Source organism: Vibrio genomosp. F6 (assembly GCF_005146325.1).
Classification (GTDB): domain Bacteria; phylum Pseudomonadota; class Gammaproteobacteria; order Enterobacterales; family Vibrionaceae; genus Vibrio; species Vibrio cortegadensis.
Map to the genome: position 1 here is coordinate 179100 of NZ_SYUT01000011.1, position 43000 is coordinate 222099.

38 protein-coding genes are annotated in these 43000 nt (G+C 42.3%); 13 read left to right on the forward strand and 25 right to left on the reverse strand.

Going from position 1 to position 43000, the window contains the following annotated elements:
* Positions 1-25: 25 nt before the first annotated feature.
* The 5 genes from FCV43_RS02850 to FCV43_RS02870 form a co-directional block, all read right to left on the reverse strand.
* Entirely contained in the window at positions 26-592 is a 567-nt protein-coding gene (locus tag FCV43_RS02850) for a Slp family lipoprotein (RefSeq protein ID WP_136993962.1), read from the reverse strand.
* 25 nt (positions 593-617) lie between these two features.
* On the reverse strand, positions 618-917 hold the full coding sequence (locus FCV43_RS02855; RefSeq protein ID WP_017051327.1) for a hypothetical protein: 300 nt from the start codon (positions 915-917) through the stop codon (positions 618-620).
* 98 nt (positions 918-1015) lie between these two features.
* On the reverse strand, positions 1016-1717 hold the full coding sequence (gene tsaB, locus FCV43_RS02860; RefSeq protein ID WP_113795853.1) for a tRNA (adenosine(37)-N6)-threonylcarbamoyltransferase complex dimerization subunit type 1 TsaB: 702 nt from the start codon (positions 1715-1717) through the stop codon (positions 1016-1018).
* Positions 1718-1729: 12 nt separating this feature from the next.
* Positions 1730-3679, reverse strand: a complete 1950-nt coding sequence (locus FCV43_RS02865; protein WP_136993963.1) for an ATP-dependent DNA helicase — start codon at positions 3677-3679, stop codon at positions 1730-1732.
* A 136-nt stretch (positions 3680-3815) separates the two neighbouring features.
* Positions 3816-4013, reverse strand: a complete 198-nt coding sequence (locus FCV43_RS02870) for a hypothetical protein (protein WP_017051330.1) — start codon at positions 4011-4013, stop codon at positions 3816-3818.
* Positions 4014-4223: 210 nt separating this feature from the next.
* Between FCV43_RS02870 and purU the strand changes: the two genes are divergently transcribed.
* The gene (gene purU, locus FCV43_RS02875; RefSeq protein ID WP_017051331.1) at positions 4224-5057 is read left to right on the forward strand and encodes a formyltetrahydrofolate deformylase; all 834 of its coding nucleotides are present in this window, start codon (positions 4224-4226) and stop codon (positions 5055-5057) included.
* A gap of 78 nt (positions 5058-5135) precedes the next feature.
* Here the strand turns inward: purU and FCV43_RS02880 are convergent, their stop codons facing one another.
* Positions 5136-5732 (reverse strand): VOC family protein, encoded by a 597-nt coding sequence (locus tag FCV43_RS02880; protein ID WP_136993964.1) that lies wholly within the window; start codon positions 5730-5732, stop codon positions 5136-5138.
* 289 nt (positions 5733-6021) lie between these two features.
* Here FCV43_RS02880 and argS point away from each other — a divergent pair, with 289 nt between their 5' ends.
* Both argS and FCV43_RS02890 read left to right on the forward strand, forming a co-directional pair.
* On the forward strand, positions 6022-7755 hold the full coding sequence (gene argS, locus FCV43_RS02885) for an arginine--tRNA ligase (protein ID WP_017051333.1): 1734 nt from the start codon (positions 6022-6024) through the stop codon (positions 7753-7755).
* 97 nt (positions 7756-7852) lie between these two features.
* Entirely contained in the window at positions 7853-8293 is a 441-nt protein-coding gene (locus FCV43_RS02890) for an HIT domain-containing protein (protein WP_113795848.1), read from the forward strand.
* A gap of 121 nt (positions 8294-8414) precedes the next feature.
* On the opposite strand, the gene FCV43_RS02895 is transcribed toward FCV43_RS02890, so the two are convergent.
* From FCV43_RS02895 to FCV43_RS02915, 5 genes are all read right to left on the reverse strand, one after another.
* Positions 8415-8645 (reverse strand): FeoC-like transcriptional regulator, encoded by a 231-nt coding sequence (locus FCV43_RS02895; protein WP_017051335.1) that lies wholly within the window; start codon positions 8643-8645, stop codon positions 8415-8417.
* Complete coding sequence (gene feoB, locus FCV43_RS02900) at positions 8642-10915, reverse strand: Fe(2+) transporter permease subunit FeoB (protein WP_136993965.1); 2274 nt, start codon at positions 10913-10915, stop codon at positions 8642-8644. Before feoB ends, FCV43_RS02895 begins: the two co-directional genes overlap by 4 nt.
* Entirely contained in the window at positions 10915-11142 is a 228-nt protein-coding gene (locus tag FCV43_RS02905; RefSeq protein ID WP_017051337.1) for a FeoA family protein, read from the reverse strand. The genes feoB and FCV43_RS02905 overlap by 1 nt, the downstream gene beginning before the upstream one ends.
* A gap of 654 nt (positions 11143-11796) precedes the next feature.
* The gene (locus FCV43_RS02910) at positions 11797-15177 is read right to left on the reverse strand and encodes an AraC family transcriptional regulator (RefSeq protein WP_136993966.1); all 3381 of its coding nucleotides are present in this window, start codon (positions 15175-15177) and stop codon (positions 11797-11799) included.
* Between the two features lie 263 nt (positions 15178-15440).
* Complete coding sequence (locus FCV43_RS02915) at positions 15441-16319, reverse strand: zinc ABC transporter substrate-binding protein ZnuA (protein WP_017051339.1); 879 nt, start codon at positions 16317-16319, stop codon at positions 15441-15443.
* An 82-nt stretch (positions 16320-16401) separates the two neighbouring features.
* On the opposite strand from FCV43_RS02915, the gene znuC reads away from it, so the two are divergent.
* Positions 16402-17187: a zinc ABC transporter ATP-binding protein ZnuC gene (gene znuC / locus FCV43_RS02920; RefSeq protein WP_136993967.1), complete on the forward strand. Its 786-nt coding sequence runs from the start codon at positions 16402-16404 to the stop codon at positions 17185-17187.
* Positions 17180-17965: a zinc ABC transporter permease subunit ZnuB gene (gene znuB, locus FCV43_RS02925; RefSeq protein ID WP_017051341.1), complete on the forward strand. Its 786-nt coding sequence runs from the start codon at positions 17180-17182 to the stop codon at positions 17963-17965. The genes znuC and znuB overlap by 8 nt, the downstream gene beginning before the upstream one ends.
* A gap of 94 nt (positions 17966-18059) precedes the next feature.
* Here znuB and sucD read toward each other — a convergent pair whose 3' ends face one another.
* The 8 genes from sucD to sdhC form a co-directional block, all read right to left on the reverse strand.
* Entirely contained in the window at positions 18060-18932 is an 873-nt protein-coding gene (sucD, locus tag FCV43_RS02930) for a succinate--CoA ligase subunit alpha (RefSeq protein WP_017051342.1), read from the reverse strand.
* Positions 18932-20098: an ADP-forming succinate--CoA ligase subunit beta gene (gene sucC / locus FCV43_RS02935; RefSeq protein WP_113795843.1), complete on the reverse strand. Its 1167-nt coding sequence runs from the start codon at positions 20096-20098 to the stop codon at positions 18932-18934. Before sucC ends, sucD begins: the two co-directional genes overlap by 1 nt.
* Positions 20099-20329: 231 nt before the next feature.
* Complete coding sequence (odhB, locus tag FCV43_RS02940; protein WP_136993968.1) at positions 20330-21535, reverse strand: 2-oxoglutarate dehydrogenase complex dihydrolipoyllysine-residue succinyltransferase; 1206 nt, start codon at positions 21533-21535, stop codon at positions 20330-20332.
* Positions 21536-21563: 28 nt separating this feature from the next.
* Positions 21564-24377, reverse strand: a complete 2814-nt coding sequence (gene sucA, locus FCV43_RS02945; RefSeq protein WP_113795842.1) for a 2-oxoglutarate dehydrogenase E1 component — start codon at positions 24375-24377, stop codon at positions 21564-21566.
* A gap of 90 nt (positions 24378-24467) precedes the next feature.
* The gene (locus FCV43_RS02955; protein WP_017051346.1) at positions 24468-25181 is read right to left on the reverse strand and encodes a succinate dehydrogenase iron-sulfur subunit; all 714 of its coding nucleotides are present in this window, start codon (positions 25179-25181) and stop codon (positions 24468-24470) included.
* Between the two features lie 15 nt (positions 25182-25196).
* The gene (gene sdhA / locus FCV43_RS02960) at positions 25197-26963 is read right to left on the reverse strand and encodes a succinate dehydrogenase flavoprotein subunit (RefSeq protein ID WP_136993969.1); all 1767 of its coding nucleotides are present in this window, start codon (positions 26961-26963) and stop codon (positions 25197-25199) included.
* The gene (gene sdhD, locus FCV43_RS02965; protein WP_017051348.1) at positions 26964-27311 is read right to left on the reverse strand and encodes a succinate dehydrogenase, hydrophobic membrane anchor protein; all 348 of its coding nucleotides are present in this window, start codon (positions 27309-27311) and stop codon (positions 26964-26966) included. It lies immediately after the preceding gene.
* Complete coding sequence (gene sdhC / locus FCV43_RS02970; RefSeq protein WP_136993970.1) at positions 27305-27697, reverse strand: succinate dehydrogenase cytochrome b556 subunit; 393 nt, start codon at positions 27695-27697, stop codon at positions 27305-27307. The genes sdhD and sdhC overlap by 7 nt, the downstream gene beginning before the upstream one ends.
* A 394-nt stretch (positions 27698-28091) precedes the next feature.
* Here sdhC and FCV43_RS02975 point away from each other — a divergent pair, with 394 nt between their 5' ends.
* Positions 28092-29381, forward strand: coding sequence for a citrate synthase (locus FCV43_RS02975; RefSeq protein ID WP_017051350.1), 1290 nt, complete (start codon positions 28092-28094; stop codon positions 29379-29381).
* Between the two features lie 123 nt (positions 29382-29504).
* Here the strand turns inward: FCV43_RS02975 and FCV43_RS02980 are convergent, their stop codons facing one another.
* Positions 29505-30263: a Nif3-like dinuclear metal center hexameric protein gene (locus tag FCV43_RS02980; protein WP_136993971.1), complete on the reverse strand. Its 759-nt coding sequence runs from the start codon at positions 30261-30263 to the stop codon at positions 29505-29507.
* Between the two features lie 99 nt (positions 30264-30362).
* Here FCV43_RS02980 and FCV43_RS02985 point away from each other — a divergent pair, with 99 nt between their 5' ends.
* A complete protein-coding gene (locus FCV43_RS02985; RefSeq protein WP_017053252.1) occupies positions 30363-31118 on the forward strand; it encodes a DUF1853 family protein in 756 nt (251 codons plus the stop codon).
* Positions 31119-31290: 172 nt separating this feature from the next.
* On the opposite strand, the gene pgm is transcribed toward FCV43_RS02985, so the two are convergent.
* Together pgm and seqA are read right to left on the reverse strand one after the other, a co-directional pair.
* Entirely contained in the window at positions 31291-32937 is a 1647-nt protein-coding gene (pgm, locus tag FCV43_RS02990) for a phosphoglucomutase (alpha-D-glucose-1,6-bisphosphate-dependent) (RefSeq protein WP_136993972.1), read from the reverse strand.
* 93 nt (positions 32938-33030) lie between these two features.
* Entirely contained in the window at positions 33031-33567 is a 537-nt protein-coding gene (seqA, locus tag FCV43_RS02995; protein WP_017053254.1) for a replication initiation negative regulator SeqA, read from the reverse strand.
* 92 nt (positions 33568-33659) lie between these two features.
* Here seqA and FCV43_RS03000 point away from each other — a divergent pair, with 92 nt between their 5' ends.
* From FCV43_RS03000 to fldA, 3 genes are all read left to right on the forward strand, one after another.
* On the forward strand, positions 33660-34421 hold the full coding sequence (locus FCV43_RS03000) for an alpha/beta fold hydrolase (protein WP_136993973.1): 762 nt from the start codon (positions 33660-33662) through the stop codon (positions 34419-34421).
* Between the two features lie 116 nt (positions 34422-34537).
* Complete coding sequence (locus FCV43_RS03005; RefSeq protein WP_017053256.1) at positions 34538-34759, forward strand: DUF2788 domain-containing protein; 222 nt, start codon at positions 34538-34540, stop codon at positions 34757-34759.
* A gap of 52 nt (positions 34760-34811) precedes the next feature.
* Complete coding sequence (gene fldA / locus FCV43_RS03010) at positions 34812-35345, forward strand: flavodoxin FldA (protein ID WP_029203441.1); 534 nt, start codon at positions 34812-34814, stop codon at positions 35343-35345.
* 49 nt (positions 35346-35394) lie between these two features.
* On the opposite strand, the gene FCV43_RS03015 is transcribed toward fldA, so the two are convergent.
* The gene (locus FCV43_RS03015; protein ID WP_017053258.1) at positions 35395-35892 is read right to left on the reverse strand and encodes a DUF4442 domain-containing protein; all 498 of its coding nucleotides are present in this window, start codon (positions 35890-35892) and stop codon (positions 35395-35397) included.
* A 194-nt stretch (positions 35893-36086) separates the two neighbouring features.
* On the opposite strand from FCV43_RS03015, the gene fcrX reads away from it, so the two are divergent.
* Positions 36087-36533: a ferric iron uptake transcriptional regulator FcrX gene (gene fcrX, locus FCV43_RS03020; protein ID WP_017053259.1), complete on the forward strand. Its 447-nt coding sequence runs from the start codon at positions 36087-36089 to the stop codon at positions 36531-36533.
* Between the two features lie 163 nt (positions 36534-36696).
* Here the strand turns inward: fcrX and glnS are convergent, their stop codons facing one another.
* Together glnS and nagE are read right to left on the reverse strand one after the other, a co-directional pair.
* On the reverse strand, positions 36697-38364 hold the full coding sequence (gene glnS, locus FCV43_RS03025) for a glutamine--tRNA ligase (protein WP_017053260.1): 1668 nt from the start codon (positions 38362-38364) through the stop codon (positions 36697-36699).
* Positions 38365-38563: 199 nt separating this feature from the next.
* Positions 38564-40120 carry an N-acetylglucosamine-specific PTS transporter subunit IIBC gene (gene nagE, locus FCV43_RS03030; RefSeq protein ID WP_017053261.1) on the reverse strand — a complete coding sequence of 519 codons (1557 nt, stop codon included), beginning with the start codon at positions 40118-40120 and terminating at the stop codon, positions 38564-38566.
* A gap of 487 nt (positions 40121-40607) precedes the next feature.
* Between nagE and nagA the strand changes: the two genes are divergently transcribed.
* Both nagA and nagC read left to right on the forward strand, forming a co-directional pair.
* Positions 40608-41744, forward strand: coding sequence for an N-acetylglucosamine-6-phosphate deacetylase (gene nagA / locus FCV43_RS03035; RefSeq protein WP_113795837.1), 1137 nt, complete (start codon positions 40608-40610; stop codon positions 41742-41744).
* Between the two features lie 2 nt (positions 41745-41746).
* Positions 41747-42961: a DNA-binding transcriptional regulator NagC gene (nagC, locus tag FCV43_RS03040; protein ID WP_017053263.1), complete on the forward strand. Its 1215-nt coding sequence runs from the start codon at positions 41747-41749 to the stop codon at positions 42959-42961.
* Positions 42962-43000 lie beyond the last annotated feature (39 nt).

The window sequence follows — 43000 nt, forward strand, 5'->3', positions numbered from 1 at the left end:
CTTAACTCTTAACTCTTAAACGACATTATTTTACTTCTTGAACAATACGACCTTGTTTGGGCCCATAATTGAAGCTACGGCAATATAAACTACGGCAAGAGTGTAAATGCATAATATCGTCTTGAACTACAACTCGCTCTTCTACACGCCATAAACGCTTTCCATAAACCTGCATGACCGGAAAGGTGTAGTCATACTCTCCCACTTTTCCAGATTCAGGTTGATCAATGGTTCCTACCAACGAAATGAGACGGCCTTGAGCATAACTAAGCGATTCAAGGTAGCCATCGACATACGCAACAAATCGCCCTTTTGGCTCCGCATCCAAATCGGGTTTACCTACAGAGTTAAGTGGCAAGTTCACTACTTCGATTCGAGAGCGGTTTTCTAAATTCGTTACCTGCGCAATTACGCCACCAATGCGGATATCAGCCTTTGTGTCCGGATCAGTATCAAGCCAGTTTTGGTAGGTTAAAATCGGGGTTTCCGTCCGGCTAACTAACTCAGCAGGTAAAGAAGAGCAACCAGAAAGCATGACAAAAAAGAGTAATATGCAGCAACTGCGAATGGATTGAGAAATAAGCATAATCATCGCCTATGTATAAAATAAAAAGTGATTAGATGTATATATCGACGCCAAGCAGCTGAGCAAGTTCCTCTCTTTTTGCTTGGTTCATCACACCCATATATTGTTCCATGGCTTTTCTTGCTCGACCTTCAGGGGGAAGATCATATTGGATTTGAGCATCACGGATATCAGATTCGCTGACATGTTTAATTGAGTTGGCAACAGCATTCGCCACTTTAGTTGGTTGACCAACTGAAGTACTACCTTGTCCTTTTTTTACCTCGTTCTTTCTTGTCGTTTTCTTTGTATTAGGGACAATCGAAGGAGGTAAGCCATTAATTGATGCCATAAATACCCTATGCAGCAAAGCTCTCGGCTATAGTTTTAACTAAAGTCGAAAATGAAAGTGAAGACAAGTTTTGCTCGCCCTCACTTACAGTATATAGACTACTCCCGACCTGGAAGCTTTTTCCACGCCACTTTGTCTCGTAAATAGACCGGGCTTGCCTCTTCAGCCTGAACGGTATTGCCATTTTCCCATTCATACTGTGCTAGGAATGCAATATCTTGAGCTTCAGGGAAGAGAACGTCACTTTTTTCAAGTTGAAGTGCTAAACCAGAGAATTCGTCGCTATATGCGTCCCATCCAGTACCTGAGTGACCCCAAATTAATGAATCGGATTGAGTGTGTTCTACTAGCTCCGCTGGAGGGATCACGCATTCAGAATCCGCAACACCCCAGTTACCATCATCTTGACGAGTAAAACGTCCCCAGTAAACTTCACTCATTCGAGCATCAATCGCACAAGCAACATTGGTATGAGCATTCACACGGTATGTACCTTGAGCCATCGCGGCAAGCGTTGAAATTCCAATCATAGGAAGATCGGCACCAAACGCTAATCCTTGCGCAATTCCGATACCAATTCTTACACCGGTAAAACTACCTGGCCCACGCCCAAAAGCGAGTGCATCTAAATCGTTCAGAGAAATACCCGCTTCTTTGAGTACTTCATCCACCATTGGTAGGATCTTTTTTGTATGGTCTCGCGGTGCGATTTCACTACGAACGTAAGTCTGTCCGTTTACCATAAGTGCAACAGAACAGTTTTCTGTTGATGTGTCCAAAGCAAGAATTTTCGCGCTCATCAATATCTCAAGTTATTTATCTGTTATGTCTAAAGTTGTATTTTCAGTGGTGGAGATCTCACTTAAAAAATCTCTTACAACACCTAAATCTCGTGTTCGTGGGATAGGCGGAAGAGAAGCTAGGAATGTGCCACCATAGTCTCTCGTTACTAATCGATTATCACAAATAATCAAAGCCCCTTGATCTGTTTTATCTCGAATCAATCGCCCAACCCCCTGCTTCAAGGTGATGACGGCATCAGGCAATTGAACCTGTGCAAAAGGCTCCCCACCTTTCAATCGGCAATCTTCAATTCTTGCTTTTAGCAAAGGATCATCAGGTGCCGTAAAGGGTAATTTATCGATGATAACACAGCTAAGTGTGTCACCTCTAACATCTATACCTTCCCAAAATGCTCCGGTGGCCACTAATAGTGCATTACCAAGCTCCATGAATTCCGCTAATGTTTTCTGTTTACTGGTTTCACCTTGCAGCAGAACAGGAATCGTCAGGGTGTCACGGAACCATTCGCCCAACTCTCGCATCATGCTATGGGAAGTGCACAAGAAGAAACAGCGGCCTTGGTTCTCTTCAATCAATGGTGCAAGCATTTCAACTAATTTATCGGCAAGCCCTACACTGTTAGGTTCGGGTAAATAACGAGGAACACAGAGCCTCGCCTGTTGCTGATAATCAAAAGGGCTAGGCAGCGAAAACTGCGCGGTTGGCTTTAATCCAAGGCGCGAGGTGAAGTGACTAAAATCATCAGACACTGCTAACGTCGCTGAGGTAAAAATCCAGCTCCCCTGTTTTAATTCAATCTGCTCATGAAATTTATCGGCAACCGACAGTGGGGTGATATGCAAACTAAAGTGACGTGGCGTGGTATCAAACCAATATGAGTACCCCATAATGGAGACATCACAAGCTCGATTAATTCGGCCTTTTATCGTATTCGCCCGTTCAAAAGCAGTATCAAGCAGTTGGCTTCTACCTAAGGCGATTTTAAGAACATCAACGGCTAGATCGAGTGCATCTTGCAAGCGAGTCAATTCCCTCGCGACCACTGGTGAATTTAACGCTTCACGCCAGTTTCCACGAAAACCCGGTTCACCTAAAACGATACGTAAGTCCATAGCCGATTGAGTAAGCCTGTCACCCACCTTTTGCAATTGACGCATGTCTTTGGCTTCTGTCCGATAGGCTATTTCGATATCTTTTGCCAACTCTTGAACTTGTCGGCTGGAGACAGATTGACCAAAATATTGGCTCGCAATATCTGGAAGTTGATGAGCTTCATCGAAAATAAAAACATCCGCTTCTGGTATCAGTTCACCAAAGCCCGTCTCTTTGATCGCAAGGTCTGCAAGAAATAGATGATGATTGACTACCACAACATCGGCATCCATCGCATTTTTTCTGGCTTTAAGTACAAAACAGTCGGTGTAGCTAGGGCACTCTTTCCCCAAGCAATTATCATTAGTGGACGTAATGGTAGGAATAATGAGGCTATCTTCTGCAATCTCGTCGCAATCACCCAAATCACCGGTTTTGGTTTCGGATACCCAACTCCTCACCTTAACCAACTGAGTTAACAAAGTAGGATCCGATTCGTTGGTGTGGCTCTCCACCATTTGACGACTAAGGCGATCTAAACACAGATAATTGGAGCGCCCTTTCAGCAGAGCAACTTTGCCGTAAAAGCCGAGTGAGCTCACCATTAAAGGCAAATCACGATGATACAACTGCTCTTGAAGGTTTTTAGACCCTGTGCTGATTATTATTTTCTTACCGCTGAGCAAGGCTGGAGCAAGATAGGCGAATGTTTTTCCGGTCCCCGTTCCAGCTTCTACCACCAGCTGAGTTTGATCTTTAATGGCAGTCGCCACCGCTTCAGCCATGTCCAATTGGGACTGACGAGGTTGAAAACCAGGTATTGCTTTGCCTAGAGCACCACTCTCAGAAAAAGTTTTAGAGATCATAGAAAAATAGCAGCAGGAAATAAAAAGTTGAGGGGATTATGTCAGTTTTAGTGAGCCGGTGCGAATCAGATTGACTCCGCACCGGAAGGTGTTCGTAATTAAAAAAGTATGGTTTACAAAACGATGTGAATCCGCTCTATTTTCGTTTCAAGTAACGTGACAACCAAGCCGGTCCGTCAAAACCACTGTCATCCATCATCGCTTTTGCAGCATCAGAAGGTGAGGCCTTGTTTTCCCACATCTCAGACAACACGGTTTCATCAACTTCATTTTCACCTAACAGTTCGCAGACTCGTTCACTGTATAACTTTCGTGCTAGTAGCTCTTTATCCATAAGTTCCGCCTTAATGCATCATATTAGGAGTATCAGAAACAACAAAACTATCGAAAATAATCCCAAGACAAGCGTTCTGCTTAGATATTTTGTTGAAACTATATTGATAATAGATTAATTATAGCTCTTATATTGCGGCATGCTTCACCGTTCGAAGCGCTTGGAATTAGTTTTTAGTCCAAAAAAAATATTGCATGGAAGTAAGATCAAATGGAAAAAAAAACACTGTTAACCCACTGCTCTGATGCTCCGGGGTTAATCTCAAAAATCACCAATATCTGTTACAAACATCAACTCAATATTATCCATAATAATGAATTCGTTGATAACAGCAGTGGCCACTTCTTTATGCGTACAGAACTGGAAGGATTCTTTAACGATGAAACTTTTCTTGCGGATTTAGATCAAGCCTTACCTCAAAACACTCAAAGAAAGCTGGTTGACTCCTCACGTAAACGTGTCGTTATTCTCGTCACCAAAGAATCTCACTGCCTAGGTGATATTCTGATGAAGAATTTCGATGGGAGTTTAGATGTAGACATTGCTGCGGTTGTGGGTAACTACGACACGCTTCAATCTCTTACTGAGCGTTTTGATATTCCATACCACTGTGTTTCTCATGAAGGATTAAATCGAGAAGAGCACGAAGACAGAATGTTTGAGGTCATTGATCAGTACAATGCCGATTATTTAGTGTTAGCCAAATATATGCGTATATTGACACCAAGTTTTGTCGAAAAATACAATCACAAAATCATCAATATCCATCATAGCTTTTTGCCAGCCTTCATTGGTGCGAAACCCTACCTACAAGCTTATGAGCGTGGCGTTAAGATCATAGGGGCTACTGCTCACTTCGTAACCAACGATCTAGATGAAGGCCCAATCATTAAGCAAGACGTGATTCCTGTCGATCATAATTTCAACGCTCAAGATATGGCGCGAGCTGGACGCGATGTTGAAAAGAATGTACTGAGCAAAGCCTTAACTAAAGTCGTGAATGATCATGTCTTTGTTTATGGCAATAAGACGGTAATTCTATAATTCGGCGACAACTAAATAAGTAAAGGTCGAGACTTACTCTCGACCTTTTTTATTGGTTTCTATCTAACTACTGCCGAATTATTCTTGCTCTGACTCCACAATCTTTTTGAGTGAATGTGGATGCAGTTTGATACAAATACCTTGATGCTTAAAAGCGACGGTGGGATTGTTCAAACGTTCGCCTTCTCCCTTAGGGCTCGACAATTTCGTTTTGATGCCTAAATCGCCCAACTTATCCCAGTTCAGAGCGAATTGAGGATAGGTCTGTTTCAAATCATCTAAATACTCGTCTGCCGTTTGTGCATGCGATGGAATAACAAACTCCACATGTTCCCAATCTTGCTGCTCGTAGACTTTACCTTCAGCAGGATATGGCAACTCCAAACATTCAATACTCCAGCCTAAACTCTTCAGCGGTTGATTGAATTCAAGAACAATAATCGGTCGACCATTTATAATCGCTTCAGAAATCACGTTTCCATGCTCTAACCACGCGTGATGTGCTAACTTAGCGACATGGAACTCATTAATTCTTAACGCAATATGGTCAGATTGAGCAAAGGTTAAGTCAATACCGATCTGTTCTCCCAAATCTGCTATTTTTTGCATGAAGACATCCAGTTTGCCTAGCATTTGATTTGGAGTGAGGTCTAATTCGGATAGATTTCCTGACATGTTTTAACCCATAGTTTTAAATTTAATAAATAGTAACGGCATTTGAATAAATAGCCACTCTCTTGTAAGTATTATCGGACACATTAAATGGCAAAATTTCCTACTATCGCCCTGTAAGAAAGGCCATTAAATTGGTATCATTACCGCCATTTTTGTGAACTTAAACAAGAATCATAGTGAATAATTCTCGTCTTGCTCTCCTTTTGTTCCTGCATTTATTGCGTAACAAGTAGTAGTAGACACATTACCGCTATCATTCTTTACCATCCTTGAATTGAAGGGAACGCGTGTGAATATCCAAGCACTGATTAATGACAAAGTATCTAAGGCTCTTGAAGCCGCTGGCGCACCTGCAGGAAGCCCTGCTGCTGTACGTCAATCTGCAAAACCACAATTTGGCGACTACCAAGCGAATGGCGTGATGGGTGTTGCTAAACGACTAGGTACCAATCCTCGAGAATTTGCTCAAAAAGTATTGGATGTTTTGGATCTAAATGGAATCGCAAGTAAAGTTGAGATTGCAGGTCCTGGCTTCCTAAATATTTTCCTAGACGAAGCTTTCTTAGCAAAACAAGCGGAAGCGGCACTTGCTGACGAACGTTTAGGCGTACAACTAGAAGCGACTCAAACTATTGTTGCTGACTATTCAGCGCCAAACGTTGCTAAAGAGATGCACGTTGGTCACTTACGCTCAACGATCATCGGTGATGCGGTTGTTCGTACTCTTGAATTCTTAGGTCACAACGTAATCCGTGCTAACCACATCGGTGACTGGGGTACTCAGTTCGGCATGTTGATTGCTAACCTTGAGCGCGTTCAACAAGAGTCTGGCGAAGTTTCAATGGAACTTGCTGACCTTGAAGCTTTCTATCGTGAATCGAAAAAACTTTACGATGAAGACGAAGCATTTGCTCTTAAAGCTCGTGGTTACGTTGTGAAACTACAAAGCGGTGATGAGTACTGCGCAAAAATGTGGAAAAAACTCGTTGACGTTACTATGGTTCAAAACCAACGCAACTATGATCGTCTAAATGTATCTCTAACTCAAGATGATGTGATGGGCGAAAGTAAGTACAACCATATGCTTGCTCCTATCGTTAACGATCTTGTTGAAAAAGGCCTTGCGGTTGATAGTGACGGCGCAAATGTTGTTTACCTAGATAAGTATAAGAATAAAGACGGCGAAGCGATGGGTGTTATCATCCAGAAACGCGACGGTGGCTTCCTATACACGACAACGGATATTGCCTGTGCAAAATACCGTTATGAAACACTAGGGGCAGATCGTGTTCTTTACTTCATCGATTCACGTCAACATCAGCACCTGATGCAAGCGTGGGACATCGTTCGCATGGCTGAGTACGTACCAGAAGAGGTGACTCTAGAGCACCACGCATTTGGTATGATGCTAGGTAAAGATGGACGTCCATTCAAAACTCGTGCTGGTGGTACAGTTCGCCTAGCGGATCTTCTTGATGAAGCAGAAGAACGTGCACAGAAACTGATCGAGTCGAAAAACCCAGATCTTGCTAACGAAGAAAAAGATAACATAGCTAAAACAGTAGCAATGGCTGCGGTTAAGTATGCTGACCTTTCAAAACACCGTACAACGGATTACATTTTTGACTGGGATAACATGCTAGCTTTCGAAGGTAATACAGCACCTTACATGCAGTATGCATATGCGCGTGTTGCTTCTATCTTTGCAAAAGCAGGCCTGTCTATGGATTCACTATCTGGTGAAATCATTGCTAAAGAAGAAAAAGAGAAAGCACTCATTGCTAAGCTACTTCAATTTGAAGAAGCGGTTCAATCTGTTGCTCGTGAAGGTCAGCCACATATCATGTGTAGCTACCTATTTGAACTAGCAGGTCAATTCTCTAGTTTCTACGAAGCATGCCCGATTCTGATCGCTGAAGATGAAGCCGTTAAGCAAAGCCGCTTGAAGCTTTCTGCGCTTACTGCTAAAACGATCAAACAAGGTCTATCTCTACTTGGTATCAACACGCTTGACCGCATGTAATTTCCATTAGAATTATTGAAAAGGTTGGCTTAATCGCCAACCTTTTTCTTTTTCTATGTTATAAACAGTGCACGAATCATCGACTGATATTTTGCATATGGACTTTATTCTTCACCCTCAGTTAGCCAAAGATACGACGGTTATTGGCCACTTTCCACTCTGCATCGCATTACTTCATAAAGATAACGCCGTTCCTTGGGTCATTCTCGTTCCAAAAAGAAATGAGCTAAAAGAGCTTCACCATTTACCGATGAATGAACAACAGCAGTTTTTAGTTGAATCTCAAACGATCAACCAAACGCTGGAAGTGCTCTTTACTCCAGATAAAATTAATCTTGGTGCTCTGGGTAATATGGTTCCACAATTACATATTCATCATATCGCGCGTTTCATTTCTGATGTAGCTTGGCCCGGCCCTGTTTGGGGCAATACTCAAGGTGAGTTTAGGTCTGACGATGACCAGGTTTCTCTCTTGAAACAACTGCAAACAAAACTTCAAGACAGCCCTATATTTAGTATTAACGAACCATCAGCATAGGGTGAATTTGGAGCGTTATCTTAAATACGGATAAGAATCTATAATCAAAAACGCCGCATCGATAAAGATGCGGCGTTTTTATTTCTAGCGATAGAAAGCTAAAAGTGAACCGTGTTAGCTCTTACATCGTTACGGTTAACGATAGCTCATCACTCTTAATTGTGCTGTAACGAACTCGAGTCACTTTTTTCGCTTTATTGGTATCGATCAAGCGAGATATCTGACCCTTTTTCACCCACACACTCAGCATGGCATCCACACCGTCTTCACTTAAAGTAAACTTTTTTGCCAGTTCATTTCTCGACGCGCTGCCATTTTCGGTGATGTAGTTCTTTAGGTCAGATAAAATCATGCGACTTGTACCTCTAGATTCATTTGCTCTTTACGCCCTTTTCTTTTCATCAACTGGTATGCGATAACAGAGGTGGCAATCAAGCTGACAATCCAAATAGAGCTTGTCATTGGGTGATCCGCGAAGTGTGCAACTTGGTAGTATAAAGCAGCACCACCGTAACCTAATGCCATTGTCCACACCGCAATGAAGCGAGCAAAGTTTTGGCCGAACTCACGAACATAAGCCCCCATAGCGGCAACACAAGGTGTGTACAGAAGGATTAAGATTAAGTAAGCAAATGCCGCATGGCCACTTACAAAGTGAGACTTCAAGTTACCAAAAATCGATGTATCCACTTCTTGATCTTCCGCAACTGCCGATGAATCACTTAAATCGCCAACTTCAATGCCTAGTGGATCAGAGTAACTTAGACCGGTAAGGTTTTCAGGAATAGACATTACCGCCTCTTCCAAACTACCCATCAAGTCAAATTCAGACTCTTCACTTTCCGCTGATGTGTAAAGGCTGTTTAATGTACCGACAACGGCTTCTTTAGCAAAGATACCCGTAATAATACCAACGGTTGCTGGCCAGTTATCTTCATTAATACCAATTGGAGCAAAAACAGGAGTAACAACTTGCGCCGCTTTTGACAATACTGATTTTTCGCTGTCTTCGTTACCAAATGAACCATCAGTACCGATTGAGTTCAAGAAGCTTAAGATAGTGACCACTACAACAATCGTTTTACCTGCACCTAGCACAAAACGGTTCAGCTTTTGCCACGTTTTGATCAGTACATTTTGGATAGTTGGCAGTTCGTAATCTGGCATTTCCATCACCAAGCTATCACTAGAACCTGGGTATAGTGTGTGTTTCAGCACAACACCAGTAAGAACAGCAGCAACGATACCTAACACATAAAGAGCGAAAACAATATTTTGACCACTATCAGGGAAGAATGCCGCCGCAAAAAGTGCGTATACCGGCAGTCGAGCACCACAAGACATAAATGGTGCCATAGATGCCGCTAATTTACGCTCGCGCTCTTGGTCTAATGTTCGCGTAGCCATGATTGACGGTACGTTACAACCAAACCCAAGCACCAACGGTACAAACGCTTTACCTGGCAAGCCGATTTTTTGCATCACTTTATCAAGCACAAATGCCGCGCGAGACATGTAACCAGAACTTTCTAAAACGGCTAAGAATAGGTATAGGCAACCGATAACAGGAATGAAGGTTGCAACTGTTTGGATACCACCACCAACACCATCAGCGATAAGTGTCACTAACCAAACTGGCAGGTGGTCATCAAGTAGATAGTGGCCGCCATCAACAAGAAGCGCCCCAACGCCAATATCAAAGAAATCAATGAATGCACCACCAATATTGATGGAAAACATAAACATCAGATACATCACAACAAAGAAGAAAGGCACACCGACCCACTTATTCAGAATGAGGTTATCCGCTTTTTCAGTAAAGCTATGACTTAATTTTCCTTCTGTACGACGCGCCTTCTTACACTGTTCATGTAAGAAAGTGTATTTCACATCAGCAACTTGCAAGTCAATATCTAAATTACAAGCTTCTTGCTGTTGGTTAATCAGTTCACGGTCAGATTGAGAAAGAGGGTTATTAACCAGTAAATCATTTTCTAATGCACGTATAGCTAGAGCGCGGGATGACACTTCTTGGCCAGCAAAAACAGGCGCAATGGTAGCAATGGCACTCTCAAATTCTTGGCCATAATCTAAAACCAGCTCTTTCAGCGCAACGCCTTGAACCAGTGCTTTATGTAACTTGTCTTTAAAACGGTTCACTTGCTGCTTGTTATTTGCCGACAACGTGAATACTGGACAGCCAAGCATTTTTTCTAACGCTTTAATATCTAATGTTTGGCGTTCACGCTTAAGGGCATCCATCTTATTCAAAACGACAACCATTGGTCGACCTAACTCACGAAGTTGCAAGGTCATGTATAAGCTACGTTCTAAACACGTTGCATCAACAACATTAATAATCAAATCAGCAGGGTGACTAATAACAGCGCGAGAAGCAATTGACTCATCAATACTATTACTATCATTTCCGCTATCTAGTGCGTAAATACCCGGCAAGTCAGTTAGCTTAAATTGATCGCCAGAGTGAGCATAACGTCCTGTTTTCTTCTCTACGGTTACACCAGCCCAGTTACCAACTTGCTGTTTCGCGCCAGTTAAGCCATTAAACAGTGTCGTTTTACCACTATTTGGATTACCAACCGTTAGTATTTCATACTGCATTATTTTTGCTCCACTAGAATTGCTGCAGCAATATTTTCACGTATTGCTAAAGACACACCACGAACTTCAACTTGAAGCGGATCACCCATAGGTGCTCGACGCACTACCTTGACTAACGTATTTGGAAGCAAGCCCATAACCATTAGCTTTTTTCTTACGTCATTAGATATTTCAGAAAAAGACAGAATACTCGCGCAATCGCCTTCTCTCAGTTGTGATAGTTTCATAGCAGGTCTCAATTATAATTAGGAATGAGAAATATTTTCATTAGCGATAATGATAACCGCGATTCTCCCCACTTTTATTGAGTGAAATCAAAGATTGCAGAAAATCGAACGTAAAAAACGTTAAAAACAAGCTCGTTAAATACGTCAAATTAGAGAGAATTCTGTGGGTAATGAGTCAAAAAAGTAAGTTCAGGTAAAGAACATAAACAAAAAACACTTAAAATACAAAAACTTAAAATAAGCCTTACAACTTGGCGGTTTTATCGGGTAAACATGTCGTTAATTTTATGAAGGAAATAAGCGCATGGACTTATAGTTAACCACGTCAAGAGGGAAACCTCTAAAGCATTAGATTCCAGAAGTGATATGGGTATCCCATATCCCTCAGGCAGCAAGCGAAGGTGTCATTGGCACCCGTGGCATAGTCCCCCCGACCATGCCACGATCTTTTTTTTCCTTAACCACTACTATTTGATTATCTCTCCTCAAGCTTTCCTCTATACTATAAGTCTTAGCTATATTTGAATTTCATTTCCCTCAAGGAACTCTCGTGAAACGTAATCGCACGACTAAAAATAGAACCGCACAAAGACGTTTATTTTGGTTTATTCAAAGAAAGGCTCAAGAATAGAAAGGAACATACTCACGATGAAATTATTGACCAGTATGATTCTCGACAAATTTTGATGGAGAAAGGCCAAAGTGGTGTTTGAAACGCAGGCTGAAGTATGATGGGTCATTGAAACCACATTCAAATGCGATGTCAGCTATTTTCTCACCTGCTAACAAGCTTTCACACGCCTTTTCAAGTCGATACTCATTTAAGTAATCTTTAAATGTCCGATCTAAGGCTGCTTTAAAGCGACGTTGTAAACTCCGCTCCGATACAAAAAGCATTTTAGCCGCAGAGGAAGTGCCAAAGTCTGGACTCGAGTAATTTTCACTGATTAAATGCTTCACCGAGTTTATCCATGCATCTTCTCTTGTCAGTGTATGCGAAGGCACCGCTGAATTTTCTAGATTTATCGCCTTTTCTGGTGGCCCCTGAATTTCAAGCTCAATAATAGGCCACGACATTTCAAGGCGATTCTTAGAGTCAAAGTCATACACAAATAGCTCGCCGCCACTGATAGCAACCGAGGTGGGTAGATTTTCAATACTCAAATCAAAAGTCGACAAGTTCACGATATTGTCTTTGTGTATTGTTGGTTTAAACACTGGAACGGGAGCGCCAAAATCAGTCAATGCAATCACCAGCATCGAATCACTTTCGCTGATTTGAATGCTTAATTCCTGTCCTCGATAGCAACGCTTTAAAACGCTAGAAAAAAGAGTGTTAAACAGAATATCTAAATTAAAATAGTCAATTTGTATGTGCTGGTTCATTGCGCTGTTTTCAACTTTTACGCTTAACCCCGCTTTAATGAACTCTTCACGCCATGCATCGATAACGGCATTTAGTATTTGTAAGAAATTATGCGTCTCCCTTTCTCCGCTAACGTTGTCCTTATCATTAAATAGAACATTAAGTAGGTGGATAACATCGCTATATTTCTGAGTGGCCGATTTATCATCCTCTAAGTGAAGACGCGCACCCATTTCTGTTACGCTCCTTTTCGCTGCAACCGCAACATTTCCAACAAGAATATTTCGAACTTGGAATTGCTTCCTTAACTGTTGATTGTTACTTAACAATACCCGGCTCTGATTACGCAATTGATCGGTTTTTAGTAAGACCTTTGCCTTTAAGTTTTTGTTGATTCTCATGATTAAACGAGAGCGCCAAAAAATAACTATCGCGACCAATATTCCCACAATGAGGAAAAAGCTAAAAATTGCAAAATTGGTCAAATACCATGGCTTTTGAATTGTAAAATTAAGTGTGGTTAGCGATTTATCATCAGGAGTAATCGATATTGATGGTCTTACTTGTAGTTGATACTCACCGGGCAATAAGTGAGCCAAAGTCAATTGACCGCCTTCGAAAGCGATCCAATCATCCCCTAGGTTTAACCGGTACTCAAGCAACAGTGTCGACGCTTCCGGCAAAATACCAATAAGAAAACTCAGCGATGACCCATAAGGAAACTGATAACCATCTTTAATATTGCCGCCAACCGCAATCGGAGAGTGATCGATACTCACCTGGCTAAAAATGACTTTATTTTTAGGTGCTTTTGATACAAGCAACTCGCGCTCTTTTATCTTAACCAAGCCATACTTAGAGCCGAGCACCAAGCTAATATCTTGGTCGGGCTTGAACTTATCTGTTGCACAAATCCTTGGTAAAAATTCATTAGTTATCAAACCAGATGGCGAGCCATAGTGCTTAAGCAGATCGGCACTATGGCTGTAGAAACTGAGCCCTTTTGAGCTGCTCATCCACATCCCTCTAGAAGTACTCATTAAGCATTCAGGGCTAATACTATCTTCAATTAGCGTTGCAGGGGTCAGATTTTGATAATGCCTGTCGAAAGTAAATGTTCCATAACTACTTACTACCCAATACTTCCCACCTTTAGCTTGAGTAATATCGATCACTTGGCCAAAAACTTCAGACTCACGATTGAAATAGATTTTTTGTCCCGAATAAGTGTAAACACCATGATCGGTTCCAATAATTAAGTCACCGGTTTTTGTTGGTAATAGGTGAGTTATCTTCGCCGGCAGAAAACTTTCTACAATCCAGTCCTTGCCGAAACTTTTGTATGCGCCGTTCTTAATATTTAACTGTGCTAGACGTCCACGTGAAGAGAACCAGAGGCGTTCATCATCTAGTGCGACTCTATCAATTGATAAAGATTGAAATTCATCCGATAAAAGCTGACGAGTCACTCTTCTACTTTGAATATCAAACCTTAAAAGCCCTTCACCTGTTGCAAGCCATAAGTCACCGTTACCCACAACAAAATCGTTTACCCTCCCACGATATAACAGCTCAGGTTCACCCCCTTTTCGGTGTTGGTAAATACCAGTCGTAGTCGCGACTAAATTACCCAAGCGAGGGTCCTTGGCAATTTTAACCATTGAAGAATCGCTAAAAAGAGAGAGTAACTTTCGTTCTGAAACCCGAGTGAATTTTTTACTATGTAATGAGTAATATCGAATGCCACGATCTGTCGCGATCCACATACCGCCAAGTTCATCATTCAAGAGGGCATAAATTTTATCACCTAACAAAGAGAAGCTGTCTTGTGAACTGGACGTCACCTTGCGAACAACTCCAGTCAGCAATGAGTAGACGAATAGTCCGTGCTCTGTGCCAATCCAATACTCTTGGTTCGTTTCCGCAAACGACAAAACATGCGAATCACCAATGAATGGGCCAATTTTGCTTGGAGCGTTGAGATCAATAATGAGCGCACCACGTAAAGTGCCAATTAATAGCTCTCGGCGGCTAGATGAGAAGTATATTTTTTCTGTGAAGTTCTTTTTCGAATTGGCGATGTGAGTAAATTGAGCACCATCCGAAAGATATGATCCAGAGGTCGTTGCTAATACCCATTTAGATAAAACACGCTGTGCATCATTGATATAGACATAACTACTCTGATTATGTTTATACAGTTCAAGTAAAGAGTAGGTCTCTATTTCACTTGTAGTGACATCATAAGTATAGAAATTAGAGTCATCACTGACCCAAATATAATTGTTTGATGAGCCAATTTTTCTAATTTCAGAGCCGGGCTCTAAGCTAAAGATAAGCTCTTTTTTCTGGCTAGGGTAACTCCGGTAGACTTCATTATCAGCAAAGCTCCAGAAACTGTCATTTAAATAAGCTAGCTGATCACCTACGGAGTCAAGTAGGCTACCATTTCGTGGCAGTAAGTGACGCCCATCATAAAATAAAACGTTGCTGTGTACATCTTGAACCCATATTCCACCATTACTACTCAAATGTAAGTTTTTTGCAGCCAAAAACTTCCCTTCAGATTGAATAGGTAAAGGGTAAAATATTGAAGGTGAATGCTCTTCTGCTAGCCCATTGAATGCGATACTAGCAATAAGAAGTACTCGTAAACAGTAGCTCAGCAAGCGCTATCCTTAAGTAATAATCAAATTAAAATATATACCTCAAAGGCACTTTAAAAAAATGATAAATCACCATTCTGTGCCAATAACGACACATATAGTAGCTGATTTTTATTTTAAGGGGAATGTGACGGTAAGCGGTTGATCAAATTTAATTTTTTAATCTAGAATATTTATATTAAATAGAGAAAAGTCAGCTAAGACACATAATAGTTTTGTATTTATCATGTGCCTTGTTCGTTAATATGGTCTTAGTCAATTAAAGCTTAACGTTGCAAGCATGAAGAGTAACTGTTCGCCATCCCTTTGATAAACTCAAAATAAGCACCATCTTTAGCCTCGATTTGAGAGCCAACAGGATCAAGAATACCAATCGTCACATTCGTTCCGCGAGTCACTGATTCAATGACAGCAGGCGTAAATTGTGGTTCAGAGAAGACACATTGGATATCATTTTTTCTGAGGGCTTTACGTATTTTAATTAACGTTTTAGCGCCTGGCTTACGGTCTGGACTCACGGTAAAGTGGCCTAAGTTATTAAGCTCAAACTCTTGTTCAAAATAGCCATAAGCGTCATGAAATACATAATAGCCTTCCGTTTTGACCGGAGCCAGTATCGCCGACACGTCCGCTTCTGTTGCTAGCAAACGTTGGCTAAAGTCATTCAGATTCTTTTGATATAAGCTTTGGTTCTTGCTGTCACTTTGAATCAATCTTGCTGTAATCGCTTCTGCTACCTGAAGCGATGGCTTTAAACCAAGCCAAAAATGTGGATCATGACTGCCATGATCGTGGCCAGCATGACTTTCGTGACCTCCCCCAAACTCTCTCAGTGGTAGCCCTTTAATTTCGCTAATGGTCAGTACATTTTTTTGACTGCTGATCACTTTGCTTAAAAACGGTTCAAGTTCAGGACCAAACCAAATAATAAGACCTGCATTATTGATTTTTTTTACATCCGACGGTTTAAGCGCATAGTCATGAGGAGATGCATTGGAACTTAAAATAACATCTGGCTCTACGGCTCCCTTTGTCAGCTCATGGGTGATCATTTGTATCGGTTTAATACTGGTTAGAATTGTCGATGCCCATGCTGCTGAAGGTAAACACAAAGCAACGAGAACAAGATAAGTAAATCGGAACATAAAGCCTCAAATGGAAACAGTAGCGTGGGTAAGTCATAAATGTTACATTATAACATTAGTTAATTGCAAATGAGTTCTATTCATGTCGACGTTAGTCAAACTGAACAACGTAAGTGTCGATTTTGGTGAGAAGCGCGTGCTAGATAGCATCAACCTGACTCTCGAAAAGGGTAAAATCACCACACTTATTGGCCCTAATGGTGCTGGTAAATCTACCTTAGTCAAAGTTATTTTAGGTTTACATAACCAATACGATGGCTCTATCAACAGACTAAAATCACTCAAAATTGGCTATGTTCCCCAGAAACTAAAACTTAACGACTCGCTACCGCTCGATGTAAAACGTTTTCTTAAGATGTCAGGCAAGTTTTCAGCCCAAGAGTTGACTGAAGCACTACGTTTAGTTGGTGGTGAACACTTAATGCACAACAACATGCATCAGCTCTCTGGCGGTGAAAACCAACGTGTTTTAATTGCCCGTTCATTACTAAGAAGACCCGATTTATTGGTGCTCGACGAGCCAGCTCAAGGCGTTGATATTCAGGGGCAAATTGATCTCTATAATCTGATCGACGCGATCAGGCATCGCTTTGGATGTAGTGTCTTTATGGTCTCCCATGACCTACACCTTGTGATGGCAAAAACGGACAATGTCATCTGTCTTCATCATCATATCTGTTGTTCAGGTGCGCCCGCTGATATTACACAGCACCCTTCATATATCGCATTATTTGGTTCAGCGACTAAGGAGTCGTTGGCTTTTTATCATCACCAACATGATCACCACCACCATGATCTTTCTGGTCAGGCGGTAAAAGGTGACGCCGAATCTTGTTCTCACCACAGCCACGGACATCGTCATGATTGAGTTTCTACTTCCTTCTATCCTCGCAGGCCTTGGTATTGCAGTGATTGCGGGACCATTAGGTTCATTTGTCGTGTGGCGAAAAATGGCCTACTTCGGTGATACTCTTGCACACGCTTCACTTATGGGGCTTGCGTTAGGTTTTTTATTAGACATTAATTTGTATTTAGCACTATTAGTTTGCTGCTTAGGTTTAGCGGTTTTACTCGTCACATTACAAAAACAGAAACTTGTCGCGACCGATACTCTACTCGGCATTCTCGCACATAGCTCTTTATCACTGGGTTTAGTTGCAGTCAGCTTTTTAGACAATGTTCGAGTTGATTTAATGAGCTATTTGTTTGGTGATTTACTCGCGGTATCGCCAGCGGATCTTGGTTTCATCTATCTTGGCGTACTCACGGTTAGTTGCATCTTATTCATCTTCTGGCGTCCACTGCTCTCCACAACGGTAAGTGAAGATTTAGCCGCAGTTGAAGGCATTAATATTGATTTGATGCGATTAATTTTGATGTTACTGGTCGGTTTGGTAATCGCGATTGGGATGAAGTTTGTCGGCGCACTAATCATGACGTCACTACTGATTATTCCAGCAGCAACGGCAAGAAAGTTTGCGAGAACGCCAGAACAGATGGCTGGCATCGCTTCACTTATTGGTGCGGTAGCTGTTTTAGCCGGGTTAAGTTTGTCTTGGCACTTTGATACCCCGGCAGGTCCTTCAGTCGTCATCAGTGCAACAGCAATGTTCATGCTCAGCCAAGTAGTCAAAGTTAAAAACTAGCCATTCTGTTTTTAGTTTTAGATAAACAAAAACCCCGAGCCAAAAAGCTCGGGGTTTTTATTATTTATTCATCACAACGGATGAGTAGTCAGGTTTACCAACCAGTAATTTCACGCAATGCTTTACCAATATCAGCAAGGCTTTTCACTGTTTTCACGCCCGCTTCTTCTAATGCTGCAAATTTGTCTTCAGCAGTACCTTTACCACCAGAGATAATTGCACCAGCGTGACCCATACGCTTACCAGGAGGCGCGGTTACACCTGCAATGTAAGAAACAACAGGCTTAGTGACGTTTGCTTTGATATAAGCAGCGGCTTCTTCTTCCGCTGTACCACCGATTTCACCGATCATAACAATCGCTTCAGTTTCAGGGTCTTCTTGGAAAAGCTTAAGAATATCGATGAAGTTAGAGCCCGGGATAGGGTCACCACCAATACCAACACACGTTGATTGGCCAAAGCCTTCATCAGTCGTTTGCTTAACCGCTTCGTAAGTTAATGTACCTGAACGAGATACGATACCAACTTTACCTTTCTTATGAATGTGACCAGGCATAATGCCAATCTTACACTCATCAGGAGTAATGACGCCTGGGCAGTTAGGCCCAATCATCACCACGCCCGCTTCATCTAAACGTACTTTAACGTCCAGCAAGTCAAGCGTAGGAATGCCTTCAGTGATCGTTACAATTAGCTTAATGCCTGCATCGATCGCTTCAAGAATCGCATCTTTACAGAAAGGAGCCGGTACGTAGATAACTGAAGCCGTAGCGCCCGTTTCTTCAACCGCTTGGCGAACCGTATTAAATACAGGCAAACCTAAGTGAGTTTGACCACCTTTACCAGGCGACACACCACCAACCATTTGCGTACCGTATGCGATAGCTTGCTCAGAGTGGAATGTACCTTGACCGCCAGTAAAACCTTGGCAGATAACTTTTGTATCTTTATTAATTAATACAGACATTATTTGCCCTCCGCTGCAGCAACGACTTTTTCAGCTGCTTCTGTTAGAGACGTTGCAGCGATGATATTTAGACCACTTTCCGCAAGTTTTTGAGAACCTAAAGGTGCATTGTTACCTTCAAGACGAACAACAACTGGCACTTTCACACCAACCTCTTCTACTGCACCGATGATGCCATCAGCGATGAGATCACAACGAACAATACCACCGAAGATATTAACAAGAACGGCTTTAACATTGGTGTCAGATAGGATGATCTTGAATGCTTCTGTTACACGTTCTTTCGTTGCGCCGCCACCTACATCTAAGAAGTTAGCAGGTTGGCCACCGTGTAGGTTTACAATATCCATCGTACCCATAGCAAGGCCTGCGCCGTTAACCATACAACCGATGCTACCGTCTAGTGCAACATAGTTAAGTTCCCATTGTGCTGCATGTGCTTCGCGCTCATCTTCTTGAGATGGATCGTGCATTTCACGCAGTTTAGGTTGACGGTACATCGCATTTGAATCGATATTGATTTTACCATCAAGACATAGAAGATTACCTTCTGCCGTCACAACCAATGGATTAATTTCAAGTAGAGCTAAGTCATACTGAGCAAACATATTGCCAAGACCCATAAAGATCTTAACGAATTGTTTGATTTGATCGCCAACTAGGCCAAGTTTAAATGCCAGTTCACGACCTTGATAAGCTTGAGGGCCGACAAGAGGATCAATTGCTGCTTGGTGAATCAACTCTGGAGTCTCTTCTGCAATCTTCTCAATGTCCACACCACCTTCAGTTGATGCCATGAATACGATACGACGAGTCGCACGATCTACAACTGCGCCAAGGTAAAGTTCATTGGCAATATTTGATGCTTCTTCAACCAGAATTTTAGTCACCGGTTGTCCATTAGCATCAGTTTGGAAAGTCACTAGGTTTTTACCAAGCCACTTTTGTGCAAACTCTTTAACACCATCTTTAGTGTCATGCAGTTCTACGCCGCCCGCTTTACCACGACCACCTGCGTGAACTTGACATTTTACGACTTTCTTTTCAGTGCTAATTCGGCCAGCCGCTTCGAAAGCTTCTTGAGGTGTATCACACGCAAAACCTTCTGGTACTGGTAAACCGAATTCTGCAAACAGCTGTTTGGCTTGATATTCATGCAAATTCATTGTGTTATTCCATTTGTTTATCCCTTAAGGGATTTATTATTTCCATTAGACAATCAGCATAATACTGAGTCAGGCGTCTGTAGGGTTACTCTTGAGCGAGTGCCAAGTAATGTCGACTCATTACTCAACTTTTAAAAGGCTAGATGTTGAGCGACCTAGCCTGAATTCATCGGGAGCTTAATCATTAAGCCCCCTTTTACGTTTGGTTATACTAAAAAACGTTTGGTTGTACTAAACGTTAAGTAGTAGGCGAGCAGGATCTTCCAGTAACTCTTTAACCGTTACCAAGAAACCAACTGATTCGCGACCATCAATCAAACGGTGATCGTACGACAGTGCAAGATACATCATTGGCAAGATTTCAACTTTACCATCAACCGCCATTGGGCGTTCTTGGATTTTATGCATACCAAGAATTGCTGCTTGTGGTGGGTTAATGATTGGCGTTGACATTAATGAACCGAACACACCACCATTAGTGATAGTGAAGTTTCCGCCCATGATTTCATCAACCGTTAGTTTGCCGTCACGACCTTTAATCGCAAGCTCTTTGATGCCTTTTTCTATATCAGCAAAACCGAGTGTGTCGCAGTCTTTTAGAACTGGCGTTACCAAACCACGTGGTGTTGAAACCGCCATGCTGATGTCGAAGTAGTTGTGATAAACAATATCATCACCATCAATAGAAGCATTCACCTCTGGGTAACGCTTCAACGCTTCTGTTACCGCTTTCACGTAGAAAGACATGAAACCAAGACGCGTACCATGACGCTCTTCGAACTGATCTTTGTACTGCTTACGAAGGTCCATAATTGGCTTCATGTTCACTTCGTTAAACGTCGTCAACATTGCCGTGCTGTTTTTCGCTTCAAGCAGTCGGTTTGCAACTGTTTTACGTAAGCGAGTCATAGGTACACGTTTCTGAGTACGTGCCGCGGCTGGCGCTTCAACTTCAGGCGCAGCAGCAACTGGTGCAGATTTCGCTGCAGCTAAGTGCGCATCAATATCTTCACGAGTGATGCGTCCACCAACACCTGTGCCTTTCACTTGACTTGCTTCCAAGCCATGTTCACCAAGTAAACGACGAACAGCAGGGCTTAGAGCATCATTAGACTCTTCCGTTAATGTCGCTTTATGACGTTTATCCGGAGAGGATTCAGCATCTTCAGCAGTGTCCGTTGTCGGTTCACCCGCAACAGCACCCGGCTTGATTCGAGCAATAAGCTGCTTCGAAAGAACCGTTGCACCTTCTTCTTCGATAATTGCTTCCAGAACACCCGCTTCAGGAGCTGGTACTTCTAGTACAACTTTATCAGTTTCAATATCAACAATAACTTCGTCACGAGCAACCGCTTCACCTGGTTTCTTGTGCCAAGTTGCTACTGTCGCATCTGCAACTGATTCAGGTAAATCTGGAACCAGAATTTCAATTGTCATATCTGTTTCGTCCTTATTCTTCTAGTTCTTAAGCTAGGGTCAAAGCGTCGTCAACTAACGCTTTCTGCTGTTTCAAGTGTACTGACATATAACCAACCGCTGGAGATGCAGAAGCTGCACGTCCCGCATATTTAAGATCAGCGCCGGCAGGAATTGCGGCTCTGAAGTTATGCTGGCTAGAGTACCAAGCGCCTTGGTTTTGCGGCTCTTCTTGGCACCATACGAAATCCACTACATTGGTATATTGTGCAATTGCCGCTTCCACTTCCTCTTTAGGGAATGGGTAAATCTGCTCGATTCGGACAATCGCTACGTCTTCTTGCTCGTTTTTACGGCGCTGCTCTAACAAGTCGTAATAAACTTTACCAGAACAGAACACAACACGTTTCACACCTGACGCATCTAAATCATCCACTTCTGCAATGGCAGGTTGGAATGTGCCTTCAGCTAGGTCTTCTAAAGAAGAAGTACATAACGGATGGCGCAACAATGATTTAGGAGACATCACGATAAGTGGACGACGCATAGGACGCACAACTTGACGGCGCAACATGTGATAAACCTGAGCAGGTGTTGACGGAACAACCACTTGCATATTCTGTTCAGCACACAGCTGTAAGTAACGCTCTAAACGTGCTGACGAGTGCTCGGGACCTTGACCTTCATAACCATGAGGAAGCAACATCGTTAAGCCACATAGTCGTGCCCACTTCTGCTCACCTGATGAAATAAATTGGTCAATAACCACTTGAGCACCATTGGCGAAATCACCAAATTGAGCTTCCCAAAGGGTTAGTCCACCCGGTTCAGCGGTCGCGTAACCGTATTCAAATGCTAATACCGCTTCTTCAGAAAGAACCGAATCAAACACTTGGAAAGGACCTTGGCTATCGTGGATATTCGCAAGAGGAACGTAAGTACTCGCATCATCTTGGTTATGCAAAACAGAGTGTCGATGGAAGAAAGTACCACGACCAGAATCTTGGCCTGAGATACGAATACGCTTACCATCATCAACTAATGTTGCATATGCTAATGTTTCTGCCATACCCCAATCGAGTTGTTTTTCACCCAACATCATTGCGGTACGATCGTTATAAAGCTTATTAACACGGCTTTGTAGTTTATGGCTTTCTGGGTATTGGCATAATCGATTACCAAGCTCTTTTAAGCGCTCAATATCAATTTTGTGATCCCATTCCATATTCCACTCATGGCCTAAATATGGAGACCAATCCACAGAGTGTAATGTCATAGGACGCCACTCTTTAACCACCACTTCACCATGATCAAGCGCATCACGGTATTCGTTAACTAACTGCGTTGCCGTTTCAATATCAAATTCACCGCGATCAATCAGCACATCAGCATAAAGCTTACGTGGTGTTGGGTGTTTTTTGATTTTTTGATACATCAGTGGCTGAGTTGCATTCGGCTCATCGGCTTCGTTATGGCCATGACGGCGATAACAAACCAAATCAATCACGACATCACGCTTAAATGTATTACGGTAATCAAGCGCTAATCGTGCAATAAATGCTACCGCTTCTGGGTCATCGGCATTCACGTGGAAAATTGGGGCCTGAACCATCTTCGCGATATCAGTACAATACATAGTAGAGCGTGTGTCACGAGGGTTAGATGTAGTGAAACCAACTTGGTTATTCACCACGATACGAACCGTACCACCCACACAGAAACCACGCGCTTGAGACATATTAAACGTCTCTTGTACGACACCTTGACCAGCAATCGCAGAATCACCGTGAATCGTAATAGGCAGAACACGGCTACCATCGCAATCGCCTAAACGATCTTGACGAGCACGAACGGAACCAATAACTACAGGGTTTACGATTTCTAAGTGAGAAGGGTTAAACGCCAGAACCAGATGGACATCACCGCCAGGAGCAGCAAAGTCAGCAGAGAAACCTTGGTGATATTTAACATCGCCGGTTCCCCATGTGTCATCGTGCTTTTTACCCGCGAATTCATCAAACAGATCTTGTGGCTTTTTACCCAGCACGTTAACCAGCATGTTTAAACGACCACGGTGGGCCATTCCAACAACCACTTCACGCATACCTTGACCACCAGCATGACGAATGATCTCTTTCGTCATTGGAATCAACGCGTCACCACCTTCTAAAGAGAATCGTTTTGCACCGGGGAATTTAGCGCCAAGATAGCGTTCTAGACCTTCAGCTGCTGTCAGCTCATCTAGAAATGCTCTCTTCTCTTCTTTATTAAATGATGGTTGACCAGAAACAGACTCTAAACGTTGTTGAATCCAACGTTTCTGTTCTGTATTAGTCATATGCATGTATTCTGCACCGATTGAACCACAATACGTTTGCTTCAACGCTTTATGCAGATCTTTCAATACCATGGTCTCTTGACCAATAGCGAAAGAACCTACGTTGAATGTTTCATTGAGGTCTTCATCAGTGAGTGTATGAAAGGATGGATCCAGTTCAGCGACTGCATCTCTTTTCCATAACCCAAGCGGGTCTAGGTTTGCAGCTTGATGCCCACGGAAACGGTAAGCATTGATAAGTTGCAGTACTTTTACTTGTTTTGCATCGACATCGGGATCACTAACTTGGACATTGTAATGCTTTGTTTCTTGCGCGAGTCGACGGAAGTAATCACGGACACGTGAATGCGGTTGTTCAACCACTTCTGATGCTTGCGTAGGCAACTCATCAAATACACGTTTCCACTCCTCACTTACCAGATCAGGATCGCTAAGATACAGTTCGTAGAGTTCTTCTACATAAGTTGCATTGGCGCCAGCCAAGTGTGAAGACTCGAGCCATGCCTTCATCACGCCGTTCTGCATATTTTCCCTTAACCAGTAGTTTCACATTCGCTGCGGTCTATGCCGAGCTATAAACGCTGGCTCAACATGAGCCAGCAATTTTATTGTTTATTAAACCGAACGATTTACCAACATTGACTTGATATGGCCAATTGCTTTCGTCGGATTAAGTCCCTTAGGACAAACACTTACACAGTTCATGATGCCATGGCAACGAAAAACACTAAATGCGTCGTCAAGATTAGATAAACGTTCATCTGTAGCGGTATCACGGCTATCAATTAGCCAACGATACGCCGCAAGAAGACCTGCTGGTCCGATGAATTTATCAGGGTTCCACCAAAACGACGGGCATGAAGTGGTACAACATGCACACATGATACATTCATACAGACCATCTAAATGAGCACGTTCATCTGGACTTTGTAGGTTTTCGCGCGCTGGTGGTACGTTACCATCAGACACCAAGAATGGTTTCACTTTTTCATAGTTGTCATAGAATTGAGTCATATCGACAATCAAGTCACGAACCACAGGAAGACCCGGTAAAGGTCTAATCACGATAGTATCTTGTGTCATCAATGCAGACAACGATGTGATACACGCTAAGCCATTCTTACCGTTCATATTCAAACCATCTGAACCACACACACCTTCACGGCATGAACGACGGAATGAAATACTCGCATCTTGCTCTTTCAGTAAAATAAGCGCATCCAACAACATCATGTCAGAGCCTTCTTCTACTTCTAAAGTATAATCCTTCATGTACGGCTTTTGATCGACGTCCGGATTATATCGGTACAAAGAGAATTTCAATTTCATAATAGTGTCCTCTCCTTAGTACGTACGAGCTTTCGGTGGGAATGCTTCACGGTGAACTGGTTCCATATTCACATTACGCTTAGACATAGACTCTGTCTCAGGATTGTAAACGGAATGGCACAGCCAATTTGCATCGTCACGGTCTGGGAAGTCAAAACGGGCATGAGCGCCACGACTTTCAGTTCGGTAGTTCGCCGCAACAGCTGTTGCAAATGCTGTTTCCATCAAGTTTTCTAACTCTAAGCACTCGATACGTTGAGTGTTGAATTCTGTCGACTTATCAGAAAGGTGGGCATTTTTCAGACGTTCACGGATAACTTTAAGCTCTTCCAAGCCTTTCGCCATTGCATCGCCTTCACGGAATACCGAGAAGTTATTTTGCATACACTGTTGAAGATCTTTACGAATTTGAGCTGGGTCTTCGCCACCGGTACTGTTTTCCCAACGGTTATAACGCTCAAGAGATTTCTCAATATCCGCTTCAGTCGCCGGTTTAGCTTCCGCTTGCTTATCGAGTGTTTCACCCAAGTGAAGACCAGTCGCACGTCCAAATACAACCAAATCAAGCAGTGAGTTGCCACCTAAGCGGTTCGCGCCATGCACCGATACTGATGCAATTTCACCACAAGCGAATAAGCCTTGGATTTCGACATCCGCACCCGATTCGTCTTGCTTAATTGCCTGACCAGAAACTTGAGTCGGAACGCCGCCCATCATGTAGTGACACGTTGGGATAACTGGAATCGGCTCTTTCACTGGATCAACGTGAGCAAACGTACGAGAGAGCTCACAAACACCAGGAAGACGCGACTCAAGCGTATCTTTGCCTAAGTGATCCAGTTTCAGCTTAATGTGTGGACCCCAAGGACCATCACAACCGCGTCCTTCACGGATCTCGATCATCATTGAACGAGCAACCACATCACGACCCGCTAAGTCTTTCGCATTCGGAGCATAACGCTCCATGAAACGTTCGCCATCTTTATTCAGAAGGTAACCACCTTCACCACGACAGCCTTCCGTAACAAGAACGCCTGCGCCAGCAATACCCGTTGGGTGGAACTGCCACATTTCGATGTCTTGCATTGGTACGCCTGCACGAATCGCCATACCAACACCATCGCCCGTATTGATATGGGCGTTAGTTGTTGAAGCGTAAATACGGCCAGCACCACCAGTCGCTAGGATCGTTGCTTTAGATTTAAAGTAACAAACTTCGCCAGTTTCCATACATAACGCCGTTGTTCCAAGAATGGCACCATCTTCATTTTTAACAAGATCAAGTGCATACCACTCAGAAAACACTGTCGTTTTATGCTTAATGTTTTGCTGGTAAAGCGTATGCAGCAATGCGTGACCCGTACGGTCTGCCGCTGCTGCAGTACGAGCGGCTTGCTCGCCACCAAAATTCTTAGATTGGCCACCAAACGGACGTTGGTAAATAGTGCCATTATCAAAGCGAGAGAATGGTAGCCCCATTTTCTCTAGTTCAATAACGGACTCAGGGCCATTTTTACACATGTACTCAATCGCATCTTGGTCTCCAATATAATCAGAGCCCTTTACCGTATCGTACATATGTTGTTCCCAGTGATCTTCATGCGCATTACCAAGAGCAACGGTAATACCGCCTTGTGCAGATACAGTATGAGAACGAGTAGGAAAAACTTTTGAAAGCAATGCACAAGATAGGCCTTGCTCTGAAATTTGTAGCGCGGCACGCATGCCAGCACCACCAGCGCCAATTACTACGGCATCAAACTCACGAACAGGAATAGTCACTTACGCACCCCACAAAATAAATAGGCCAGAGAAAAAGTATCCAAGCAATACGGCAACAATACCGAGCTGTAAACCGCCACGCAGTTTTGTGCACTTGATATAATCCGTAAGAACCTGCCATAGACCGATCCATGCATGAATCAGTACAGACAGAAGCGCAAGCATGGTGAAGACTTTAGTAAAAGTACCACCAAAGAATTGCGTCCAAGATACGTAAGAGATATCACCTGAGAAAGCACAGAAGCTCACTAGGTAAATAGTGTAAAGCGTCATAATAATTGCAGATGCACGAATTAATAGGAAATCATGCACGCCATTACGTCCAAACGATGAAACGTTGCTTACCATACTAAAACCCCCGCAAGTAATGACAATACAGCTGTCGCACCAAAGGCTACCTTCGCACTCATTGCGCCAGATTCGAGCTCTTCAAAATGTCCAAGATCCATAAGAAGATGACGAATACCACCAGCAATGTGATAAGCCAAAGCAGTTAGGATGCCCCAAAGAATAAATTTCACGAAAAAGCCATCGACAATGTCGCTTGCTTCCATGAAACCAACAGGGGAAGAGAGGGAAATAGATAGCAACCAAAGCAGGATACCAATCGCCACAAACATAATCACACCAGAAACACGGTGCAAGATTGATGAAATTGCAGTAATTGGGAATTGGATGGTCTGTAAATCTAAATTAACAGGTCTTGATTTTCTTTCTTTCACAGGCTTGCTCACTCAGCTCCATTGAGCATTTATAGTTATATACAAATTTTGGTGGCAAACCCACAAAAGTTAACATTTACTTAACATCAATCCGCCTTTAACGCCGAGTTAAATGTAACAAAAATGTTAACAACAAGACTAAAAATCCAACCTCACAATTCATTTCAGCCTTGAATTTATAAGGATTTCACCAAAATTTTCAGCATCACTATACGACTGGCAACATCTTAATACAATTGATGTAACAAATTATGCTACGTAGAACAGATTTTTAACGATTTTAATATGAAAAATCATAACAAGTGCACACAAAAAAATAGAAAAATTGACTTTAGGACCTAAGAGCAGTAAAAAATTGTCACATAAACATCCTGGACGGATTAAATAATAAACAAAGGAGATTGTTATGGCGGATAAGAAAGCTACCCTTCACGTTGAAGGTAAAGCGCCAATTGAATTGCCAATCATGGAGGGTGCATTAGGTACTCCCGTTATTGACGTTCGTACTCTAGGTTCAAATGGTTTCTTTACTTTTGACCCTGGTTTTCTTGCCACTGCGTCTTGTGAATCATCAATCACATTCATCGATGGTGATAAAGGCATTCTTTTACACCGCGGCTACCCGATTGATCAATTAGCCAATAATTCAGACTATCTAGAAGTTTGTTATATTCTACTTTATGGCGAAGCCCCTACTCGTGAACAATATGATGAATTTAAACGTATTGTTACACGTCACACCATGGTTCATGAGCAAATTGCTAGTTTCTTCCACGGCTTCCGTCGTGATGCTCACCCAATGGCAGTAATGTGTGGTGTGGTTGGAGCACTTGCGGCTTTCTATCACGATTCACTTGATATCAACAATGATACACACCGAGAAATAGCGGCATACCGTCTTATTTCTAAAATGCCGACACTGGCAGCAATGTGTTACAAATATTCAATAGGTCAACCGTTTATCTACCCACGCAATGACCTAGGCTATGCGGAAAACTTCTTACACATGATGTTTGCTAATCCATGTGAAGACTATGATGTGAATCCAATTGTCGCTCGTGCGATGGACAAAATTTTCACTCTGCATGCCGACCACGAACAAAATGCCTCAACGTCTACCGTTCGTTTAGCAGGTTCATCTGGTGCTAACCCATTTGCTTGTATCGCGGCAGGTATTGCTTCTCTATGGGGACCAGCTCACGGTGGTGCTAACGAAGCATGTCTACGTATGCTAGAAGAGATTGGTTCAGTTGATAACATCGAAGAGTATGTTGCACGAGCAAAAGACAAAGATGACCCATTCCGCTTAATGGGCTTTGGTCACCGTGTCTACAAAAACTATGATCCACGCGCAACAGTAATGCGCGAAGCTTGTCATGAAGTATTGAAAGAATTAGATATTAAAGATCCACTACTTGATGTGGCAATGGAACTTGAACGTATTGCTCTATCTGATGAGTACTTTGTTTCGAAGAAACTTTACCCGAATGTCGATTTCTACTCAGGTATCATTCTGAAAGCGATTGGTATCCCAGTATCAATGTTCACTGTAATCTTTGCTCTGTCTCGTACAGTGGGTTGGATTGCACACTGGAATGAAATGCATGCCGACCCTACTAACCGTATTGGTCGTCCTCGCCAGCTTTATACTGGTGAAGAGCAACGTGATTTCAAACCATTGCATGAACGTGAATAGCTTTTCTAAGTTCTAAGTTCTAAGTTCTAAGTTCTAAGTTCTAAGTTCTAACAAAGCATAAAGGCTTGATCAATTGATCAAGCCTTTTCATTTTTGTTTGTATGTGTAGCTGCTGAAATGACTTTAAACTGGATTATTGATATCAATAAATGTCACATCAAGACCGTGTTCTTCCGCTAACCACTCACCCAATGCTTTAATACCATAACGCTCCGTTGCATGATGACCAGCAGAGAAGTAATGAATATCTTGTTCACGGGCAGTGTAAGTCGTGCGTTCAGATACTTCACCGGACATAAAAGCATCTAACCCATGCTGTGCAGCCAACTCGATATAATCTTGCCCGCCACCACTACACCAACCAATAGTCTCAATCAGCTTATCTTGATTTTCTGGTGCAATATGAAGAGGGGTACGATCAAGAACTTGGTCCATTTTTTCCGCTAATTCACTGCCTGTCATGGCTTGCTTAAAACGGCCAAACATCGCCACAGACTGCGGGTGACCTTCTAGTCCACCTTCCACATCAATATCAAGTAAACGAGCCAACTCCGCGTTGTTACCGAGCTCTGGGTGGATATCTAGCGGCAGGTGATAAGCATAAAGATTAATATCGCTTTTGATGAGGGTGCGAATTCGCTTGCCTTTCATCCCACGAATAGGTTCCGCTTCACCTTTCCAAAAATAGCCGTGATGGACGATCAGCGCATCGGCATTTAACTCGACCGCTTTGTCGATGAGAGCTTGCGAAGCCGTCACGCCCGTAACCACTCGTTTGATCTCTGTTGCACCTTCAACCTGCATTCCATTAGGGCTGTAATCTTTAATAAGCTGAGGTGACAATTTTTCGTTTAAAATCTTTTCCAGCTGAATATTGTTCATTGCTTTGTCCATGTTTCTATTTATCGTAAGATTTTATACTCAAGTTACTCTACTATCCACGCTACAATGTTCAAAGGTCGCTATCTTCTAAGGAAAGAGATGAATTCGTTACAGCGTTTTTACCAATGGATAATCAACACCCCTGCTCTTTTTCAGTTACAAGCACCGTTTGAAGATTTTTCCAAACTATCGATTCCGCCTTTGGCTGACGATAAGCATTATTGCGGAAATCCTCGGCTCGGTTTTCTCTATCAATATCTCTGCACTCACGCTCTACAGCAATCACAACATTACGACCTTTCTTTAGAAGAGGTACAGATCAACGCACCTAGCGGACAAACACTTGGGGCGATCGATTTGATATTGGAAACTCCACACCAAGAGTATGAGCATTGGGAGATCGCGATTAAATTCTACCTTTTGCACCAAGGCACTTGGTTTGGCCCTAATGCCCATGATCAACTGGATAAAAAGCTATCCCGAATGTTGAATCACCAGCTGAAAATGAGCCAATCTGATCCTTTTATCCAGCAATACCCCCAATATGAGAACCGATCTGAACATCTTTTAATGCAAGGTCGGCTTTATGTAAATCCATTTGATCACGAACCGATTCCAGGACATTGCCTTGGTTACACACTCAACACGAGCCAAATATCAGGATTTTGGTGCTACCAGCATCAATGGGATCGTATTGGTCAGCCGCTTTATCACCTACCAAAAGAGTGTTGGGCTGCTGGAATTGATGTGTTTGGTCTGCCGGTTGAACGGCCAGAAGATCGCTTTATTCATGGACAGACTAAAGAGGGAGAATTTTGGTTTGTTGTACCAGACGACTGGCCAAACAATGTGTAAATGGCACGACTATCTTACAAAAAGCCACAATGAATTACTCAATGATGCTCGAGAAGTTAACCGCTTCTGAATAGAAGAACCCAGTGAGTACTGGGTTCCTAGATAGACTAAAGAGTTCGATATTTACTATTAATAGCTCTTAGTTCATACCGCACAGCTTCATTATTTCGCTTTAAAGACCTGCGGCTGCAAAGACCTGATTTACAATCTCTTGAGCTTCGGCTTCAATGGCTTTTAGATGCTCTTCACCTTTAAAGCTTTCGCAGTAAATTTTGTAGATGTCTTCCGTTCCTGATGGACGCGCCGCGAACCAACCATTTTCAGTCGTCACTTTAAGACCACCAATGGCTGCACCGTTACCCGGAGCGTGAGTCAATCGAGCCGTAATCGCGTCACCCGCCAGTGTTTCTGCAGATACCATCTCAGGAGAGAGTTTCTTAAGTACGTCTTTTTGCGCACCATTAGCCACAGCTTGGATACGGTTGTACTTAGACTCACCATGTTTTGCTGCAAGCTCTTCGTAGTACTCTTGTGGGTTCTTACCCGTTACCGCGGTAATTTCAGCCGCAAGCAGACAAAGAATGATGCCATCTTTATCAGTAGACCAAGGCGTACCATCTTTACGTAAGAAAGAGGCTCCAGCACTCTCTTCACCACCGAAGCCAAACTTACCTTCGTATAAGCCATCAACAAACCATTTGAAGCCAACTGGAACTTCGCAAAGTTCACGGCCTAAATCCGCAACCACACGGTCAATCAATGCACTTGATACTAGAGTTTTACCAACAGCAACTTCTTTACCCCACCCTTCGCGGTGACGGTATAGGTAATCAATACAAACCGCTAGGAAATGGTTAGGATTCATCAAACCTTTAGAAGTCACAATGCCATGACGGTCGTAATCTGGGTCATTACCAAAAGCAAGATCGTAGTCATCTTTAAGCGCTAACAAACCTGCCATTGCATATGGCGATGAGCAGTCCATACGAACAACGCCATCTTTATCAAGTGACATAAATTGGAATGAAGGATCAATCGCTTCACTTACCAATGTAAGATCTAGGTTGTACGCTTGGCCGATTTGACGCCAGTAATCGATACCAGAACCGCCAAGTGGATCAACGCCTAGTTTCAAACCTGATTTTTGAATCGCATCCATATCAACAACATTCACTAAATCGTCGATATATGGTTTTACCAAATCTAGCTCAACAAATAGCTCTGATGCTTTTGCATCCGCTAGAAGCATACGTTTAACGCCTTGTAAGCCTTCAGAAATCAAAGCATTTGCGCGATCTTCAATCGCCTGTGTGAGTTCGCCTTCAGCAGGGCCACCGTGAACAGGGTTATATTTGATCCCGCCATCTTGAGGTGGATTATGCGATGGCGTAATAACGATACCGTCCGCTTTATCATCGTGCGTTAAGTTATAAGTTAAAATCGCATGTGATACGCCAGGCGTTGGTGTATAGCCATTATCCGCTTGAGTGATAACTTTCACACCATTGGCAATCAGTACTTCTACAACCGTTGAAAACGCAGGTTCAGACAATGCATGCGTATCTTTACCAACAAATAGAGGGCCCGTTGTGCCTTTCTCTGCACGTACTTCAGCAACGGCTTGGGCAATCGCTAAAATATGGTGCTCATTGAATGTTGATTTGTCTGCAGTGCCACGGTGACCAGAGGTACCGAATAACACTTTATGATCAGAGTGACCAGGGATAGGTTGAAGTAAGAAATAATTTGCAACTAAAGCCGGAATATTATGTAAATCTTCTTGCTGAGCTTTCTGCCCAGCACGAGGGTGCATAGCCATTTATTGACATCCTTTTAATATAAAAACCAAAAAATAAAAAAACCTCATAATATCGACTCTTAGCGTGACATTATGAGGTTTAAATCAGACTTTTTAAATTGAAGCTGATACTTTTTCGATTAAGTCAGCCTGATAATTCATCCTGCTCATCAGCTGTTCTACCATCTGCCTTTTACGGCTAGTGTTATTATTGGTAATAACCCAGAAAGGCGAATTAGGGATTGCCTTTGGCTTGGTCGTATTACCATTTGCCAGTAATGTTGCTTCGTTGTCTGCAAAATAGACTCGTTTACGCCCTTTCACCTGAGTCGCTTCTGAAAAGCTCTCTGGGTTAATCGTGTGCAGAGTCGACAGTACTAACATAAATCGATCAATTGCCTTTTTCAGTGAGGCAAATTCATCTGAAATAAGTAAAGAGCGCATCTCTTTAACGCTGTCGATGTGGTTCACTTTACCCGCATCCTTACTTACAACAATACCCTGTGGCTTATCAGCTACGGGCTGTGGTTTCACAGCTTGCCCATCAACATTCAATAAACGGCGTAAAATATCCGACGCACTTTCACCGATATGTTGGGTTTGGCCAGCAATAAAACGGTATAGATCCTCATCAACCTCAATTGTTTTCATTCGCTTTTCACAATCTCAATGTTTAAACTCTGATGGATTATAGCGAGATCTTTACCGATACTCTACGTTAAACCCATCATGAATAAGATAAAATGTCAGCACTTCTTAACTACAAACTCGAAGGCCAAGGTCAAACGGTCGTTTTGATCCACGGATTATTTGGAAATTTGGACAACTTAGGCCTGCTTTCACGAGACCTTAAGGAAGATCATCAAGTACTTAGCATTGATCTTCGTAATCACGGCCTCTCTTTTCACTCCGATGTTCACAATTACCAGGTAATGGCTGAAGATATTATCTCGCTGCTTGATCACTTAGATCTCGCGTCGGTAATCTTAATCGGACACTCGATGGGGGGGAAAGTCGCAATGAAAGTCACTGATCTCGCGCCACACCTTGTGATGAAACAGATCATTTTGGACATGGCTCCTGTCGCCTATCATCAACGTAAACACGACAATGTCTTCGCTGGTCTGACTGCCGTATCAGCCGCGAATCTCTCGTCACGATCTGAAGTGATTACAACATTGGCTGAACATATTGAAATCGATGGTGTCAGGCAGTTTTTGTCTAAGTCCATCATAAAAGTCGAAAACACAATGCGTTGGCGCTTTAATGTAGATTCGATCATGAACAACTACTTATCGATTTTAGATTGGGAACCAATAACTAAGTCAATGACACCGACCCTATTCGTTAAAGGGGGAGACTCTGACTATTTGACCGCCGATCACCAGGCCGATGTTCAATCACAGTTTTCGAATGCGAAGGCTCATGTCATTGCGAATACAGGGCATTGGTTACATGCTGAAAAACCAGTTGAAGTACTAAGAGCAATCCGCAAATTCTTATAATTCTGCAGCGATTAATAAATACAAATTAATGAGAAGCAGACGGTGACACCATGATTAACTTTGTGTCACAACAGTGGTATAGTGCGCGCAAGTAAAATTGGCATAAAAGGACACTCATGCTTTACGACTACATGAATCAATTGGAATCTTTTGGATTGGATCTATTGTTTGCTGGTATCTTTTTCTTAATAGGTATGGCGATCAAAGATGTCTTGAAACAAGGTAATGTTCCAGTTTTCGGGCGTCGAATTGTATGGATGGTTCTATTTCTTGGTTGTGCTGGGTTTGTTGCGAAAGGGCTCATTCAGCTTAGCTGGGAAGGAACTGGATTAGGCTAATCCTTCACGTAACTTTGTGTTAAAACAGACAAATATTAAAGGTAACGATTCTATGGCAAGTGTAGGTCTCTTCTTTGGTAGCGATACAGGTAATACCGAAGCTATTGCAAAGACGATCCAAAAGCAACTGAGCAAAAAGCTCGTTCACGTTCAAGACATTGCAAAAAGCAGCAAAGAAGATATTGATAACTTTGATCTGCTATTGCTTGGCATTCCAACGTGGTACTACGGTGAAGCACAATGTGATTGGGACGATTTCTTCCCAGAACTAGAAGCGATTGATTTCTCAACTAAGCTTGTTGCTATTTTCGGCTGTGGTGATCAAGAAGATTACGCTGAGTACTTCTGTGACGCGATGGGCACTATCCGCGATATCGTTGAAGCTAAAGGCGGTACTATCATTGGTTACACACCAACTGAAGGCTACGAATTTGAAGCATCAAAAGCACTAGTTGATGGCGATGAAAATAGCTTCGTTGGTCTATGTATTGATGAAGATCGTCAACCAGAACTCACGGATGAGCGTGTTTCTAAATGGGTTCAACAGATCCATGAAGAGATGTGCCTAGCTGAATTAGAAGACTAATCTAACCCAGCAACCCAAAATTTAAGAGCCTCCGCCACTGGAGGCTTTTTTATTGTTCTAATAACTCTTCTTCTCTAAATTGCGGCTTCTTACGCACATAAAGTTTTCTTTGTACTTCCGCGACAACATTCCCTTTCTTATCCTTAATATGGATAATAAATTCAGGAAAACACTTATCCCCATCAACCGTTGAGCGGTAAATATCATCTAATTGATTTTGTGAGATCTCAAAGTCGGCATAAAGGTCTGATTGCCCAGGCTTCATAAAGTTAATGCTTGCCTCTTTATCCCATACATAATATCGCTCGCCTAAAATACCCATCAACATCAAAGAGTAAACAGGATCTGTTAATGAGAAAATGCTGCCTCCATATTGGGTTCTATTGGCATTTTTGTTCCACCAGCGTAACTTTAACTTCATGTTCACGGTTCTAAAATCGCCACTGATTCGCTCAATGTGAATACCCGCTCCCCAAAATGGAGGCCATATATTCAGTGCAAATTTAACCACCCCTGGTTTATATATCTTTGCTAAATTCTTATTCATAACTTCCTGTCCGAACGTTCCCTATGTTATCAAATTGTAACTGGTCAGATGTCCACTATAAGTGACAATTCACAACTTTACAAAAGTAAACTAGTAACCCTTTGAAGTTCGTGGTTTATTGTTATCTCTGAGTAACCTATAATACTTGTAATAATGACTTCTGTTAATTGCTGCAAATCACCACAGGAAAGTATATGTCGGACAATAACCAAGCGCTAAAGGATGCTGGGCTTAAAGTTACCCTTCCAAGGCTCAAAATTTTAGAAGTATTACAGCAACCAGAATGCCAACATATCAGTGCTGAAGAACTCTATAAAAAGCTGATAGACCTAGGTGAAGAAATTGGTCTTGCTACTGTTTATCGCGTTCTTAACCAGTTTGATGATGCAGGAATTGTGACTCGTCATCACTTTGAAGGTGGTAAATCGGTTTTTGAACTTTCAACACAACACCATCATGACCATCTTGTGTGTCTTGACTGTGGTGAAGTTATCGAATTTTCGGACGATATCATTGAACAACGCCAAAGTGAGATTGCTGAGAAATACAACGTTCGCCTAACAAACCATAGCTTATATCTATACGGCAAATGTGGTGATGGGACATGTAAAGATAACCCAGATGCGCATAAAGCGAAGTAGATTCATATAAACATCTAAATACCAGTAACTTAGCTGGTATTTTTTTACTTACAGCACAAGCGTAATCAATCTTTTAGATTCAAATAGGTTGAACAGAAACTAAAAAGCCAGTGACTCACATCACTGGCTTTTTTATTTAACCCGTTATCTCACTATACAGAGATTAACCGTCAATTTTCGCCCACGTATCACGCAAACCAACAGTTCGGTTAAAGACTAGAGCATCTGCAGTTGAATCTTTTGAATCAACACAGAAGTAGCCTGTACGCTCAAACTGAATACCCGATTCAGCTTTAGCCGTTGCAAGACTTGGCTCGACAAAACCTTGCAGTACGACTAATGATTCAGGGTTTAACGTATCTGAGAAGTTTTCCGCTGCTGCTGGGTTAGGTACCGTAAACAAGCGATCGTACAAGCGAATTTCAGCAGGTAGGCCTTTGTCAGCCGATACCCAGTGAATAACACCTTTTACTTTACGGCCGTCTGCTGGGTTCTTACCCAGAGTTTCATTATCGTATGAACAGAAAATCGTAGTGATATTACCTGCATCATCTTTCTCAATACGCTCAGCTTTAATCACATAAGCGCCACGTAGACGAACTTCTTTACCAAGCACTAAACGCTTGTATTTCTTGTTCGCTTCTTCGCGGAAGTCATCACGCTCAATCCAAATCTCACGCGTGAATGGTACCTCACGAGAGCCCATTTCAGGCTTGTTTGGATGATTTGAAACGTTCAGAACTTCGACACTATCCGCATTAAAGTCTTCGATAACCACTTTAATAGGATCAAGAACAGCCATGGCGCGAGGTGCGTTTTCATTCAGATCATCACGAATGCAAGATTCTAATGAACCAAATTCAATCATGTTCTCTTGCTTCGTTACACCGATACGTTTACAGAATTCACGAATAGACGCCGATGTAAAGCCACGACGGCGCAAGCCCGAAATCGTAGGCATGCGTGGGTCATCCCAGCCATTGACTAGATTCTCTGTAACCAGTTGGCTCAGTTTACGTTTAGACATCACCGTGTATTCTAAATTTAGGCGACTAAATTCATACTGACGTGGTTGGCAATCAATCGTAATGTTCTCTAATACCCAATCGTACAAACGACGGTTATCTTGGAATTCAAGAGTACAGATAGAGTGAGTGATCCCTTCTAACGCATCAGAAATGCAGTGAGTAAAATCGTACATTGGGTAAATGCACCATTTATCACCGGTTTGATGGTGATGCGCAAAACGTACACGATAAATAACTGGATCACGCATAACCATAAATGGCGATGCCATATCAATTTTTGCGCGTAAGCACACCTTACCTTCTTCAAAGCCACCATCGCGCATTTTTTCAAATAACGCTAAGTTTTCTTCAGGTGAGCGTTCACGGTACGGGCTGTGTTTACCTGGCTCAGTTAGCGTGCCACGATATTCACGGATCTGCTCTGGACTTAGCTCGTCAACATACGCTAAGCCTTTATTAATCAATTCAACTGCATAAGCGTATAACTGATCGAAATAGTTTGATGAATAACAGATATCACCAGCCCACTCGAAGCCTAACCAACTTACGTCATTTTTAATAGACTCAACGTATTCAACGTCTTCTTTTTCAGGGTTAGTATCATCAAAACGCAGATTACACTGCCCCTGGTAGTCCTGAGCAATACCAAAATTTAAACAGATAGATTTCGCGTGACCAATATGCAAGTAGCCGTTTGGTTCTGGCGGAAAACGAGTATGAACACTCGAGTGTTTACCATCAGCTAAATCTTTATCAATGATTTGGCGAATAAAATTCGATGGACGAGCCTCAGCTTCACTCATCTATAGCACCTCTATGGTTTAGTATTGTCAGAATATATAGCCGTCAATCATCCACAATTATAAGCTTAGACACAACTACTACCGTGCGTTTAATCTTAAATAAAACTGACATCGAACAATAAGTAAGTGATTCATTCTTTGAAAAACAAAAAATGCCTCCCAAAGGAGGCATTAAAGTCAATTTTTAGCTCTGTGATAACTAAGGCAGTTTAACATCAGATAGGTCTTCACCAGCACCAATCGCTTTCATTTCGCCAGCGACGATTTCAGCTAGTGGGCCAAGAATCACTTGAAGGTTGTTTTCACCTAGTTTAACCACACCTTTCGCACCAAGCTTTTTAAGTACTGCTTCATCAGCGATAGAACGATCTTTTAGTGTAAGACGTAGGCGAGTAATACAAGCATCAATTGATGTTAGGTTTTCGTGACCACCTAAAGCTTTCAAGTATTGACGTGCAATATCACCTTTAGGAGCATCACCAGAAGGCGCGGCTGCTTCATCATCATCTTCACGACCTGGCGACTTCAAATTGAATGCGCGGATTGCGAAGCTGAAAGTAAAGAAGTATAGAGCACCAAATGCTAGACCAATAAATAGTAGTGTTACTGGTTTAGTTGCAAGACCCCAGTTCAAGACAAAGTCAATCAGACCTGCAGAGAAACCGAAGCCATGTAGTGTTCCGAACATGTTCGCAACCACTAGAGACAGACCAGTAAATACAGCGTGCATTGCGTATAGAGCAGGAGCTAGGAATACGAACATAAACTCTAGAGGTTCTGTAATACCCGTTAGGAATGAACAGAATGCAACAGAGAACAGAGCACCACCAACTTGGCTGCGTTTTTCAGCTGGAGCCGCTAGGTACATTGCAAGAGCAGCACCTGGTAGACCAAACATCATTACAGGGAAGAAACCGTTCATGAATACGCCAGCGCCTTTATCACCACCGAAGTAACGGTGTAGGTCGCCAGATTTCAGAGTTTCAGTCACTTCTTTTACTACTGTAGTAATTTCAGGAGTAACAGAGTTAGCGAATGTGAATGTGTGTTCTTGACCAACAACGAGTGTTTTAGCAATCGCAGGGTCAACACAAAGTTGTGTAATACCAGCAAATGCGCCTTGACCTGCAACTACGATCTCTTGACATGTGCCCATACCGAACCAGAAGTAAGAGTTCAATACATGGTGCAAGCCAACAGGAATCAATGCACGGTTAAGAGTACCATAAACAAATTGACCAACAGCGCCAGACGTTGATACCGCGTGAGCTAGTGCATCAAGACCAGATTGAACGCCAGGCCATACCACACCAGAAACCGCACCAGCAACTAGAGCAAACAAACCTGCCATGATTGGAACAAGACGTTTACCAGAGAAGAATGCTAACCATTCAGGTAGGCGAGTCGCGTGGAAAGCGTTATAAGAGTGACCAGCAATGATACCTGCGAAGATACCACCAAAGAATGACATGTTAACACTTGCATCAATTGTTGTAGCAGTAGCGGTCAACACAAAGTAAGCCACAGCACCCGCAAGACCTGCAGCACCGTTACCATCTTTAGAAAGACCAATAGCAATACCTAAACCGAAAAGTAGAGGTAGCTGGCTAAAGATTGCATTACCAGCAGAAGCCATAAATGCAATATCAAGTAAATCTGGTTGACCTAGTCTTAAAAGAAGCGCCGCAATTGGAAGCGTTGCAATTGGCAGCATTAATGCTTTACCGAGCTTCTGTGCATATCCAAGAATATTCACTGTTAGTTCCCCCTATAGGAATTTAGAATTTGTCAGAGAAACTTTTTTCAGCTCCTCAATTTAGTCCTTTTCAGTTTAGGCTATTAATTTTGCTCCGCAAATTAAAAGCTCTTCATTTGTGATCATAATCACCAGATCTGGTCAAAAATCGAGGTTTTTGCTAGCGAGATCATAAAACTTATTTTACAATTAAAAAAAATGAGCAATTAGCGATATTGTTTAAGGATTAGAGATTCATATTCATAAGAAAAATATGACGTAATATTCAAATCAGTGAATGCAATCTTTATGACAACGTCCAGATAAAAACAAATTAAATTATTATTTTTCATAAACTTAGCAACATAACACTTTCAAAATATCATTTTATGAAAGATAATCCGTTATCTAATTGATGTTCGCAAACTAAGTATCAGATAAAGAGGTATACTTAGTTTTAGCTGCTAGATAACTCACCACACTCCCAAGAAATAAGGATTAGCTAACCATGTATGCGCTAAGTAATTGTAAAATATATACGGGTCGTGACATTTTAATCGATAAAGCTTTAATCATTGAAAACGCAATGATTAAAGCAATCTGCCCGATATCAGAGTTACCTACAACCATTAAAAATGTAGACCTCAACGGCGCAAACCTTAGCCCTGGTTTCATTGATCTTCAGCTTAATGGCTGTGGTGGTGTCATGTTGAATGACGAAATTAGTGCAGACACGATGCAGATTATGCATAAAGCAAATCTAAAATCAGGCTGTACCAGCTTTTTACCCACGCTAATTACCTCGTCAGACGAAGACATGAAAGCGGTTATTAACGCCGCTCGCGAATACCATAATACCTATCAAAATCAATCTCTTGGGTTGCACCTAGAGGGTCCTTATCTAAATGTAATGAAAAAAGGCATCCATAGTGTAGAACACATTCGTCAATCTGATAGTGAAATGATTGATCTGATCTGTGCAAACAACGATTTGATTGCCAAAGTTACGCTTGCGCCTGAGTTGAATGATCCTGAACATATTGAGCGTTTGCACAATGCAGGAATTGTCGTGTCGATCGGCCATACCAATGCAACTTATACTGAAGCAAGAAAAGGCTTTGAAGCAGGTATCACATTCGCCACTCATTTATTTAATGCCATGACTCCAATGGTTGGACGCGAACCTGGCGTTGTTGGCGCAATCTATGATACTCCAGATGTGTACGCGGGCGTTATCGCTGATGGCTTCCACGTTGACTATGCCAATATTCGTATCGCGCATAAAATTAAGGGTGAAAAGCTTGTATTAGTGACCGATGCCACAGCTCCAGCAGGCGCTAACATGGATTACTTTATTTTTGTCGGTAAGAAAGTATATTACCGTGATGGTAAGTGTGTTGATGAAAACGGCACACTAGGCGGCTCAGCATTGACTATGATCGAAGCTGTACAAAATACAGTTGAGCACGCTGGTATCGCATTGGACGAAGCTCTAAGAATGGCGACGCTTTACCCTGCCCAAGCAATTGGTGTAGATAATAAGCTAGGCCGAATCAAAAAAGGTATGGTTGCTAACCTTGCTATTTTTGATAATGACTTCAAAGTTCAAGCGACTGTAGTTAACGGACAATACGAGCAAAATTAAACATGAATGGCGGACAAATAGGTAACGTAGATTTAGTTAAACAACTAAACAGTGCAGCGGTATATCGTTTGATTGACCAACAAGGGCCAATCTCTCGAATCCAAGTCGCAGATGTAAGTCAACTTGCACCTGCTAGTGTTACAAAAATTACCCGCCAACTTCTTGAGCGTGGCTTAATTAAAGAAGTCGCGCAGCAAGCTTCTACTGGTGGCCGAAGAGCGATATCTCTGACAACAGAAGTAGAACCTTTTCATTCAATTGCAGTGCGTTTGGGTCGTGACTACATTCAATTCAGTTTGTACAACCTTGGTGGTGTCGAACTTGCTTTCGATCAACAAGAGTTAGTATATCGAGATCAGTCTGAATTAATGAAAGGTCTTTTGGTTCACCTTGATGCTTTCATCAAACAACATCAATCAAGTATCGATCAACTTATTGCAATAGGCGTAACACTTCCTGGCCTTGTAAACCCGACAACGGGCGTTGTGGAATACATGCCAAATACGGATATCGATAATTTAGCACTTGGAAAAATGCTCACCGAAGCGTTTAAAGTTGAGTGTTTTGTTGGTAATGACGTTCGTGGTATGGCATTAGCAGAACACTACTTTGGCGCAAGCCAAGATAGCCAAGACTCCATTCTTGTCAGTGTCCACCGCGGAACCGGTGCTGGTATCATCGTTAACGGCCAAGTCTTTTTAGGTTTTAATCGTAACGTTGGTGAAATTGGTCATATACAGATCGATCCCCTTGGTGAGCAGTGTCAGTGCGGTAACTTTGGCTGCTTAGAGACCGTAGCGGCTAACCCTGCCATTATTGATCGAGTCAAAAAATTAATTGCTCAAGGGTATGAATCATCATTAGCTTCTCTTTCTGTTATCACTATTGATGATGTATGCAGCCATGCTATTGCGGGTGATGAACTTGCAAAACAGAGCTTGGTTCGAGTTGGAAATCAACTTGGCAAAGCAATTGCGATGACAATCAACTTGTTCAATCCACAAAAAGTGATTATTGCGGGTGATATTACTAAAGCTCAAGACATCTTATTCCCTGCGATACGACGAAATGTAGAGAACCAATCTCTAACAACATTCCACAGTGGATTACCTATCGTCGCGTCTGAAATCGATAAACAACCCACTAAAGGAGCATTTGCTATGATCAAACGAGCAATGCTAAATGGGGTTCTGTTACAAAAATTACTCGAAGATTAAGTGAATATCCTTTAGTAATGCCTCGGGCCGTGTTTGAAT

Bases quoted from the DNA above. Each gene is read 5' to 3' on its own strand.
- FCV43_RS02850 (WP_136993962.1), bottom strand. From the start codon at position 592: ATGATTATGCTTATTTCTCAATCCATTCGCAGTTGCTGCATATTACTC.
- FCV43_RS02855 (WP_017051327.1), bottom strand. From the start codon at position 917: ATGGCATCAATTAATGGCTTACCTCCTTCGATTGTCCCTAATACAAAG.
- tsaB (WP_113795853.1), bottom strand. From the start codon at position 1,717: ATGAGCGCGAAAATTCTTGCTTTGGACACATCAACAGAAAACTGTTCT.
- FCV43_RS02865 (WP_136993963.1), bottom strand. From the start codon at position 3,679: ATGATCTCTAAAACTTTTTCTGAGAGTGGTGCTCTAGGCAAAGCAATA.
- FCV43_RS02870 (WP_017051330.1), bottom strand. From the start codon at position 4,013: ATGGATAAAGAGCTACTAGCACGAAAGTTATACAGTGAACGAGTCTGC.
- purU (WP_017051331.1), top strand. From the start codon at position 4,224: ATGGAAAAAAAAACACTGTTAACCCACTGCTCTGATGCTCCGGGGTTA.
- FCV43_RS02880 (WP_136993964.1), bottom strand. From the start codon at position 5,732: ATGTCAGGAAATCTATCCGAATTAGACCTCACTCCAAATCAAATGCTA.
- FCV43_RS02890 (WP_113795848.1), top strand. From the start codon at position 7,853: ATGGACTTTATTCTTCACCCTCAGTTAGCCAAAGATACGACGGTTATT.
- FCV43_RS02895 (WP_017051335.1), bottom strand. From the start codon at position 8,645: ATGATTTTATCTGACCTAAAGAACTACATCACCGAAAATGGCAGCGCG.
- feoB (WP_136993965.1), bottom strand. From the start codon at position 10,915: ATGCAGTATGAAATACTAACGGTTGGTAATCCAAATAGTGGTAAAACG.
- FCV43_RS02905 (WP_017051337.1), bottom strand. From the start codon at position 11,142: ATGAAACTATCACAACTGAGAGAAGGCGATTGCGCGAGTATTCTGTCT.
- FCV43_RS02915 (WP_017051339.1), bottom strand. From the start codon at position 16,319: ATGTTCCGATTTACTTATCTTGTTCTCGTTGCTTTGTGTTTACCTTCA.
- znuC (WP_136993967.1), top strand. From the start codon at position 16,402: ATGTCGACGTTAGTCAAACTGAACAACGTAAGTGTCGATTTTGGTGAG.
- znuB (WP_017051341.1), top strand. From the start codon at position 17,180: ATGATTGAGTTTCTACTTCCTTCTATCCTCGCAGGCCTTGGTATTGCA.
- sucD (WP_017051342.1), bottom strand. From the start codon at position 18,932: ATGTCTGTATTAATTAATAAAGATACAAAAGTTATCTGCCAAGGTTTT.
- sucC (WP_113795843.1), bottom strand. From the start codon at position 20,098: ATGAATTTGCATGAATATCAAGCCAAACAGCTGTTTGCAGAATTCGGT.
- odhB (WP_136993968.1), bottom strand. From the start codon at position 21,535: ATGACAATTGAAATTCTGGTTCCAGATTTACCTGAATCAGTTGCAGAT.
- sucA (WP_113795842.1), bottom strand. From the start codon at position 24,377: ATGCAGAACGGCGTGATGAAGGCATGGCTCGAGTCTTCACACTTGGCT.
- FCV43_RS02955 (WP_017051346.1), bottom strand. From the start codon at position 25,181: ATGAAATTGAAATTCTCTTTGTACCGATATAATCCGGACGTCGATCAA.
- sdhD (WP_017051348.1), bottom strand. From the start codon at position 27,311: ATGGTAAGCAACGTTTCATCGTTTGGACGTAATGGCGTGCATGATTTC.
- FCV43_RS02975 (WP_017051350.1), top strand. From the start codon at position 28,092: ATGGCGGATAAGAAAGCTACCCTTCACGTTGAAGGTAAAGCGCCAATT.
- FCV43_RS02980 (WP_136993971.1), bottom strand. From the start codon at position 30,263: ATGAACAATATTCAGCTGGAAAAGATTTTAAACGAAAAATTGTCACCT.
- FCV43_RS02985 (WP_017053252.1), top strand. From the start codon at position 30,363: ATGAATTCGTTACAGCGTTTTTACCAATGGATAATCAACACCCCTGCT.
- pgm (WP_136993972.1), bottom strand. From the start codon at position 32,937: ATGGCTATGCACCCTCGTGCTGGGCAGAAAGCTCAGCAAGAAGATTTA.
- seqA (WP_017053254.1), bottom strand. From the start codon at position 33,567: ATGAAAACAATTGAGGTTGATGAGGATCTATACCGTTTTATTGCTGGC.
- FCV43_RS03000 (WP_136993973.1), top strand. From the start codon at position 33,660: ATGTCAGCACTTCTTAACTACAAACTCGAAGGCCAAGGTCAAACGGTC.
- FCV43_RS03005 (WP_017053256.1), top strand. From the start codon at position 34,538: ATGCTTTACGACTACATGAATCAATTGGAATCTTTTGGATTGGATCTA.
- fldA (WP_029203441.1), top strand. From the start codon at position 34,812: ATGGCAAGTGTAGGTCTCTTCTTTGGTAGCGATACAGGTAATACCGAA.
- FCV43_RS03015 (WP_017053258.1), bottom strand. From the start codon at position 35,892: ATGAATAAGAATTTAGCAAAGATATATAAACCAGGGGTGGTTAAATTT.
- fcrX (WP_017053259.1), top strand. From the start codon at position 36,087: ATGTCGGACAATAACCAAGCGCTAAAGGATGCTGGGCTTAAAGTTACC.
- glnS (WP_017053260.1), bottom strand. From the start codon at position 38,364: ATGAGTGAAGCTGAGGCTCGTCCATCGAATTTTATTCGCCAAATCATT.
- nagA (WP_113795837.1), top strand. From the start codon at position 40,608: ATGTATGCGCTAAGTAATTGTAAAATATATACGGGTCGTGACATTTTA.
- nagC (WP_017053263.1), top strand. From the start codon at position 41,747: ATGAATGGCGGACAAATAGGTAACGTAGATTTAGTTAAACAACTAAAC.